Genomic DNA, 50248 nt, shown 5'->3' with positions numbered 1-50248 from the left:
CGGTGGTCGCCCGCAGCCGCAGCCTCGGCACCAGCGAGATGTGCCGGGGCGCGTGCCCCTCGTCGCCGTCGTCGAGCCGCGCGGCAAGGAGTTCGACGGCGATCCGGCCGACCTCGTGCTTGGCCGGCGCGATCGCGCTCAGCGGCGGGTCGGCCAGCGCGGCCACCTCGTCGTCGTAGGCGATCAGCGCCAGGTCGCCGGGCACGTCCAGGCCCGCGGCCCGCAGCCGGGACACCAGCAGCAGCGCGTCCTGGTCGTTGTGCACCAGCGCGGCGGTGGCGGCGCCGGTACGGGCCGCCTCGATCACCCGCGTCACCGCCCGGTCGAAGCCGTCCGCGTCCTCGCCCGGGTGCGGCGTCTCCACCCCGGCCGGATCCGGCGGGGTCAGCCCGAGCGCGGCCATCGCGGCGGTGTACCCGGCATGCACGGCGGGCGTGGTCGGGCTGCCCGACCGGGCCACGAGCAGGATGCGCCGGTGGCCGAGCGTGCCCAGCCGGCGCACCGCCTGGGCGGCGCCGAGCGCGTGGTCGGAGGCCACCCGGTCCAGGTGTTCCAGCCCGGAGCCGATCTCGGCGCGGCGCTCCACCAGGACCACCGGCACCGGCAGGCTCCCCATCCACGCGTCCTCGCCGCCCGGTCCCGGCGCGCGCGAGGGGGTCAGCAGCAGTCCGTCCACGCCGCCGCGCAGCAGCTGGTCGACCTGATCGCGGTCCTCGGCGGGCAGATAGCGCGAGATGCCCAGCACGAGCCGGCCGCCGATCGCCTCGACCGCGTCCCGGGCGCCGCGCACCACCTCCGGGAAGTAGTAGGTGGCGGACGGGACGAGCATGCCGATCGTCGGGCCGTCGTGGCCGTTCGCGGGAGGCCGGCCGGTGGTGGGCGCGGCCGGGCGCGCATGCGGCAGCGTGGCGCCGCCGTGTACCCGCGCGAGCAGCCCGCTCGCCACCAGCGCGGTGACGTCGCGCCGCACGGTGACCAGGGAGACGCCCAGCTCCTCGGCGATCTCCACCACCTTGACGCTGCCCCGCTCGCGGGCCGTCCTGAGAATGAGTTCCTGCCGCTGTTCCGCCAACACCGTGGACATCGTCCTTCCGAGTCGCGCACGCCTGCGCCCGGCGTGCCCCCCTGGCGTCCGGCTGCTGTCCGGCCGCCGCCTCAGCCTAGGGCATCGCCATTCGATTTTGATTGAAAAGGATCGTTCGATCAAACCGACTCTTGACCTGATCGATCGACCCCACCTAGCGTGTCGACGGCCGAACGGGTCGAACGGTCGATCGGTCGGCGCGAGCACGCCGACGGCCGAACCGCCGAGTCGAGGAGATCCGTGAACACACCGCACCCCTTCGTGCTCCCGCCGGAGGACCGCACGCTGAGCCCGTACACCGGCTGGACGCGCGCGCACTGGGAAGCGGTGGCCGACGGCCTGCTCGCGGCGGTGCGCCCGTACCGCTCCCCCGGCGGCGCGCTGATCACCCTGCCGGGCCGCACCAGCTGGTCGGGCGCACGCTCCGACGGCCTGGAGGGCTACGCCCGCACCTTCCTGCTCGCGGCGCTGCGCGCGGCCGGTGCCGCGGCCTGCGGCCGGCCCGTCCCGGCCGGCCTGCTCGAACCGTACGCCGACGGTCTGCGGGCGGGAACCGCCGCACCGGGCACGGCGGATCCGGAGTCCTGGCCGGCCGTGGTCGACCGCGGCCAGGCGATGGTGGAGGCCGCGTCGGTGGCGCTGGCCCTGCATCTGACGAAGGCCCACCTGTGGGACCGGTTGGACGAGCCCACCCGGGAGCGGGCCGCCGACTGGCTGGCGGGCGCCCTGCGGCACGAGCCGGTGGACAACAACTGGTGGCTCTTCCCGGTCGCGGTCGGCACCTTCCTGGAGGCGGCCGGCCGATATCGCGAACAGGCCCGCACGGCGATCGAGCGCGGTTCGGCCCGGATCGAGGACTGGTACGTCGGCGACGGCTGGTACACCGACGGCGCGGGCCGCTACTTCGACCACTACAACGGCTGGGCCCTGCACCTGTACCCGCTGCTGTGCGCGGTGGTGGCGGGCGAGCCGCTCGATCCGGTCCGGCGCGAGCGGCTGCACACGTTCCTGACCGGCTACGGGCGCCTGTTCGACCGCGCCGGCGCGCCGCTGCACCAGGGGCGCTCGCTGACCTACCGGTTCGCCGCGGCGGCGCCGTTGTGGCTGGGCGCGCTGGTGGACGCCACGCCCTACTCCCCCGGCACCACGCGGCGGCTGGCGAGCGGCGTGTTGCGGCACTTCCTCGATCGGGGCGCCGCGGCCCCGGACGGCCTGCTGTCCCTGGGTTGGTACGGCCCCGACCCGGCGACCGTGCAGTCCTATTCGGGCTCGGCGTCGCCGTACTGGGCGGCCAAGGGCTTCGTCGGGCTGCTGCTGCCCGAGGACCACGAGGTGTGGACCGCGACCGAGTGCGCGGGGCCGGCCGAGACGGAGAGCGCGGAGAGCGGGTTCGGGCTGCCCGGGCCGGGTCTGCTCGTACACTCCGGCGGGGGCTCGGCGCGGTTGCTCAACCACGGCGCCGACCACCAGCCGGCCGCGCCGAGCGGCGAACTCGCCCCCGACGACCCGCTGTACGCCCGCCTGTCCTACTCCGCGGCGACCGGCCCCACCCGCGACGGCGACCTCGCCGACAACCACCTGGGCCTGGTCCTCGACGGTCGGGTCACCGAGCGCGGCCGGGTCGAGCCGCTGGGCGCCGGGTCGCACTGGGCGGCCTCGGCGCACGTACCCACACTCGACGGGAAGCCGGTTCCGGACACCCGGGTCGTGTCGGTCGCCGTGGTGCGCGGTGCGTACGAGGTGCGCGTGCACCGGGTCCAGGCGCCGGCCGGTACGGCGGTGCGCGAGACGGGATGGGCCCCGGCGGCGGCGTCCGGCGCGGACCTGCGCTCCTCGGCGGACGGGCCGCGGGCGTGGGTGCGCACCGACGCCGTACACGCCGACCTCACCGGTCTGCTGGGCTGGGACCGGGCCACGATCCACCCGGCGCCGCACGGGACGGCGTTCGGCGCGGCGGCCGAGGTGGCCGCACTCGACGGTGTCGCGACGACCGGCCCGCTGGTCACCGCGCTGTCCCTGACCTGGGCCGACACCCCGCCCGGTCCGGCGCCGCGCGTGACGGAGCCGGCGCCGGGCGCGGACGCCGGGTGGGGTGTGGACATCCGGTGGGGCGACGGTGCGGTCGGCCGGGTGCGCGTGTCCGCGTCGGGAGAGTGCTCGGTCGCCCACGAACCGGCCTGACGGCCGGGGAGGTTCAGGTCTTCGGCAGGCGGCGCACCATCAGCGTGTTGTCGATGCGGGTGACCGGCCGGCCCTCGGGGTCGTTCTGGACGCGCTCGTGCTCCTCGCTGCGCAGCACCTCCCACTCCCCGTCCGGGAGTTCGAGCGAGGCCAGCACCTCGTCGGGCGTGGGGAGCGCCATGTCGGGCGTCGGGGCGGTCTCCCACGGCGGCAGTCCGCAGTGCCCGACGACCAACAACACCCCGCCCGGGGCGACCGCCGCGACCGCCTCGCGCAGGATGCGGTCGCGGTCGATGCCGGCGTGCGAGTGCAGGAAGTGCGCCGAGATCAGGTCGAAGTCGCCCTCGGGGAACGTCTCGTCCAGGTTGTGCCACTGCCAGTCGACCAGGTCGGCGACCCGCGCCTCCTCGGCGTGGACGGCGGCCCTCTCCAGGGCGATCCGGGAGACGTCGACGCCGGTCACCCGCCAGCCGCGTCCGGCCAGCCAGATCGCGTCGGCCCCCTCGCCGCAGCCCAGGTCCAGGGCCCGGCCGGGCGGCAGGTCGGCGGTCTCGCGGACGAGCGCGGCGTTCGGCTTGCCGCTCCAGATCCGCTCCTTCTCCGCGTAGCGCGCGTCCCACGACTCGGCGGGCGTGAGCGGGGCGGTCGACGGCTCGGCGGTCGGGGGCTTGTCGTCGGTCATCGCGGACGTCCTCCAGGGCGATGGCGGTGTGCCCGGTCGGCGCGACCGGGCGGGCGGCGCGTGGTCCGTCGCCCGTGCGCATGGTCCGCCCGGCGGGGGTCGCGTGACAAACCTTGTTGCCGAGTCGGCAAACGGGGCCTGCCGGAGGCAGGGCATCGCGAACGTGCGTGGGCCGGTGGGCCGCCGCATCGCGGTGACCCACCGGCACGTTCGCGATGGTGTGCCGTCCGAACCGCCCGGGCCACTCGGGCTGCTCGGGCTGCTCGGGCTGCTCGGACTACTCGGGCTGCCGGATCAGAGCGTCACATCCGTGCACTGGTAGAAGGCGTTGCCGGTGTCCGCGATGTCCCAGACCGCGAGGACCACGGCCCGGCCGCTGCGCCCGCCGGGGATCGTGCCGGTGTGCGAGACGACGGAACCCGGCTGTACGCCGTTGTAGGGGACGGTCAGGAAGGGGGTGCTCTCCAACTGGGCCCGGGTGATCTTCTGGCTGGGCGACCAGCTCGCCTTGGTGATGAAGTAGCGGAACGACGTGGTCGCGTGCCGCGCGGTGAGCTTCCAGGTGAAGGTCTTGCTCGAGCCGGAGGCCAGCTGGGAGGTCGGCCACGCGCCGCCACGCGGGTCGTCCAGTTCGGCGAAGCGGCTGTTGCCGCCCGCACACAGGGTGCCGTCGGCGGGGCCGCGGGTGGGGAAGCCCTTGGGGCCCTCGACGCTCTGCGGCTCCCACTGGATCTCGCCGCAGTTGGTGACGGTGCCGTTGGCGCAGTAGGCGGCCCGGCTGGGCGGGCTGGTGACCCACCCGTGGCCGCTGGCGGTGCCGGCCAGGATCAGGGGAACCGAGACGGCCGGCACGGCCATCGCCGTCAGGATGGTCCTTGTACGCATGGAACTCTCCTTGGGGACGAGTGAATGCGAAGGACGTTCGAACGGTCCGGGTCCGCGTCGCACGCCTCATTTCACCGCGTGTTCACATCCGTATTACGTTCCTCAAGTTAAGAGGTCCAGACCAATCGGTCAATGGTTCGGACGCCGGCGCGGGTAACGAAGTCCCTTTTGGTACAAGGTGGTTGGTGATCTTCGGGGGGATATCGGGGGGTTGGTGATCCCCGACGTCAGCCGCGCCCGGCCGGTTGCCCGGACTCCGGCGCCAACACCTCGAGTTCGGCCATCGCCCCGACGGTGATCTCCCGGGTCAACCGCTCGGCGGCGACCGCGTCGCCCTCGCGGATCGCCTCGGCGACCCGCACGTGCAGGGTGACGGCCGGCGGGTCCGGGTCGGGGAACATCACGTGGTGGTGGGTGCGTCCGCTCAGCACCTCGGCGACCACGTCGCCCAGGCGGGCGAACATCTCGTTGCCGGAGGCGGTGAGGATCTCCCGGTGGAAGGCGATGTCGTGCACGAGGTATGCCGGCAACCGCCGACCGCGCGAGGTGGAGACCATGCCGAGCGCGTGCCCGGTCAGCGCGGCGCACTGGGCCGGCGTGGCGAACCGGGCGGCCAGCGCGGCGGCGGCGGGTTCGATCGCCGAGCGCAGTTCGGTCAGCGACCGCAGTTGGCGCGGACGGTCGGCGCCGGCCAGGCGCCAGCGGATCACGTACGGATCGAAGACGTTCCACTGCTCGGGCGGGCGTACGGTGACGCCCACGCGCCGGCGCGACTCGACCAGCCGCATGGATTCCAGCACCCGCACGGCCTCGCGGACCACGGTGCGGGAGACCTCGAAGCGCTCTTCCAGCTCGTCGGTGCGCAGCACCGTGCCCGCCGGGTAGGCGCCGGCCGCGATGGCGGGCCCGAGGGATTCCAGCACCTTCATATGCAAGCCCCGGCCCTCGTTCTCCATGGCGTCACCCTACTGGGCGGGGCCCGCCGAGCCGATGCGATTATGTATTACTTAATTGCATCGAAGGCTTGATTAAGTACTACCTTTGGGTTTGGGTATGGGACGGCGCCCGGCACGAGCCGGGCCGGCCGGGCCGAGACAGCGAGGTATCGATGAGCGCACCCCACGTCGTGGTCGTCATGGGTGTGTCCGGCACGGGCAAGTCCACCGTCGGTCGCCTCCTGGCCACCGAACTGCGGGTGCCCTACGCGGACGCGGACGACTTCCACCCGCCCGCCAACATCGCCAAGATGTCGGCCGGGATCCCACTGGACGACGTGGACCGCGCACCCTGGCTGGACGCCATCGGCGACTGGCTCGGCGCACACGCCGACACCGGAGGCGTGGTCGGCTGCTCGGCCCTCAAGCGGGCCTACCGCGACCGGCTGCGCCGCGCCGCGCCCGACGCGATCACCGTCCACCTCGCCGGCGACCGCGCCCTGATCGCCGAGCGGCTGCACGAGCGCACCGGCCACTTCATGCCGGAGACGCTGCTCGACTCGCAGTTCGCCGACCTGCAACCACTGGAGCCGGACGAAGCGGGTGTCTCCCTCGACATCACCCCCGGCCCGTCCACCCTCACCGCCCAGGCCGTCGCCGCGCTGCGCCGCCTGGAGATACCGCGCAATCCGGACACACACCGGAATCCGAATCAGGGAACCCCATGAGCACCATCGACCTGCCGGCACTGGCGGCGGCTCCGGCCGCGCCGATCACCTCGGCCGGACACGCCCAACTGGGCCTGGCCGTCCTCGTCGGCATCGGCGTCATCGTCCTGCTGATCGGCAGCCTCAAGCTGCACGCCTTCCTCGCCCTCACCATCGGCTCGCTCGTCCTCGGCGCGGTCGCCGCCGCGCCGATGGACAAGACGATCGCGAGCTTCACCTCCGGGCTCGGCTCCACTGTCGCGGGCGTGGGCGTACTGATCGCGCTCGGCGCGATCCTGGGCAAACTCCTCGCGGACTCCGGCGGCGCCGACCAGATCGTGGACACCATCCTGGCCAAGGCGAGCGATCGCACCATGCCGTGGGCGATGGCGCTGATCGCGGGCATCATCGGGCTGCCGCTGTTCTTCGAGGTCGGCGTGGTCCTGCTGATCCCGGTGGTGCTGCTCGTGGCCAAGCGCGGCAACCACTCGCTGATGCGGGTCGGCATCCCGGCCCTGGCCGGCCTGTCCGTCATGCACGGCCTGGTCCCGCCGCACCCCGGGCCGCTGGCCGCGATCGACGCGATCCACGCCGACCTGGGCGTGGTGCTCGCGCTCGGCGTGGTGGTCGCCATCCCGACGCTGGCCATCGCCGGCCCGCTGTTCGGCCGCTACGCCGCCCGCTGGGTGGACATCGCGCCGCCGGAGCAGCTCACCCCGGAGCGGCCCTCGGAGGAGTTGGAGCGCCGGCCGAGCTTCGCGGTCACCGTGTCCACCGTGCTGCTGCCCGTCGTACTGATGCTCGGCAAGGCCCTGGTCGACATCGTCGTGGACGATCCCGCCGACCGGGTCCAGCGGGTCGCCGACGTGGTCGGCTCACCGCTGATCGCGCTGCTGTCCGCGGTGCTGGTGGCGATGTTCACCCTCGGCCGGGCGGCGGGCTTTCGCCGCGACCGGCTCGCGAGCACCGTCGAGAAGGCGCTGTTGCCGATCGCCGGGATCCTGCTCATCGTGGGCGCGGGCGGCGGCTTCAAGCAGACCCTGGTCGACGTCGGCGTGGGCCGGATGATCCTGGACATCTCCGAGGACTGGTCCATCTCGCCGCTGCTGTTGGCCTGGCTGATCGCGGTCGCCATCCGCCTGGCCACCGGATCCGCGACGGTGGCCACCATCTCGGCGGCCGGCCTGGTGGCACCGCTGGCGGCGGACATGAGCACCACGCACACCGCCCTGCTCGTTTTGGCCGTGGGCGCCGGGTCGTTGTTCTTCAGCCACCTCAACGACGCCGGGTTCTGGTTGGTCAAGGAATACTTCGGGATGAACGTCGGACAGACGATCAAGACCTGGTCGCTGATGGAGACGATCATCTCGGTGGTCGCAGGCGGCTTCGTGCTGTTGTTGTCGCTGGTGTTGTAGCCCGACGAAGGTCGTGGCCCACCAAGGGTCCCCACCGATCGCCGGAGCGACGGACGCCGGCCGCGCCCCGGCGCCGGGTCCACCGCAATCGCCCGGTCAGGCCGTAGGCTGCCGCTATGTCGGGCCCCCGGGATGCAGCTCGTGACGAGGACCGGGTGCGCGCCGCCGCCTTCCGACTGGTGGTCGCGGGCGCCGGCGCGGCGGTCGCGCCCGAACGGGTCGCCGCCGCGCTCGAACCGCCCGTGGCCGACCTCGGTCTGGCCGACGCCGACGACGTCCTGCTCGCCGCCGTGCACTGGTCGCACCGGCGCATCGCCCGGCGCTTCTTCGACCTCACCGCCGGCCGCTTCGGCCTGGCCGCGCTGCGCGAGGGACTGACCGACCTGCTCCCGCTCGACCCGGGCCGGGTCGACGAAACCGTCCTGGAACTGGCCGTGTGGCATCGGGCCCGGGTCAGCGCCAAGGTTGCCGAGAACAACCGGCGCGAACGCGAGGACCTGAGCGTGATCGTGCGCGGCGTCCTGGCCGACGCCCGCGACGACGGCGAACTCGTCGACGGCGTCGACGTGGACGCCGTCGCCGCCGGCCTGCTCGCGCTGATCGACGGCTTGAGCGTGCACGTCCTGCTCTACCCCGACCGCATGTCGACCGAGACGGCGGCGCGCACACTCACCGCCGAACTGGACCGCATCACCCGCCCGGCCCCGCCCGCCGACGATCCCTGAACAGCGCCGATCGCCGCGCGGGCGCCGGAAATCCAGGTGAGCGCGGCACGCCGAGTCGGCTAACTTCCGGGCATGGTCAATCCGGAGAAGCTGCTTATCGAGCGGCTGGCCCCGGCGTTCGCACAGGTCGCGGGTGCGCCCGTCGATCCGTCGATACGCCGCGGCCGGCACGCGGACTTCCAGTGCGACGGGGCCCTGGCCCTGGGCCGACGCCTGGACCGCGACGCGCGCGAGGTGGCGGCCGACGTCCTCCGCCTGGCCCGACTCGGCGACCTGTGCCCGACGGCCCGCGTCGCCGGACCCGGCTTCATCGAACTCGACCTCGACCCCGCCCGACTCGGCGCACTGCTCGCGGACATCGCCGCCGACCCCCGGCTCGGCGTGCCCCGCACCGACCGTCCCGAGACCGTCCTCGTCGACTACTCCGGCCCCAACACCGCCAAGGAGATGCACGTCGGCCACCTGCGCTCGACGATCATCGGCGACGCGGCCGTGCGGATCCTGGACTGGCAGGGCCACACCGTGCTGCGGCGCAACCATCTCGGCGACTGGGGCACCCCGTTCGGCATGCTCATCGAGCACCTGCTCGACATCGGCGAGGCCGAGGCGGCGCACGAGTTGTCCGTCGGCGACCTGACCGGCTTCTACCAGGCCGCCCGCCGCGCGTTCGACGCCGACGAGGCGTTCCGGGAGCGCTCGCGCCGGCGGGTGGTCGCGCTCCAGGCGGGCGATCCGACCACGCTGCGTCTGTGGCACGTGCTGGTCGCCGGGTCCAAGGCATACTTCACCGCCGTCTACACCCGCCTGGGCGTGCGGCTCACCGAGGACGACTTCTTCGGCGAGAGCCACTACAACGACCGACTCCCTTCCGTGATCGAGGAGTTGGCCGCGGCCGGCCTGCTGCGCCGGAGCGAGGGCGCGCAGTGCGTCTTCCCCGACGGTTTCACCAACCGCGAGGGTGAGCCGCTGCCGCTGATCGTGCGCAAGAGCGACGGCGGCTTCAACTACGCCGCCACCGACCTGGCCGCCGTGCGGCAGCGCGTGCGCGAGGAGGGCGCGACTCGGCTGCTGTACGTCATCGGCGCGCCGCAGCGCGAGCACTTGGAGATGGTCTTCGCGACCGCGCGGTCCATGGGCTGGCTGACCGCGCCCACCCGGGTCGAACACGTCGACTTCGGCTACGTGTTGGGCGACGACGGCCGGATCCTGCGGACTCGGGCGGGCGCGTCGGTCAAGCTGGCGGACCTGCTCGACGAGGCGGTGGCCCGGGCGCGGGCGGCGATCGCCGGGAAGAACCCGGACCTGGACGCGAAGACCCGGGCGGAGGTGGCCCGCGCGGTCGGCATCGGCGCGGTCAAGTACGGCGACCTGTCGGCGGATCGGCGCAAGGACTACCGCTTCGACTACGACCGTATGCTCGCCTTCGACGGCAACACCGCGCCGTATCTCCAGTACGCCCGGGTCCGGAGCCTGTCGATCCTGCGCCGAGCCGGCGTCGAGAGGCCGGACTCGAACGTCGTGCCGATCGTGCGCGAGCCGGCCGAACGGGAGTTGGCCCTGCGTCTGCTCGCGCTGCCCGAGGTGATCGAGGCGGTGGGCGCGTCGTTGGACTTCCACCGGCTCACGCAGTACCTGTTCGCCCTGGCCACCGCGTTCACCACGTTCTTCGAAAGATGTCCGGTGCTGCGCGCGGAGCCCGGGATCCGCGACTCCCGGCTGGCCCTCTGCGACCTCACCGCCCGCACCCTGGCCCTCGGCCTGGACCTGCTCGGCATCGAGGCGCCCGACCGCATGTAGTGCGGCGCGGCGCGAAAGGGCCTTCCCGGCAAGGGAGTCGGCGGGGGTGGAGACCCGACTCCCCGAGGCCGGGAAGGCCCTGCTCACGCCGCCGGCGACGGCACCGGCGTCGGCCCGGGTTCAGGAACGGCGCCGCCGCACCCGCACCACGACGCCGCCCAGACCCGCCGCACCGAGCAACCCGGCCGCGGCGAACGCGGTGGGTGCCACGCCGAACGGGTCGTCGTCGGTACCGGACCGCGCCGCACCCGGGTCGGTGGGCCCGAAGCCGCCCGCCAACCCCTTCGCGTCGTAGCCGGAACCGGGCAACTTGTCGGCGTACGCCCGGTGTACCCGCCGCTGGTAGGCCGCGACGGTGCTACCGCCCGCGCCGATCGCATGCTCGGCGTCGGCGTTGAGGGGCGACACCCGGTCACCGGCCTGTACGTACCAGGCGTTGATCTGCGGCTCGCGGAAGACCACCCCGCCGGGTGCCAACCGCGCCCCGGTGGCGACGTAGCGGGCCTCGTCGTCACCCTCGGCGATGTTGACCACCTGCGGACCCTGCGCGGTGTCGGCCGTCCAGACCGACGCCCGGCGGCCGTCCGCGGCGACCGCCGTGCCCGCCAGGAACTCCCGCCGGGCGATCGGTACCGCCGCCGCGCCCGGTCGGGCCGCGACGAACTCCGGGGACAACGTGTACACGGCGACCACGTCGCCGTCGATCCTGGGCGCCGCGTTCGGCGCCGCGGGTGCGCCGTCCCGGGCGAAGAACCTGGCCAGCGTGTCCAGCGTGCCCGGCGCGGCGACCACGTCCCGGGCCGCGCTCACGCTCGCCGCGTCCGGCGCCGGCGGGGCGGGAACGGACGCGGCGTGCGCGGTCTGGGGAGTGAGCGTCAGGGTGAGCGCCGCGGCCAGGGTGCCGGCCGCGAACAGACGCTTGATGGGGCCTGTGGTCATGGCGTCACGCTCCGATCCGGTAGAGCGAGTGGGTCCAGGAGAACTGGTTGTTGTTCACGTACCAGTTGTGCGACGCCCAGTTGTAGCGGGTGCTCGACGGCCACGGGTCGCCCCAGTAGACCCAGCTCTGCGCGGTGTCGTAGCCGTAGATCACGTGCATGTGCCCGCCGCCGGACGACCATTGGATCCGGGTCTCGATCGGCCGGTTGGCGTTGATCTCGGTCTGTACGGTGCTGTACTGGAGCCAGCCGTTCACATAGGAGCCGGAGTTGATCCCGGCCCAGTTCAGCGCGTTCTGCACGTTGCCCAGGTTGGCCTGGGAGTTGGGGCACTCGGTGTTCTGGGATCGGCCGAATGCCGCGTTGCAGAACTGGTTCTGGCTGTAGCCGCGGCCGTACCAGGTCGCGATCGTGTTGCCGGCTCCCGCCCAGCACCAGTTGCTCTTCTGCTGGGCCTGCATCGTGATGTTCAGCCGCTTGGCGCCGAGCGCGACCGGCGCCGCGACGTCGGTCGCGACGGAGGCGGAAGCGGAGCCGGAGCCGGCGGCGGAGGTGGACGTGGTGGCGGAAGCCGCCGACGGTACCGCGAACAGCGCGGAGAGCAGGGCGACCACGGCGAGGGTCACCGCGGCACCGCGCCGACCGGACGCGGGGCCCGTGCGTGGGGACGTTCGAGTCATGGCGTTCCTTCCGTAACGGAGGGACGAGAGGTGGAACGTGGCGCGCGTCCGGACGCCGCAAGGTGGAGCATCGGGTGTTGTCGTGGTGTCTTTCAAGACGCTTCAATGCGGGGTGAAGCGGTGGTGTGAACGTCTCGACCGGCGTGTGAACGACATGCGACCGGTCGAGCGGGACACCTCGGCCGGGACCGCCGGCCCCGACCGGACGGCCGTGAACGTTCACAAGGGAGGCGAGCGATGTCGCGGACCGATACCCGACCCGATCCGGTCGAAGCGGAACTGGCGAGGGCGTTGCGCGCGGGCCCGTTCCATCTGGCGTTGCGCGCGGCACTGGCCGCGCGCGGCCTCGCCCTGCACCGCGTGCAACACCGGCTGGCCCAGCGCGGCGTACACGTCGGGGTGACCAGTCTCAGCTACTGGCAGCAGGGCGCCCGGCGTCCACAGCGCGCCGAATCGTTGCGCGCCGTACGGGCGTTGGAGGAGGTCCTGGAGTTGCCGCCGCGTGCGCTGACCCGGCTGCTCGAACCGCCGACCGGCGAGCGCACCGCGTCCCGGCCGTATCGCGCGGTGGTCGAGGAGTCCGGCTCGCTGGGGCGGTTGCTCACCGATCTGGAGTCGCCGGCCGACGGCGGACTGCACACCGTCTGCCAGTTGGAGCGGGTCCGGGTCGGCCCGGCCCGCGAACTCCAGGGCCGCGCCTCGCAACACGTGGTGCGCGCGCACCGCGACGGAGTGGACCGCTATCTCGCCATCCACGTCGGCGACCCGGGCTGCGCCCCCGAGCGGGTACGGGTGCGGGCGAACGAGAACTGCCGGGTGGGCCGGGTGCGGTGGAGTGGCGATTCGGCCGTGCTGGTCGCGGAGTTGTTGTTCGACGCGCGGTTGCGGGCCGGTGACACCTACGTGTTCGGCTACGGCTTCGAGGACGGCACGGGCGGACCGAGCAACGAGTACGTCCGCGGATTCACCTTCCCCTGCGGGCAGTACGTGCTCCAGGTGCGTTTCGACCCGACCGCACTACCCGTGCACTGCCGCCGCTTCACACAGAGCACGGCGACCGGGCCGCGCGCCGGCCGACGCGACCTGACCCTGAACGGCCGCCACTGCATCGTCCACCTGGCCGAACAGGACGTCGGCCCGGGCCTGCTCGGGATCGGCTGGGACTGGACCTGAGCGGCGCCGACATCCGGTGAGGCGGCGGCTCCGCCGCTCCGGCGGGCGGGGTGGTCCACCCGGGCCGCACCGCCCGTACGTCGGGTGTGCGCCCCGGGGCGGATTCGGCGGCTCGGCCGCGGGCCCATAGCATGTGGCGGGCATGCCGAAGCACTTCTCGCGGAAGGAGCGCCACGTGCGAGAGATCGCCGTATTCAGTGGTAGCGCACACCCCGAACTGGCCGCCCAGGTCTGCGCGCAGCTGGGTGTCCCGCTGAGCCCCACCCGGGTGAACAGATTCGCGAACGACTGCCTCGAGGTGCAGCTTCAGGCCAACTGCCGTGAGCACGACGTCTTCCTGATCCAGCCGCTGGTCGCCCCCGTGCAGGAGAACCTGGTCGAGCTGCTGCTGATGTGCGACGCCGCGCGCGGCGCCTCGGCGGGTCGGATCACCGTGGTCATGCCGCACTACGCGTACGCGCGTTCGGACAAGAAGGACGCGCCGCGCATCTCGATCGGCGGCCGGTTGGTCGCCGACCTCATGGTCGCCTCGGGGGCGAGCCGGGTGCTGGCGATGACCCTGCACTCGCCGCAGGTGCACGGGTTCTTCTCGGTCCCGGTCGACCACCTGCACGCGCTGCGCGAGTTGGCCGCCCACTTCCGCCGGTACGACCTGTCCAACACCACCGTGGTCTCCCCCGACCTGGGCAATGCCAAGGAGGCCGCGGCCTTCGCCCGGATGCTCGGCGCCCAGGTCGCCGCCGGGGCCAAGCAACGGTTCGCCGACGACCGGGTGGCGATCAGCTCGGTGATCGGCGAGATCGCCGGCCGTGATGTGATCGTCCTGGACGACGAGATCGCCAAGGGCAGCACCGTCCTGGAACTCCTGGAACGGTTGCGCGAGTTGGGTGCCCGCTCGATCCGCGTCGCGTGTACCCACGGGCTGTTCGCGGCGGGCGCGCTGGGGCGCCTGTCCGATCAATCCGACGTGCTCGAAATCGTCTGTACGAACACCGTCCCGATCCCCGCCGAGCAACACACCGACAAACTCCGGGTGTTGTCCATCGCCCCCGCTCTGGCCGAGGCGGTGCGCCGGATCCACAACGGGGAGAGCGTCAGCGCGCTGTTCGACATGTGACGGTGGGGTCGAGCCCGCTCAGGTGAGCTTCAGGTCCGTGGTGATCCGGTCGGTGCGGACCAGCGCCTGTTCGGCGCGGACGTCGGTCATGAATACGAACGGCGGGATGATCGGCGGCAGCGGCAGGCCGTCGGCCGCGAAGTCGAGGCAGAGCACGCCCTCGATGCAGCCGTGCAGCCTGGTCAGGTAGATCCGTACGTGCCCGTCCAGGTCGAGCCGGGTGGTGTCGATGCGCATCCCCGGTCCGGCGCCGTCCCGGGTGGACAGGCGATAGTCGCGCAGGCGGGCCGAGTCCATGGTCAACACCAGTACGCGTAACGGCCCGCGCGCGGTGTTCAGGGTGGTCACCCCGGCCAGGGCGAAGCCGACCGGGGCGAAGAAGCTCGCGGTGATCGCCGGGGGTGTGGCGCCGACGACGATGTGCTCGGCCGCCGGCGCGGCGGTGGTGGTGGCGGTCCGGCTGCCGCCGTGCGCCACCGCTCCGGCCCGGTTCTCGCCCGGGCCGAGAACGGACGCGACGAGCAGCAGGGGCAGCAACACGGCCATCGTCACGGTCTCGCCGCCGGCGGACACCCGGTTCGGCCGCCACGCGACGCCCATCGCGCTGCCGAGCACGCCGAGCACGCCGAGCAGCATGCCGAGCAGAAAGCCGCCGAGGTTGGCCGCCACGAACGACGGGATCGAGACGATCATCGCGAAGATCCCGACGAAGTGCCGGTGTCGGGGCGCGAACCACATGAACAGCCCGGCGACGATCAGGATCACCCCGATCGCCGGGCTCGCGATGCCGGCGATCCCCAGGCTGATCATCACCGGCAGCGGGGACAGCGCGACGGCCGGGATCTCCAGGCCGCCCGCGATCGGATACACCCCGCTCCAGAACGGCCGGGTGCGCCGCCATCGGCGCACCACCCGCCGCTCGACCCGAAACGGCAGGTAGCGGTCCAACCTCGATCTGGGCTCCATGTCGTTCCGTCCTCCGGAGGTGACGTGCGAGCGCGAGCGGCGGCGGCAGCGCAAGAGGCAGGCCGCGGTGATGGGATCGGGGTCAGAAGCAGCCGGCGCCGCCCTCGTCGGCCCGCGCCGACGGGCCGCCCGTACCGAGGTCGCGTTCCGATGCCGAGCCGTTTCGTGCGGACACTGTGTTCCCCTCTCGTGGGACCGGGCCGTTCACGAGTCGCCGAGGCAACGCGCACGCACGCGAGTGGGCCGGGACGCGTCGTTGCACATCGGGGCGGGGCCGGATTTCGGTGCCGCGGGCGATGCCGGGGGACGCGGAGCGGAGCGGCCTTCGACGCTGTGCGTAAATACCGTGCCGGGGCCGAGAGTAGGCGCCGTTTTGAATAAAAGTCAACGGACGTATGGGAGCTTTCCGACCTCGTCCTCGAGCACCGGACCGGCTGCGATGGGGGTCGTGGTGGTGGAGTGGCGGCGTAGCGCCAGGGTGGCCAGGAGGCCGATGACCATGCCCGCGGCGGTGAGCAGGACGACCATGAACTCGCCGTCGGCGGTGGCGGTTCGCAGTGCGGCGCCGGATTTGCCGTCGGTGCCGATGTCGGCGATCGCGGTGAACACCGCGAGGCCGATGGCATTGCCGAGGTTGAGGGCGGTGGAGGCGATGCCGTTGGCGACGCCCTGCTCGGCGGGCGCGGTGCCGGTGGCGGCCGCGATCCACATGGCGGTCCAGACGATGCCCTGCCCGATGCCGGAGACCACCAGTCCTGGTACGAGCACGCCGTAGCCGGCGCCCTCGTCGAAGCCGACGGCGAGTGCGGCGGTGCCGATCGCGCCGATCACGAAGCCGATGATCAGCGTGCGGCGATTGCCGAGCCGGGTGGCCAGGCGCTCGCCGAGTTGGGTGCCGGCGGCGATGGCGACCGAGGGGATCAGGAAGGCGAGTCCGCTCTCCAGTGCGCTGTAGCCGTGCACGCTCTGCAGCAACACGGTGAGGAAGTACGGCAGTACACCGAAGGTGGCCATGTAGATGAACGTGATGCCCATCCCGACGGTGAGGCTGCGATTGCGGAAGAGCCGAAACGGCATCAGCGGGTCCCGCGTGCGCGCCTCGACGACGGCGAACACCGCGAGCAGCAGCACGGCCAGGATGAACGCGCCGATCACCAGCGGGTCGCCCCAGCCCAGTTCGGGCCCCTCGACCAGGGCGGCGACCAGGAGGGTGGAGCCGCCGGTGACGCCGAGCGCGCCGGGCAGGTCGAACCGGCGGCGGATGCCCCGGGCCGGGTCGCGGGGGATGACGAACAGCGCGGCGAGCGCGGCCAGTCCGGCGAGCGGGACGTTGACGAAGAACACCGCGGGCCAGCCGAAGTTCTCCGTCAGCACGCCGCCGAGCAGGGCGCCGATGGTCAGCCCGCTCGCACCCGCGCCGCCCCAGACCGCGAGTGCTCGATTACGCTTCGGGCCCTCCTCGAACAGGGTGTTGATCAGGGACAGGGTGGCCGGCAGCAGCAGCGCGCCGCCGATGCCCTGGATCGCGCGCGCCACGATGATCGTGCCGGAGTCGGGCGCGAGGCCACCCGCCAGCGAGGACAGCGCGTAGACGAGCAGGGCCGCCACGAAGGTCCGGCGTCGGCCGAGCAGGTCTGCGGCGCGCCCACCGACCAGCAGGAAGCCGCCGGCGAAGACGACGTACGCGCTGACCACCAACTGCTGGGTCTGGCCGGGGAAGCCGAGATCGTCGCCGATCTCGGGCAGCGCGACGAAGACGATGTTGAGGTCGAGGGCGTAGATCAGCTGTGCGAGGGCCAGCAGGGCCAACGTCCAGCCGAGGTGTCGCCGGCCGGCGGCGGTCCCCGGTGGTGTCGGCGCGGAGAAAGTGGACATGCGGATACACCCCTTCGTGGGTCACAGGATGGTTCCGGCACTCGGCGGGCGAGGTCGCCCGGCCGAGGCCGACCGTACGAATGATTGCGTACAGTCGGACTCTCCGGCAAGGCCGGTCCGCACCGGAACCGCCGTCACGGGCCGGTGCGGGACCACATCGGCGCAGGTCATCCGGCCTGTGGGAATGAATTGTTCGAATGTCGCGGTACAGTAGGAGCATGAGCTACCGTCACCCGGACCGCGATCAGATCCGGATCGAGAGCGTCCTGTCGGCACTCGGCAACCCGCTGCGACTGGGCGCGGTGCGGGTGCTCGACGCGGGCGGGGAACACAACTGCGGCAGCGTGCTCGCCGTGCTGGGCGTGACCGCGAAGTCGACGATGACGCACCACTGGCGCGTGTTGCGGGACAGCGGCGTGATCACCCAGGAGCCCTCCGGTCGGGAGAACCTGCTCTCGCTGCGCCGCGCCGACCTCGACGCCCGCTACCCGGGCCTGCTCGACGCGATCCTGAGCGGCGCCCGCACCGACGCCGACGAATAGGGCCCGGCCCCGTGCGCCCGGGGGCCACCGCGATCGGCGCAACGCGTTGTGTCCGATTCGCGTCGGTCGGGTACTACCACCGATCCCCGGTATCACGGCGAGAGAAGTGTGCGATGGAGATCGGTACGAAGGTCAAGGCGATCACGGCGCTCGGCGGCGGGTTTCGCCAGGAAGTGCCCGCGGACGCCGAGGGCTGGGTGGTGGCCAACCGGTTCGGCGGCGAGATCGAGGTCGCCTTCACCCTCCCGGGTCTGCTCGGCGGCACCCGTACGGTCAACGTTCCGGTGGACCCGATCCGCGTGGCACCGGTCTGAGCGGCCGCAGGGCGCCCTCGGGCGGGGCCGGACACCCGCCCGGCGTGCGCGCGGAGCTTACGTCGCGGGGGTCGGTCAGGGTCCAGTTCTCGCTGAGCACGAGGATCATGCGGGGCGCGGGCATGGCGGTTCTTACGTCGGGCATCGGGCAGGGGGCTTCGGGGCGGGTCAGGCCGAGTACACGATCCGGCCGTCGAACACCGTGAGTGCGACCGGCAGTTCGGCGATCTCGTGCGGGGTCGCCGTGGTGAGGTCGCCGGCCAGGACGCAGATGTCGGCGACCTTGCCGACCTCCAGGGAGCCCTTCCAGTCCTCGGCGAAGTCCTGGCGCGCGGCGTTGATCGTGTACGCGCGCACCGCCGTGGCCAGGTCCACACACTGCTCGGGGCCGCTGGGTTTGCCGGTCGCCTTCGACTCGCGCAGCATCATCGCGGACACCCCCCGGCGCCAATCGGGGTGGGTGATCGGCGCGTCGGAGCTCGCGGTGACCGCGATGCCGGCCTGCACCGCGCTGCGCACCGGCCACTGGTAGGCGGAGCGTTCGGGGCCGACCACGCCGTCCATCAGGTCGGCGATCGTCCACTTGATCGCCGGGTTCATGTTCACCCCCCAGCCGTGTTCGGCGAGGGTGCGCAGGCTGCGCGGGGTACAGAAGTCGCCGTGGATGACGTAGTGCCGCTCGTCCTCGCGCGGGTGCGCGTCGGCGGCCTCCGTGAACGCCTCGACGAGGGCGTCGATCGCCTGATCGCCGGTGACGTGCACGCCGATCTGGTGGCCCGCCGCGTGGGCGTGGCGCACGATGGTGCGCAGTTCGCCCACGCGCAGCGCGTCGGTGGAGCCGTGCATGCACAGGCACCCGTTGCCGCCGCCGACGTACTCCTCGTGCATCCACGCGGTCCGGCTCGGCGGGATCCCGTCCGCGAAGACCTTGACCCCGAGCACCCGCAGGAGCCTGGGGTCCAGGTCGCCGATGCCCTCGGGAAGCGGTGCGGCGAGGCGTTCGGGCAGGACGTCGGCGGCCTCGCCCATGGCCAGCGGCAGCAGCAACACGCTGACCCGCGCGTCGAGTTCGCCGCCGCGCGCCAGGTCGGCGTAGACCGCGAGGGTCTCCGCGCCGGCCGCGCCGAGGAAGAGCGAGCCGCCGCCGGGGCCCAGGCCCGGCTCGGTGAAGCTGGTGATGCCCTCGGCGTGACAGATGGCCACCGCCGCGCGGATCGCCCGTTCCCGATCGGCCCGGGTCATCGGCGGTACGGCCGCGTTGACCAGGTTCTGCGCGCCCTCGCGGAGCAGGCCGGTCGGTTCGCCGTCGGGGTCGAGTTCGATGATGCCGCCGGGCGGGGCGACGGTGTGCCGGTCGATGCGCGCCAGTTCGAGGGCGCGGCTGTTCAGCCAGGCGGTGTGCCCGCTGAACTCGTAGAGCAGGACCGGGCGATCGTTCACCACGGCGTCCAGGTCCCGGCGATGCGGCGTACGTGGGCCGGCGCCGCCGGCCGCCGGCGGCCCGCACTCGGCGAGGTAGCCGACGTCCCAGCCGTTCCCGATCACCCAGGCGTCCGGCGGCAGGGCCGCCGCGTGTCGGGCGACGGCGGCGGTGATGTCGGCGATCGAGCCGACGGCGGGATGGGACACGTCGACCGCGAGCGGCGGACGGGTGGCGCCGAACGCGCACGCGTGCAGATGCGAGTCGTCGATGCCGGGCAGCGCACTGCGGCCGGCCAGGTCGATCACCGTCGTGTCGGGGCCGATCAGCGGCCGGATCTCGGCGTCCGAGCCGACCGCGACGATCCGGCCGGCCCGGACGGCGAGTGCCTCGGCGATGGTGAACGCGGTATCGACGGTGAGTATCCGACCATTGATCATGACGAGATCGGCGCCGACCGACATGGAGGTCTCCTAACCGGATATTATTTGAGGCCAAACGATATGGATCGAACCCGGCCGCCACAAGACCTCGGGCCGGATCGACGGAAGGAGAGCTCCGGTGCGTGCCCTGATCATCCGCCACGACCATCCCTCACACGCCGGATTCGTCGGCATGCGACTGGCCGAACGCGGCTTCGAGTCGCACGACGTGACCGTCGTCCCCGACGAGCGTTTCCACTCCCCCGACGTCCGGTTCGCCTTCCCGAGCCCGACCGACTTCGACGTGATCGTGGTGCTCGGCGCGCCGTGGTCGGTCTACGACACGGCGACGATAGGCACCTGGGTGGGCGACGAACTCGATCTGCTGCGCGAGGCGGTCGCGGCTGACGTCCCGGTCCTGGGCATCTGCTTCGGTGCCCAGGCGCTGAGCGCGGCGCTCGGCGGCACGGTCGAGCCGGCCGCGAAGTTCGAACTCGGGTGGCACCGGGTCGAGACCGACGATCCGAACCTGATCGCCGCCGGGCCCTGGTACCAGTGGCACTTCGACCGCTTCACCGTGCCGCCGGGCGGCCGGGAGATCGCCCGCTCGACGGTCGGCCCCCAGGCGTATGTCGTCGGCCGCTCGATGGGCGTGCAGTTCCACCCGGAGGTCACCCCGGACATCACGGCCGCGTGGTTGGCCCACGGCGGTGCCGACCAGGCCGCCGAACTCGGCCTGGATGTCGAGGACTTGCGGAGGATCGAGGCGGGAGCGCGGGAGCGGGCCGCCGCGCTGGTGGACGTGTTCCTGGCGGAGGTCGCCAAGCTCTGAGCAGCGGGCCTTCCGGACGTCCCTCGGCGAGCACCCGGCTTCGGGTGCTCGCCGAAAGACGTCTTCGGGCGTGGGCCCGTGTCCCGGAGACCTGCTCGGGACGCGGGCCGCCGGCCTACCGCTGCTTGCGGCGCCTCCGTGCCCCGGCGCGGATCAGCACGAAGCCGATTCCGGTGAGTGTTGCGGCCAGGGCCGCGAGCAGGACCGGGGAGAGGCCGACGCCGGTACCCGGGAGCGGCGTGGGCGCGGGCGGGGACGGCGGCAGCGCGGGCGGTGTCGACGGCCCGGTCGGCCGGGTGGGCTTGGTGGGCTTGGTGGGCCCGGTCGGCTTGGGCGACTCCGTCGGCGGCACGACCGGCGCCGTCGGCGTCGTGGGCGGACCGGTGGTCGGCGGACCCGTGCTCGGCGGGCAGGTGGTCGGCGGCTGCGTCGTGGGCGGCGCGGTCGTCGGCGGGTGCGTCGTGGGCGGGTGCGTCGTGGGGGGCACCGTCGTCGGCGGCGCGGTTGTGGGCGGCGCCGTAGTCGGTGGAGCCGTGGTCGGCGGCACCGTCGTGGGCGGCGCAGTGGTGGGCGGCATCGTCGTAGGCGGCGCAGTCGTCGGCGGCGCAGTCGTCGGCGGCATCGTCGTCGGCGGCACCTCCCGGTGGCTGTTCGTCACCGTCACCGCCGCCTGGCTCCCCACCTGCACCACCCCCGGCGGCGTGCTCGGATCGGTGTCCACAATCGTGACGTCGGTGTTCGGCGGCCGGTTCACCTCGTCGACGGTGCAGCGCGCACCGGCCGGCACCGTGATGGTCCGGCTCTGGTCGGCGGTCAGCGTGAACCGCGCGTCGCCGGCGGGCAGCACGATCGGCAGTTCGCCGCCGTCCGAGTCACGCGCGACACACTCGACGGTGATCGTGTACCGACCGTCGCCACCCGTGCCCACCACCCGCTTGGTGACCATGAGCCGCGCGACGTCGAAAGTGTTGACGGCGGTGATCGTCACCGGCTTGTCGCTGCCGATCGTCACCGCCTTGTCCGGGGTGTCGTGGTCCACGACCACCGAGGTCGCCCCGCCGGTGCGCGATTCGGTCGCCCGGCAGCGGGCCCCGGTGGGCAGCGGGTAGCCGAGGTCGACCTCACGCTGTCCCGCGCCGTCGAAGGTGTACGGGCGCCGGTCGACCAGGGTCTGTACCCGCCCGTCGCCGGTGTCCAGGACACAGGTCAGGAGCAGCGTGTACTCCCGGCCGGCGGCGAACCCGGCGCCGGGGCCTGTCACCTGCTTGGCCAGGCGCAACTTCCCGGTGGAGAAGGTGTTGACCGCGTTGATCGTCACGTTCGGCGTGTCCTTGGTGACGATCACCGCGTCGGCGTGGCTGCCGTGGTCGATGGTCACCTCGGCGGCGCCCCCGGTCGCCGTCTCCTCGGCCCAGCAGCGGGCGCCGATCGGCAGGTCGGGGATGTGCAGGCTCGCGCCCGCCTTCAGTTCGTAGCGTTTGCGGATTACAAAGGCCACGGCCGGCGATCCGCCGTCGCCCTCCGCCTCCCGGATGCAGGTGACCCGGAAGCCGAACACCGCGTCGCGGACGTACGGCGCGTCGGCCGGCGCGCCGGCGACCCGCTTGTTCAGCGTCAGCGATCCGGTGGAGAAGGTGTTGGCGAAGTCCACCACGACGGTGTCGGCCTGGTCCCTGCCGGGCCGGATGGTGATCGGGCCGACCGGCGGCGGCGCCCGGTCGGCGCCGGCCGGGTCCGCCTCGGTGACGACGCACTCGGCGCCGGCCGGGAGGTCGTCGAGCGATCCGGTCAGGTCGGGTGCCTTGAGCGCGAGGGTACGGATCACCGCGTCGGCTTTGCCGTTGAACGAACAGGCCACGTGGAAGCGGAAGGTGCGGTCGGCGAACGTGCTGCCGGGGCCCTCGATCCGCTTGACCACACGCAGTGAGCCGGTCGGGAAGTCGTTGGTGACGGTCAGGCTCGCGGTCCTGCCCGGAACCGAGTCGACCACCGCCGTGTCCGGCGTTCCGCCGACGGAGTCGCCGGCCGTGACGGTCACCGTGCCGGCTCCGCCGCCCACCGGCTCGGTCGCGGTGCACTGTGCGCCGGTGGGCAGTTCGTCCAGGGTCTGCAGGCCGGCGCCCGCGAACACCAGGTCCTTGGGGAAACCGGTCAGCCGCTGTCCGGCCAGGCTGCAGTCGACGCGGACGGTGAACGGTCCGGAGCCGACCTCGCCGGCGGCGGCGCCGGTGACCGTCTTGGCGACGCGCAGGCTCGCCTTCCTGTACTCGTTGGTGATCACCAGGTGTTGGCCCTCCTCGTCGGGCCGGGCCGGGGTGATCACCGCCCGCAGGGCGTTGGCCTCGCCGAGTTCGACGCTGTGCGCTCCGGCCGAATCGGTCTCCCACACCCGGCAGTTCGCGCCGGCGGGCACGCCGACCAGGGCCATCGGGGTGTACGGGGTGATCTCCCACGTGCCCTCGCGCACCACCTGCGGCGTGCCGCCGGCGGGGGTGACGGTGCACTGGTAGGCGACCGTGTACGGGCCGGGCGGCAGGCCCTCGGGCAGGCCGACCACGGCCTTGTCCACCCGCAGGTTGCCGAAGCGCATCCCGATGCCGACCTTCGGCGGTTCGGTGACCGGGAGTTCCTCGGCGGCGCCGTTGCGCACCACGGTCTCCGAGTGGGCGAACGAGTTCCAGGCGATCGCGGGATCGCCGGGCTCCCGCAGGTCCGTCGGCGCGGACATCGGCAGCCGGACCAGGATCTCGCCGCCGGGGGCGAGCAGCGGGTCGAACGCGACGCCCATCTCCACGCCGGTGGCGTCCGGGGTGTGGGTGGGCTGCCAGTTGCCCGGGGCGCAGGGGCGGCTCGGGGTCGCGATGGTGGTACCGCATGGGCTCGCGACGGTGGAGTAGCGGGTGGTCAGCGTGCCCGGCCCGACCAGTTCGGGGGCGCCGGTCAGCAGCGGGCGCGGGACCCATTCGGTGCCGCGCTGCTGGTTGCCGAGCAGTACGCCGGTGTCGCCCCGGTAGGGGAAGACGTCGAGGAGGCGTACCTCGCGGCCCGGCTCGGTGCCGGTGTTCACCGCGCGGATCAGGTATTCGAAGCGTTGTCCGGGCAGGACGAGCGCGGTGCACGGGTACTGCGTGTAGGTGACGCCGGCCCGCTTGAACAGCGGGCACGCGGGCGAGTCGAGCGGGACGTAGGTGTGGGTGACCGAGTTGTACAGGCCGAGCGTCGGGTCGCCGGTCACCCACTTGGATGCCTCGAACGCGGTACCGGGCAGGGTGGTGACCTCGGCGCGGGAGGTGCAGTAGGTGCCCCGACCGAAGTTGGCCGGGTCGTCCACGGCGGTGCCCTCGCGGGCCGAGCCCGGCGCGCAGTCCAGGTCGGGACGCCGGTCGGAGCCGGCGCCGGCGATGTTCTGGATCACCGAGTCGCCGGGCACGCCGGGCGCGAGCCGGACCTGGAAGGTGATCTTCAGCTCGGCGCCCGGCAGCAGGTCGGTGCCGGTGAAGCGCCAGATCACCTTGGTGATGCGTCCGGTGCCGTCGCGCTGCGGTTCGTACGTGGGCACCGGCGTCGGGGTGGTGCCGGGGCCGCTCGCGGTGACCCGGAAGGGCATGCCGCCGGGGCCGGCGAAGGATTCGTCGAAGCGCAGCAGGTCGGGGATCGGGTCGGCGACCACCGGATCGGGCACCACGCCGGTGCCGGTGTTGCGCACGGTGATGGTGAACGGGGCGGTCTCGCCGGGTCCGATCCGCGAGTCGGGGGTCTTGGTGACCGCGAGTTGCGCGGTGCCCTCCTGGAGGGTGAGCGTCGCGGTGCTGTCGCCGAACGGGAAGAGCCCGCCGGGTTGTTGCAGCCGGCTCTCGCCCGCCGCCGAGGCGGTGTCCGCGAGCGTGGCCGGTACGGGGGTGCCGGGCGCGGAGCGCAGCGCGTCGCGGGGGGCCACCTTCAGGCAGACCGTGGCCTGCGGACAGGGCCCGTCGGCGGGGTAGTCGGACCGGGGCACGAGGTCGTAGTCGCCCCGGGACGAGGTGAAGGTGAAGCGCAGGCCGCGCACGTCGGCGGCGGCGACCCCGCCGGGCAGGCCGGGGGTGTTGCCGCCGGTCGTGGTACCGGTGATCCAGGTCGCGCCGGGATCGGCGCAGGCGGTGGTACAGGCGTCCACCCGGACCTGGTCGGCGCCGGGCGGGAAGCTCACCCCGGCGATCCGCAGCAGGTCGGCGGCGTCGAAGAAGTCGGCGTCGTTGTCGGTGACCACGAGCTGCTTCAGGTTGATGTTGCCGGTGTTCTCGGCCCGGATCCGCAGGTCCACCTCCTGCGTCGGCACCCCGGGCAGGGGCCGCGCGACCGTGGAGGGGGCCAGGCTCTTCTGTACCGAGCCCCCGGTTCTGGCGGGTGCCGTGGTGGTGTTCTCACCGGTGCAGGCGGGGCCGCCGACGGGGGTGCCGGCGGAGCCGATCTGCATGCAGTTGTCGATCCGCGTTCCGTCCGGGACGCCGTCGCGGCGTTCCACGGTGACGTTGAGGATGATCCGGCCGCGCGAGGGCAGGTCGCCCTCGACCCGGGCGCGCACGCCCCGGGCCCGGGCGAGCAGCGCGGCGTCGCCGGCGGCGTAGGGCACCCAGGCCGAGGCGGCCGGGTCGTACACCTCCAGCACGATCGGCAGGCCCGACGGGTAGCGGTAGGCGACACTCAGCGAGGTCAGCCGGGCGATGTCGAAGACGGTGCCGGTCGCGGTGGGGTCCGGCGGGTCGGTGATCGAGGGCCGGTCCATCGCGCCGTTGCCCTCGTTGGCCAGGTCCAGGGTGAATGTCACCGGGGTGCCGGGCGGCAGTTCGGCCTGGTCGACGCTCTTGCTCTGCCGGATGTCGGTCCGGGGCGATTCGAGCGGCAGCGCCGTGCAGGCCGTGGACGAGCCCGCGCCGGAGCCGTCCACGGGGTTGGTCGCGCCGGCGTCGGCGCAGTTCGCCACGCCGTCGCGGGCGTCGGACTCCTCGACCCGGGCGTTGAGCGTGCCGTGCAGGGCCAGGCCGCCGGTCGCGTTGGGCACGATGGTGCCGTGTCCGGCGGCGTCCGTGCCGGTGTAGGTGATCGACACCCGACTCGGCGGACTGCCGTTCGGGCAGCCGGTGTTCGACAACACTTGCCGGTCCGGCGGCCGGGTCAGCGCGACCGGGCTCGGGGTGCTGCCGTCCCGGCAGGTGACGGTGAGCGTCGCGGCGACCGCGCCGCGCGGGAAGTCGACCCGGAGCTTGGTGATGTCGACCTTGTCGAACTCGCTCACGGCGGAGCCGGACGGCTCGGTGACGGTCAGCGACGCGACCGGGAAGGAGGCGGTGTTGCCGGCGCCGACGACCATGGTCACCGGTGCGCGGGTGCCGAGCACGGCGGCGCCGTCGGCGACGAAGTCGCCGTTGGTGTCGGAGAAGAACTCCTTGGTCGCGGCGACCGTGGCGATGTTCGGCAGGATGTCGAAGTCCGCGCAGGCCGGGGCGCCGGCCACGCTGCCCGCGATCGGATCCTGGGCGGTGGTGGCGGCGCAGTTGTGGATCGTCGTGCGGGTGGCCGGATCCAGCGGGTCACCGGTCGAGCGGACCGTGTCCCGCAGGGCGAGCCGCATCGATACCTGGCCGCCGGTGGGGTCGTAGGGCAGCGCGGAGCCGGCCGCGTTGGTGAACTCCAGGCGCACACCGGTGACCCTGCCCGGCTCGGCGCCGGGGGGCAGCGGTACATCGGGGCCGGCGGTGAGGGGTCCGGCGACGTACTCGGCGTCGGTACAGGGGGCGCCGATCGGCTTCGTGCAGACCAGGACCCGCACCCGGTCGGCGCCGGCCGGGAAGCGGTCCACGGGGCCGACCCCGACCAGGTCGAAATCGTCGAACGTGGCGGGGGTGGTGTCCTCGACGGTGAGTCGGGTGACCTGGGCCGAGGTGGACGAGGCGTTGCGCACGCCGAGGGTGATGGTGCTCCGCGCGTGCGACTGGGCCACCGCGGAGCCGTCGGCCCAGCGTTTGGTGGTGGTCGGGCGGACCTCGCGCGGGATGTGCACGGTGACGTCCGCGCTCGCCTCGGCCGAGTCGGCGTTGTCCGCCTTGATCGTGGCGGTGTTGGTGATCCGCGTGCCGTCCTCGAACGTGGTCTCCCGGGGCACCCGCAGGCCGATGGCGAGGTTGCGACTGGCGCCGGCGGGCAGGCCGGTGCTGCCGGCCGGCGCGGGCGGGCTGGGCAGCGGCTCGGTGAAGGTGATCACCAGCCGGCGGGTGGCCGGGTCGTAGCCGACGGTCCGGGTGTCGGTGGTCATCGGCAGCGAGGTGACGTCGAATCCGGCCGGGAGCACGTCCTCGACCACGGCGCCGACACAGGAGGTGGTCAACGACGAGCAACTGGCGGTCAGTTCGTAGGAGAAGACCGCGCCGGGCTCGAGGGGCGTGCCGGCCCCGGTCACCTTCTTTTGGATGCCCACGACGGCGTCGGCCGCGGCGACCTCGCGGGCCGCGGGCCGCGTACGCCCGTCGTCGCCGGCCGACGCGCCGTCCCACGCGGGGAGCGCGAACAGGCCGGCGACCATGGCCGTGACCAGGCTGAGGCAGGCGACGCTCAGCCTCGGGTGTACGCGCATGCGTTTCCTCGCGGGGTTACGGCACTCCATGGGATCGGGCGGTCACATTATGTGATGGATAATCACTGTTTGTGTGTATTGCTCACCGCGGCAGGTCGCGCGTCGTCGATCGCCGGCCGTGCGCGCGGACGAGGAAGCCCCGTCGCCCGCCTTCTCGTAAGCGGGTGACGGGGCTTCCGTCCGTGTCGTGGCTCGTCGGCCACGGACCGGGCTCGCGCGGGTTACGCGGGTGCGTCGGTGAGCGGGGTGCGGTCGGTGGGGGCGGGGCTGGGGGCGGGCTCGGCGTCGGCGTCGGCGTCGGCGTCGGCGTCGGCGTCGGTCACGCTCGTCCAGTGGATCCGCGTCGCGCAGACGCAGACCAGGAGGGCCGAGGCGGCGACCGCGCCCATCCCCCACACGAGACTGCTGCCGCTCGCGATGAAGCCAATCAGGGCCGGCCCGGCCAGCAGGCCGGTGGTACCCATCGCGGCGACCAGGGCCAGTGCGTCCGAACCCGCGCGCGCCGCCGCCACGTACACACACGGGGTGACCGCGGCGACGCCCAGGCCGACGCACGCGAAGCCGATCAGCGCCGGCACCACGCCGCCGACCACAAGCGCGACCGCCAACCCGGCACCGGCCAGCACACTTCCGACCCGGACGATCCGCCCGTCGCCCCAGCGGGTGCGCCACCCGTCGGCGAACACCCGGGCGAGCACCATCATCACCGAGACCACGGCGATACCCAGCGGGGCCACCTCGGCCGACGCGTGCACGACGTCCTTCATGTACAGCGCCGACCAGTCGTTCATCGCGCCCTCGGTCACCGTGCCGAAGGCCATCGCGCAGCCCATCCAGATGGTGATCCGCGACGGCATGCTCAACCGGCGCCGGCCCGCGGGCGCCGCTTCGTCGGCGGCCGGCTCCGGCGCGGCCTTCGGCGCCGCCTCGTCCTCGGTCAACAGCCCGGGCCGGGCGTAGCCGATCAGCAGCGCCAGCAGTACGGCGGCCACCGCGAAGTGCGCGGCCAACGTCGAGGTGAGCGCGTTCATCCCCGAGGCGAGCAGCGCGGCGCACAACGACCCGCCGCTGAACGTGGCGTGCAGCTTGGCCATCGCCGTGCGCTGATACCGCACTTCGAGGGCGGCGCCCTGAGCGTTCATCGCGACGTTCAGACAGCCCACCGCCACCCCGTCGAGGCAGATGATCAGCAGCGCCACGGGGTAGTTCGGCGCCGCCGCCAGGGCGAGCAGCAGGACCCCCAGGGCGAGCGCGGACAGCAGCGCGAGCAGGCGCGAGCCCAGGCGTCGGGTCAGGATCGCGACGAGCGGGAACGAGGCCGCCGCCCCGGCTCCGCAGGCCATCAGCAGCAGACCGACCTCGGCCTCGCCCAGGTCGAGCCTGCTCTTGATCGCGGGCAACCTCGACGCCCAGGTGGCGTACTGGAGTCCGAGAAAACAGAACAGTGCTGCGATCGCCAGCTGTGCCCGGCGGAAATCATCGCGAACGCGAAACATGTGATCGGCCTACTTCGTCATCCGAGGGTGATCCGCGCGACGGATCGTCGATGGTCCGCGCCGGTCCGGGCGGGGGTCCGCGGCGACCGGCATGGACATGTACACCGCGTCCGGGCCGTAGCTCGCGGGGAGTGCGATCTCGCGCAGGGCGTGGAACCCCCGCGCCGACCAGAACCCCTCGCTGCCGCCGACGGAGACGAGCGAGATGCGCTGGTACCGCTTGGCGCGCGCCGCGGTGCTCACCCGGCGCAGCAGCTCGCCCGCCAATCCGTCGCCGCGGTGTGCCTCGGCGACCACCAGGTCGTGCAGGTGCAGGTTGCGCGAGTGGAAGACCACCTCCTCCTCCCGGTCCAGGTCCGGGTATTGCCCGACGGGGTAGGGCAACGACAAGACGTAGCCCGCCAGTTGCCGACCGACCTCGAGCACGAAGCAGGTGGCCGGTGAGGAACGGGCCCGCGAGCGGAGCGCGGCCCGTCCCTCCGACAGTGCGCCGTCGGCGTAGGTACCGGCTTCCAGCGCGACGATGTCGTCCCAGTCGCCTTCGGTGATGTGCCGAATGCGCACGTCGTGGTCCATCTACACCAGACCTTCCACGGATACGTCGACGCAGGTGTACGGCAGCGGCGCGAACCCGTTGAAGCCCTGTGTGGTGTAACTGGTGGCGTAGGCGCCGCTGGAGAGGATCCACACCGGATCCCCCGAGGCGACCGCCCTGGGCACCTGGACGAGGTCGCCGTCCGACCCGAAGGCGTCGTCGCTGTCGCAGGTGGGCCCGGCGACCACGGCGGGCACGTACTCGGCGCCGCCGTGTGTGGGGAACACCAGGCGGTACTGGAGTTCGTCCATCTCGTACAGGCCGTTGAACTTGCCGCAGCTCAGGTACAGCCAGTTGCGGCGTTGCCCGTCGGGCTGTTCGCGCGTGGTCAGGCGGGATACCCGGGCCCGGATCGCGCCGTTGTCGGCGACGAAGTAGCGCCCCGGTTCCATCAGGAAGTCGAGCGGTACGGCGGACACCCGGCGCAGCCGCCGGATGCCCTCGCGGATGACCTCGAAGATCTTGTCCAGCGGGGGTTCCAGCGGTTGGCCGTGCCGGTCGAGGTAGCCCAGCGCCGGCAGTCCGCCGCCGAGGTTGACGTGGTCGGGGTGGATCCCGCGCCGGTTCAGGGCCGCGAGGGTGTCCGCGATCCGGTCGAACGCCTCCTGCCAGCCCTCGGTGGTCATCTGTTGCGAGCCGACGTGAACGGACAGTCCGGCGGGGATCAGGCCCTCGGCGCGGGCCCGTTCCAGGATCCGCAGGGCGTCGGCGCCGGAGCAGCCGAACTTGCGGCTGAGTCCCCACAGCGCGCCCTCCCCGCTGGTGGCGAGGCGGCAGAAGACCCGGGAGCCGGGGGCGTGCGCGGCGATCGCGGCGACGTCCTCGATGCTGTCCGTGGCGAAGTCGCGGATGCCGAGCCGGTACGCGTCGGCGATGTTCCGGTCGGACTTGATGGTGTTGCCGTAGTGGACGCGGTCCACGGGTACGCCGGTCTCGATCGCCTGCGCGATCTCCTGCGGGCTGGCCGCGTCGAAGCCCGCTCCCTGGCGGGCGAGGCAGCCGAGCACCTCGTCCACGGGGCAGGCCTTCATCGCGAATCGCACCGCGACCTCGGGGAGTTCGCGGACCAGCGTGTCGTAGCGTTCTTCGATACCCGCGAGATCGAAGACGATCAGGTCGTCGTCGGCGGTGGCCAGGGCGGCGCGCATGTGTGCGTTTACGTGCATGATGTCGGTCCGGGTCCCACTATCCGTGCGGTTCGTGGAGGCTTGTGGTCCGGCTCGCCCGGACCAGCGAATCCCATGTCTCGATCAGCAGCGCGAAGTCCTCGATGTCCTCCTGGACCTCGTCGAGCAGGCGTGGGCCGCGGGTGGCGAGCGTGTCGGCGAACTCGGCGTAGCGCCCGCCCAGTCGCCGGTAGGAGCGGTCCAGGACGCGCAGTCGGTGGATGTTGTCCGTGCGGTCCGACCGGGTGCTCTCGCGGGCGAGTTCGGCGATCACCGAGGGGAGTACGTGGCGTTCGTCGTCCAGGAGCGTGCCGCCGGCCGCCGCCATGCGGTCGTAGATGAACTCGAAGTAGAGCATCGAGAGAAAGAACTTGGTCAACCGGGTCTGGTAGGCCGCGAATCCGGGGTCGGTGCGGCGTTCCGCGGTGTAGAAGTTCACGATGTTGCGGTTGTGCAGGACTCCGGGCAGCGCGGCGTCGTGGATCAGGTGCAGGAGGAAGTAGTCGCTGCCGATGGTGTCGGTGGCCGGCGGCAGCGGTACCCGCTCGTACACCGCGTGGTCGAACGCGACGTTGCACATGTCCACCCGCATCGGGTCGACGACGGTCAGGAGCGAGTGGTCCGCGACGAACGGCGCGGTGCCCGCGCCCGTGAACGACTCGTCGACCAGCTCCCGTTTGCGCTCGGCGGACCAGGCGGGCGGGGCCCACAGGCCGACCACGTCGTAGTACACCTCGGGGTCGAGGCGGCGGATCTCGCCGATGTCGACCGAGAGTTCGCCGACGAACGAGCTGCCGACCAGGACCACGGGGTCGGCGGCGAGGGCCGGGTCGAGGGTGGTCCGCGACACGCCGGCGCTCGCCTCGCGCGCCGGTCGGCCGAGCGACATCAGCTCGTGGTGGATCGGGAAGACGGGTGCGCCGTCGAGCATTTGGTAGGTGCTGTCCGAGTCCCGGCGGTGCGTCGATCGGCAGCCGAGGGCGGCGGCGATCAGGAACGCGCGGTTCGTGCAGGCGCCGTAGGAGACCCGGTCCGGGAGCATCAGGTCGAGCAGCAGGTCCGGCTTGGTGACGTCGGCACGGGCGAGTACCGCGCGGAGGAAGGCGCGCTGTTCGCTCTCGTCGAGGTGGTGCACGACCACGTGCGGTGTGGCCGGCAGGCCGGCGACCGCCTGCCGGTGTTCGCTCAGCGTCGCCGGGTCCGAGGAGTCCAGGATCAGCAGGTTCACCTCGACGTCGAAGTGCCCGGCCGCATGGGCGGCCTCGGCGGCGACCGCCGAAATGGTAGCGGCGCAGGCCCTGTTGGTGGGTAGAGTCAGGCAGATTGCGTGCATTGCGCTTCTCCGGTCGATGGTGCGGGTGTGTGCCCGCTCCAGGATTCGAGGCCCAGGAGCTTCCTGCCGAGGTCGTTCAGCGTCGCCGTCTCGTACCTGAGGGATTCGTGCTTGCGGGCGTCGCCGACCAGCGTCTTGTTCCAGTCGGGGGTGCGCAGGTTCCGCCAGGAGTCGACTCGGGATTCGGTCAGTTCCCGGTTGCTTTCGAGCGCGGGCATCATGGACAGGTACTGGACCGCACGCACGCCGCGCTCGGAGCTGTTGCGGGCCACGCCGTGGGCGAGCAGTCCGTTCCAGATCAGCAGGTCGCCGGCCGCCAACTGCGGTCGGATCACCGGGTATTCGCTGCGGTCGGCGTCCGGCCGGATCGGATCGCGGTCCTCGGGTTGGCCGGACTTCCAATGCTCGAACCGGCGGAACAGTTCCGGCGAGCACTGGAAACCGCCGTGGTCCGGGCGGGTGTCGTCGAGCGCGATGATGCCCTGGACCCGCTGCGGGGGTGTCGCGAGGGTGGTGTCGACGTCCCAGTGCAGCTCGATGTCGAAGCCCTTGTCCGTGGGCGCGATGTGCGCGCGGTCACGGTCGCGGATGTTGGGCGGGTTCAGGTTGAGCCGGTCCAGCGTCACCCACAGCTCCTCGCAGTCCCACACGTCGACGAAGGCGTCGTAGACGCGGGTGGACTGGCGGCTGTCCCAGATGAGTTGGTGGTGGTATGCCTCGACGAAGCCGTAGATGTGCAGCTCCTGATCCAGCGCGGAGCGGAACCGCCGGTCGTGCGAGTACCAGCTCTCGGGGTCGTCGGGGTCGAGCCCCTGGAACTCCCAGGCGAATTCGAGGAGTCGCGCGGCGGCCGCGGCCGGGATGGCCTCCTTGACGACGACGTACCCGTAGGTCTGCCAGAAGTCGAAGTCGGCTTCGGAGAGCACCCGCAGCGGTCGGGTCTTCTTCAGGTCGCGCAGCGGAGTCGGGGCCAGGTAGGTCTCGCCGATCGAACTGAAGTAGGGGATCTCGGACGCGGCTCGGTACGGGTATGGGTCGGATTCGGGCGTCGGCATACGATCCCTCCAAGGCTCGAACGATCTGGTCGGTATGGGGGCGTGGGGCATCGCGGTTCGTGCCGGCGTACCGGCGCTTCGGCGCGATCTCCCCGCCCCCGGCCGTCGCCGTCCGGGATCGACCGGGCGAGTCGAGGCACGGGCGGCGGTCGGCCGTTCCCGGGCACGGTGAAGTCGTGGACGGGAAAGGGCGGTTCGCACGTCATCGGACGGGCGCGGCTGCTCGCGCGCGCTCACCCGGCCTGCGGGTCGCCTCGATCCGACCGAGGGCAGGTCACATCGCGACCTCGCCTGCCCGCGCGTGCCGCGAGGTCGTGCCGGTCGCGGAACGTGTGTCGGGTGAGGCCGCCGATGTGGTGCCGTGTGCGGTGCTCGGGAGTTCGGCTGTGGGAGTCAGCCGTGGAAAACGGCCGAGGGAGGTCGGCCGGGGGGTTCGGCGGTACAAGGGGGGTGGTCCGGGGAGGCCGTGATCCCCGACGAAGCCTCGATCGGGATTCCTACCTCCTCGTATCCGGCGCCGCACATCGATCGCGGACACCCAAAGCGAACGCGAGATGCCTCACCGACCGGCCGCGCTACCACGCTGCGGCCATGCCGGGACACACACCTCTCCAATCCCCGTACCTCTAGGTTGGTCTAGACCAACTTTCAGTGTCAACCCCCGCGATGATCCTTTTTGCAACGGCGCGTTCCCGCATGATCACGCAGGTGGAGGACGCAGGCTCGGCGACGGGCGAGGTATTCGGGTGCCGTTCGCCTTCGGTTGCACGGGAGTTCGCTCGGCGTGTCGGCAACCGGCGTGCGGGACCCGCTCGAAGGGACGAGAATCGGCCGGCACGACGTCGCCCGCGCGACGGCCGGTCGCTCGTCCGGGCCTGCGGGACGGCGCGGGCGTACGCACGGCGACGGCTACGACTTCAAGTGGGAACCGGACGGCTCCGTGCTCTTCGACACGAAGGGGTGGCGCGGGCGCGGTGGTCCACGTGCCTTCGAGGAGGCGGATGTCGGCGGTGCCGAGGGCGGGCGCCGTAGGACCGGAGGCGGTCCTCGTACCGGTCCGGACCAGAAGGCGGACGGCGTGGCGAAGGGGGGGCGTCGGGCGGGGCGGCGTCGGACAGGTGGGCGGTCAGCGCGCGGGCTTCATCGGCTGCGAAGTCGCGGCCACGGCCGCCCGCGCGCGTCGTCGAGGGTGCGCATCACGTGTCGCCCCACCGCCGGCCCCGGGCAGTCCTGCCGGCGCACGCGGTCCGGTGGCCACCACCAGCCCCGCGTACGACAGGGACGATCCGCCCGACACCCGCTCATCGCTCAGTCCTCGATGGTGATGGCCTGCAACGGGCAGACGAGGGCGGCGTCCTCGACCGCGTCGCGCAACGTGTCGTCCGGTTCGGCAACGAACTCCAGGCGTCCGGCGTCGTTGATCCGAAACACCTCGGGCGCGGAGAACACGCACTGCCCGTGGTCCCGACACCGGTCCGCGTCGACGATGACCTTCACGGTCGTGGTCCCTTCCGATCGAATGAGGTGGGCGGCCGAGCCGATGGACGGGCGACTCACCGCCTGGGCGCGCGGATTCCGCGCAGCTCCCAGTCGCCACCGAGGGCCGTGGAGCGCACCTCTTCGGACTCGGTGGGCTGCGCGCCGCAGTCGGTACGGACGGGGGTCGGGCCGGTGACGATGTGGTTGGTCAACCGGCCCAGACCATCCGCCTCGACCTCGACCACATCGCCCGGCTGTACGGGACGTGAGCCGGCCGGGGTGCCGGACAGGAGCACGTCGCCGGGGTCGAGCGTGATCGTGCGGGCGATGTCGGCGACGAGGTAGTGCATGTCCCACTCCATCTCGTCGGTGGAACCCTCCTGCACCATCACGCCGTTGACGTAGGTGCGCAGCGCCTTGCCGCGGAAGTCCCAGCCTTCGACCAGACCGGGGCCGAGCGGGCACAGCGTGTCGGAGCCCTTGACCCGCAACATGGAACCGGCGTCGGTGTCCCGGAAGTCGTGCAGGCCGTAGTCGTTGGCGAGGGTGTAGCCGCGGATGTACGCGCCCGCGTCGGCGGGGGCGACGTTGCGGCAGGTACGGCCGATCACGATCGCGATCTCGCCCTCGTAGTTGAGGTATTTGCACCCGGCCGGGCGAACCACCGCACCGCCGTGCGCGTTCAGCGACGAGGTCGGCTTGTGGAAGTAGGTCGGCGCGGGCGGCAGCGAGGTGCCGAACTCCTCCACCCGGCTGCGGTGGTTGAGGTGTACCGCGACGATTTTCCCCGGTGTGATCGGCGGCAGATGGTGCGCGTCGGCGGCCTTGATCCGTCGGCCGTCGGCGGCGACCAGTTCGGCGCCCTCGCGGACGACCTCGACGACGGCGCCGTCGAGCAGGATGCGGCGGTACTCGGAGGTGGTCATTCGGCTCGTCCTCGGGAGGTGTGGGGGTCGGCGACCCGGGAGCGGGGGTCGGCGACCCGGGAGCGGGGGTCGGCGGTCCGGGAGGTGGGGTCGCCGACTCGGGAGGTGTGCGGGCCGGGCGCCGTCCAGCCGCCCGCCGGTCGGTCGAACCAGACGTGTGCCTGCCCGGTGCCGGTGGCGTTCTCGTAGTCGCCGACCAGCCGCCCCGGCGCGGTGCAGCGCTCCTCGCCGAGCGCGCCGAGCATCATCAGGTAGTGCCCGAAACGGGCCTCGGGCTTGTGGCGCAGGAAGTCCGGCATGCCCGCGAGTACGCTCGCGTGGTCCCCGCGCTCCATCCAGGCGATGCGCTGCTCGTCGGCGGCGCGCGCCTGCGGGGTGCGCACGTGGACCGGGTCCGATGCCTCGTGGTCGCGCAGTTCGCGCAGGCTCCAGAACGTGTGCGAGAACGCCCCGGACGCGATCAGGAGCACCCTGCGGTCGATGGCCGCGATGCCGTCGGCGAGCGCCCGTCCGAGCCGCAGGTTGTCCTCGACGTCGGCGGTCTGGCAACAACCGATGCCCATCCAGCGTTTGCCGGGTACGCCCAGGTGGTGCCACAGGTTGACGGTGGCGTAGTGGATCGGCAGGAACGGATCCTCGATCGGGGTGATCCAGGTGCCGTGCCCGGCCGCGAACCCGGCCGTGGTGTGCGCCAGTTCCGGGTCGCCGGGGAAGGCGTAGGGGATCTGCCGCATGCCGCGCGGCAGTTCCTCGGAGGTGTACAACCCGGCGCGGTGCGCCTGGGCGGCGATGACGAACTCGACGGTGGTCGCCCAGTGCGAGTCGAAGACCACGACGGTGTCGTAGTCGAGCCGTTCGAACACCTCGGCGCGCAGCCGGGCCAGGGCCGGGACCAGGCTGATCTCCCGTCCCTCGTTCAGCTCGTGCCGCACGTCCCGAGGCAGCATGATGGTGGGCGAGTGGGCCAGGATGCCCGCGCCGACGATCTCTCCCATGGTCAGTGCCATCCGTTCGGCGAGGTCACGGTGTTCTTGACGTCGCAGTAGAAGTCGAAGCTCCAGGTGCCGCCTTCGCGGCCGACGCCCGACTGCCGCGCGCCGCCGAAGGGCGCCCGCAGGTCGCGGACGAAGAAGCAGTTGACCCACACCGTGCCCGCGACGAGCCGTGCGCCGACCCGGCGGGCACGCTCCCGACTTCCCGTCACCAACGTCGCGGCCAGCCCGAATCGGGTGTCGTTGGCGAGGGTGATCGCCTCGTCCTCGGTGGTGAAGGTCTGGAGGGTCAGCACCGGGCCGAACACCTCCTCCTGGACGATCTCGGCGTCCTGGGCGACGTCGGTGAGCAGCGTGGGGCGGTAGTACGGTCCGCCCAGCCCGGTGTGGGGGCCGGCGCCGAGCAGGGCCTTGGCACCGGCCTCGAGCGCGCGGCGGACGAAGCCGTCGACCCGGGCGAGGTGTTCCGGGTGGATGTTGGGTCCCATGTCGGTGGCCGGATCGCGCGGATCGCCCTGGACCAGGGTGCGGGCCTTCGCCAGGAACCGCGCGGTGAACTCGTCGGCGACGGCGGCGTCGACGAGCAGCCGGGTGGCCGCCAGGCAGACCTGGCCGGCGTTGTCGTACTGTTCGACGGCCAACTCCACGGCCAGGTCCAGGTCGGCGTCGGCGAAAATCAACAGCGGTGATTTGCCGCCGAGTTCGAGGCTGACCGGGGTGAGGTTCGCGGCTGCGGCGGCGCCGATGTGCCGGGCGGTGGGGACCGAGCCGGTGAAGCTGATCCGGCGCACGTCCGGGTGTGCGGTCAGCGCGGCGCCGACCTCCTCGCCGTAGCCCTGGACCACGTTGAACACGCCCGCCGGCAGGCCCGCCTCGGCGGTGATGTCGGCGAGGAGCGACGCGGTCAGCGGGGTCCATTCGGCGGCCTTGAGCACGACGGTGTTGCCGGCCGCGAGCGCCGGGGCCACCTTCCAGGTGGCCAGCATCAGCGGTGCGTTCCACGGGGTGATCAGCACACACGGCCCGGCCGGATCCCACGAGACCCGGTTCTCGTGGCCCCGGGTGTCGAAGTCGCCGTGCCCGAGCGAGTCGGTCAGCCAGTCGGCGAAGAAGCGGAAGTTGTGCGCGACCCGGGGCATCACCCCGCACAGGTGCGAGCGAAGCAGCGCGCCGTTGTCCGTGGTCTCGACGATCGCCAACTCGGCGAGCCGGGCCTCGACGCCGTCGGCCACGGCGTGCAGCAGCCGGGCCCGCTCGACGGGCGGCGTGGCGGCCCACCCGGGGAAGGCGGCGCGGGCGGCGGCCACGGCCGCGTCGGCCTCGGCGCGCCCGCCCCGGGCGATCTCGCCGAGCACGGCGCCGTCGATCGGCGAGACGTCGGTGAAGGTGTCCGCGGACCCGACCCGCTCGCCACCGATCCAGTGCCGGGTGTCGACGGTGACGCCCGCGACGGTGACCTCGGTCATGGATACCCCTCCATATCGTTTGACCCCAAACAATTTAGTCGGCGCCGAACACGGCGGTCAAGCCCTCTCCCAGGAGGGTCGTTGCGTTGTATCGTTTGCCCCCAAACAATAATCACGAAGGCCCCGCCCGTCCGGTCGCCTCGCGCGGCCGACCGCCCCGACGAAAGCGCACACCATGACGGAGCACCCGCACCCGAACGACCCGAGTGGCCCGAGTGGCCCGAGCGACCCGCCCCACCACCCCACCCACCACGACTGGCTACGACGCGCCGACCGCCTCCGTCCCGTAACCGTCCATCACATCGACGGCGAGGACCACCCCGGCGGCGGCGACACCTTCACCGTGATCGCCCCGCGCGACGGCACGCTCCTCGCCGAACCCGCCCGAGCCGGGCAGCGCGAGGTCGACCTCGCCGTCGCCGCCGCCCGCCGCGCCTTCGACGCCGGGCCCTGGCCCCGACTGGCTCCGGCCGAACGCGGCCGGGCGCTGATCCGGCTCGCCGACGCCGTCGAGGCCCACCGCGCCGAACTCGCGCTGACCGTCTCGCTGGAGATGGGCAAGCCGATCACCGAGGCGTACGACATCGAACTGCGCGCGGTGGCGGCCACGTTCCGCTGGTACGGCGAGGTCGCCGACAAACTGGTCGACGAGGCGCCGCAGACTCCCGCCGACGCCCTGGCCCTGGTCACCCGCGAACCGGTCGGCGTGGTCGCGGCGGTCGTCCCGTGGAACTTCCCGCTCACCATGGCCGCCTGGAAGGTCGCCCCGGCACTGGCGGCCGGCTGCACCGTCGTCCTCAAGCCCGCCGAGCAATCACCGCTGTCCGCGCTGCGGTTGGGCCGCCTCGCCGGCGAAGCCGGCCTGCCGCCGGGGGTGTTCAACGTCCTCGCCGGCGAGGGCCCGACCACCGGCCGCGCCCTCGGCCTGCACCCGGACGTCGACGTGCTCGCGTTCACCGGCTCCACCGCCGTCGGCCGGCACTTCCTGCGCTACGCCGCCGACTCCAACCTCAAGCGGGTCTGGCTCGAACTGGGTGGGAAATCCCCGCACATCGTGCTGCCCGACGCCGACCTACCGGCCGCCGCGGCAAGCGCCGCATGGGGCGTCTTCTTCAACCAGGGCGAGATGTGCACCGCGCCGTCCCGGCTGCTCGTGCACTCCTCGATCGCCGATGAAGTGGTGGACGCGGTGGTCGACCGGGCCCGCGCGCTGCGCGTCGGCGACCCGCTCGACCCGGCCACCACGATGGGCGCGCTGGTGACCGCCGAGCATCTGGCCCGGGTCGGGGACCACATCGCCCGCGCCGACGCCGCCGGCGCCCGGCTGCGCACCGGCGGGGCCCGGCTCGATCGCCCGGGCCACTACCTGGAGCCGACCGTGTTCGACCGGGTCACCCCCGACATGGCGCTCGCCCGCGAGGAGGTGTTCGGCCCGGTGCTGGCGGTGCTGACGTTCGATACCGAGGACGAGGCGATCCGACTCGCCAACGCGACCGAGTACGGCCTCGCGGCGGGCGTGTGGACCACCGACCTCTCCACCGCGCACCGCCTGTCCCGGGCGATCCGCGCCGGCACGGTCTGGGTCAACTGCTACGAGGAGGGTGGCCTCAACGTCCCGTTCGGCGGCGTCAAACAATCGGGCCACGGCCGGGACAAGTCGCTGCACGCGCTCGACAAGTACACCGACCTCAAGACCACCTGGATCCGCCTGTGACCCGGCCGTCCGGCAACTCGCCCGACCCGCACGGCGGTTGGTCCCCAGCGGCCGGGCCGCCGGCCCCGACCGCGCAGCGCGCCACCGTCCCGCCGCACCTCCGGAGACCCCCGTGCCCCGTCCTCTGATAGCCCTCCCCTGCCGGTTCGCGGCCACCGCGTCGGCACTGCGCTACGCCGCCGAGGTCACCGCCCGCGCCCTCGCCGAGGCGGTGTACCGGGCGGGCGGCGAGCCGTTCATGATGCACCCGGCCGAACCCGGCGGTGCCGCAGACCGGTTGGCCCGCGCCGACGGCCTGCTGCTGCCCGGCGGCGGCGACTTGGCGCCGAGCACCTACGGCGCGGACACCACGCACGACGAGGTGTACGACGTCGACGCCGACCAGGACGCCTTCGACCTCGCCGCCGCCCGCCACGCACTGGCCGTCGGCCTGCCCACCCTCGCCGTCTGTCGTGGCCTCCAAGTGGTCAACGTGGCGCTGGGCGGCACGCTGTCCCAGGACATGCCCGTCCACCACCGCCACGTCGTGCACCAGGTGACGCTGACCCCCGACTCGACCACCGCCCGGGCCGCCGGCGCCAAGGACCTGGACGTCTCCTGCTACCACCATCAGGCGATCGACCGCCCGGCCCCCGGCCTCCGGGTCACCGGTACCGCCGCCGACGGCATCGTCGAGGCGGTCGAACTCGTCGACCCCGCAGGCTGGTTCGTCGCGATCCAGTGGCACCCCGAGGACACCGCCGCCACCGACCCGACCCAACAGGCCCTGTTCGACGCACTGATCGAGGCGGCCACGAGGTAACCCGCTATCGACCGTCGGCCACCTCGGCGCACGCCCGCACCATACGGTCGAACGTGGCGACCTGGATCTCCCGCCGCTCCTTCTTCCACTGCTCCGACGGCCCCAGACCGTCGATGGTGCGCTCCCAGACGCCCATGAAGGTCTCCTTCCATCCCTCGACCACGTCGGCGGCGGGCATGCTGTCGGCGACATAGCCGGCGTCGTACAGCGCGCACACCAGCTCCAGATTGCACGGGATCGCCACACCCCAGTACTCGTCCGGCTCCAGCTGCACCGGATCGTCCGCCGCCATCACCTCGGCGACCTCGTCGACAAGCCGATCCACGATCATCGTCAAGTGCTCATGGGCGGGATCGCTGTCGAAGTTGCCACTGCCCCACGTACCCACGTTTCCTCCTCGTCCGGACCACCCGCTCGATGCGGCGCACCGAGCGAAGCAGACCCGTCCGACATCCGCCCGCCTCCGGGTAGCCGCCCGGGTGTACGCCCGGCGGCGGACGTTCGACACACACACCGCCGGCTACGATCGGCCGGTGCCCGCAGACAACTCGTCTCCCCCGATATCGATCCCGACCCGGATGGCGACACCATTTCGGCTCGAACCGCCGCGTACTCCGCGCCGGCCACGTCCGCCCGGCCTGCCCGCCGGCGTCCGCGCCGTCCTCGCCCCGCTACTCGGCCTGTGCATGGCCGCGGCGTGGGTCGTGCTGCACGTGCTGCTGTACGCGACACGGGAACCTTTCGCGCACTGGGCGATGTCGGGCGCGGCGCTCGTGGCAGTGCTGCTCGCGCTGCCGGTGGGGCCGCTGCGCCACCGGCCGTTGCCGGTGCTGGCGGTCATGGTGGCCGAGTCGATCGCGGTGTTGGTGCTGCGCGACCGGGCCTGGCCGCTGTTCCCGGCGCTCGCCGTCCTGGTCGGCCGGTGCGCGGCCGGTGCGCCGCGCCGCGCCGGCATCGTCGTGGCCGCGCTGGTACCGGCCGTGTGGGGCGCGGTGTTCGTCGGCCGGTGGGCCGGCGCATCCCACGGCGATACCGTCGGCGACCTGCTCTCCCAACTCGCGGCCGGCCTCGCCACGGTGCTGATCGGCTGGCTGATCGGCGACTCCTTCGGCCGGCGCCGCGACCACATCGAAGCCCTGCGCGGGCAGACGGCCGCCCGCGCGGTACTGGCCGAACGGCTGCGAATCGCCCGCGAGCTGCACGACATGGTGGCGCACAGCATCGGCGTGATCGCGATCCAGGCGGGCGCGGCGAGCCTGGTCCTGGACACGCAGCTGGCCGGCGCCCGCACCGCGCTCGACGCGATCGAGGCCACCAGCCGGCAGACCCTGGCCGAACTGCGCCGGATGCTGGTGTCGCTGCGCCGGGTGGACGGCGACGACGAGGCCGGGGCGGACGGCGCTCGGCTCGCGCCCGCGGTGGGCCTGGAAGGAGTCGACCGGTTGGTCGCGACCACGGCGGCGGCAGGTGTACGGGTGGACGTGGCCTGGCACGGGCAACGCCGCCCGCTGCCGCCCGAGATCGACCTGGCGGCGTTCCGGATCATCCAGGAGTCGGTCACCAACGCGGTGCGCCACTCCGGCACTCGGCGGTGTCGGGTGTCCGTGGAGTATCTGGCCGACGAGGTGTCCATCGAGGTGGTCGACGACGGCGACGGCCCGCCGCCGCTCGGGGTGTCCGGCGGCACCGGCCTCGGCATCGCCGGGATGCGCGAGCGGGTGGCCCTGGTCGGCGGCCGATTCGGCGCCGGGGCACGGCCCGAGGGCGGCTTCCGGGTCGCGGCGAGGTTGCCCGCGTGAGTACCCGCGTCGTCCTGGTCGACGACCAGGAACTGATCCGCGCCGGCCTGGGCATGGTCATCGCCGGCCTCCCCGACCTGGAGGTCGTCGGCGAGGCCGGCACCGGCACGCGCGCCGTCGAACTGGCCGCCGCGCTGCGCCCGGACGTGGTGGTGATGGACATCCGGATGCCCGGCATGGACGGCATCGAGGCCACCCGGATCATCACCGCCGAGTGCCCGGCCACCCGGGTCCTGGTGCTGACCACGTTCGACGACGACGAGAACGTGTACGGCGCACTGCGCGCGGGCGCGGCCGGGTTCCTGGTCAAGGACATGGCGCTGGTGGACATCATCGCCGCCATCCGGGTGGTGGCCGGCGGCGACGGGCTGATCGCGCCGAGCGTCACCCGCCGATTGATCGCCGAGTTCGCCGGCCGCCCCGAACCCGCCGGCGACCCGAGCCGGGTAACCCGCCCGGACGCCGCGCTGCCCGGTATCACCAACCGTGAACGCGAGGTGCTCACCCTGGTCGGACGCGGCCTGACCAACACCGAGATCGCCGCCGAGTTGTACATCGGCCCCGCCACCGCGAAAACCAACGTGGGCCGACTACTGACCAAACTCGGCGCCCGCGACCGCGTACAACTCGTCATCGCCGCCTACGAGGCGGGCCTGGTAACACCACCAAGCTGACCCCACCGCACCAGGCCACCCCGCGCCGCGCCCGGCCGATCCGACTCCGGCTACCCCTTCGGCCGTCGCCCCCCGCGCCTCGGCTTCGGTTCGCCGCCGGCCAGGAGTTCCTGGCGGCGTTCCTCTCCCTTGGCCTCCAGCCGCGCCACGATGCGGCGCAGGCCGTCGGCCAGGGTGAGGCATTCGTCCGGGGTCAGGTCGTCGGCGACGAACGCCTCCTCGGCGTTGAAGGCCGGGAAGACCCGGGCCATCAGCTCCTCGCCGGCGGGGGTCAGCGAGAGCAGCACGAGCCGGCCGTCGGTGGCGTGCGCCGTGCGGTTGAGCAGCCCGCGCGTCTCCAGCGTGCGGGCGACGCCGGTGAGCGTGCCCTTGGAGATGCCCGCCTCCTCGGCGACGTGCCGGGTCTCGCTCTCCCCCCAGATCCACACCTCCCACAACACCGTGAACGCGGTCCAGGTGAGTTCGGCGTCGCGCAGCACCGAGTTCTCCAGGTGCTGGCGCACCGCGGCGGCGGCCCGGTAGATGTTCGACACCGCGGCCATCTGCTCGCGCCGCAGCGGGATGTCGCCCAGCCGGGCCTGAACGGCCTTCTCCGTCTCGGTGATGGACCGCTTGCCGACCAACGTGCCCCGCCTTATCTAGTCGTGCGCGTATCCGACCCCGGCCCGATACGCCCTGTGCACCTTGAAATCTAGCCCTTGTGAGGACCTGTTTGCATCCGTACGATCGGCGGCACCCAAAGGTCGTACGGGCCCAAACGAGTGGCTTCCGTCCGCCCCACGGTCCCCACCCGTCCCCATCCCCGGAGGCGCCGGACATGGCAGTCAGACAAACGTCGACGAACAACTCCTCCGGCCCCGACCCGACCGTGTCCTCCCGCGGTTCGCTCGGCGTCGCGCACATCGTCTTCTTCGTGGTGGCCGCCTCCGCCCCCCTCACCGTCGCCGCCGGCGGCATCCCGCAGAGCCTCGCGGTCACCGAGACGTCCGGCATACCGGCGGCCTACCTCGTCCTGGCCGCCCTGCTCGCCGTCTTCAGCGTCGGCTACGCGGCGATGAGCCGGCGGATCACCGGCGCGGGCGCGTTCTACGCCTACGTGGCCCAGGGCCTGGGCCGGGTGGCCGGCCTCGGCGCCGCGTTCGTCGCACTGATCTCGTACAACGCCATGCAGATCGGCATCTACGGCCTGTTCGGCTTCACCACGGCCGACTTCCTGGACGCCAAGCTCGGGTGGCACGTCGACTGGTGGGTGATCGTCCTGGTCGGCATCACGATCGTCGGCACCCTCGGCTACCTGCGGATCGACCTCAACGCGCGGGTGCTGGCCGCGCTGCTGATCGCCGAGACGATCACCGTAGTGGTCTTCGACATCGGCGCGTTCGGCCACGCTCCCGAGGGCGTGTCGCCGCACCCGTTCTCCTGGGACGCGCTGACCACCGGCTCGATGGGCGCGGCGTTCTGCTTCGTGATGGCCTCCTTCACCGGCTTCGAGTCGGCCGCGATCTACGGCGAGGAGTGCCGGGATCCCCGGCGCACGGTGGCCCGCTCGACCTACATCTCGGTCGGCGTGATCGGCGTGCTGTACGCGATCACCGCCTGGGCGCTGATCAGCGGCGCGGGTACCGACAAGGCGGTCGCGGCGGCGGGCGAGCACGGGCCGAACCTGATCTTCGTGCTCGGCCGTGACCAGATCGGCTCGGGTTTCGCCGACGTGGCCCAGGTGTTCCTGATCACCAGCCTGTTCGCCGCGCTGTTGTCCTTCCACAACGCGGTCGCCCGCTACTTCTTCGCGCTCGGCCGCGAGGGGGTGCTGCCGACCCCGCTGGGCCGCACCCATCCGCGCAACGACTCCCCGCACCTGGGTTCGGCCACCCAGACCGGGCTCGCCGCGGCGGTGGTGATCGTGTTCGCCGTGCTCGACCGCGACCCGATGGCGACCCTGTTCAACTGGTTCACCAATCTGGGCGCGCTCGGCGTGATGTTGCTCCTGGTGCTGACCTCGCTCGCGGTGATCGCCTTCTTCCTGCGACACGGCGCCGACGGGGAGAGCGTGTGGAGCCGGTTGTCCGCGCCCGCCGTCGCCGCGGTGCTGCTCGCGGTGGTGTTCGTCGCCGCCCTGGACAACTTCGGCGTACTCCTGGGCGTCGACTCGGGCTCCGCGCTGCGCTGGGTGCTGCCCGCGCTGGTGCTCGGCGCGGGGGTGCTCGGCGCGCTGTTCGCGCTGTACCTGCGCGCGGCCCGACCGCACGTATACGCGGGCATCGGTCGGGGGCGCGGCTGACCGCGCACATGTGAAGGACCCTGCCGGCCGGCAGGGTCCTTCACGCGTGCGCTCCCGCGGGGCCTACGCCGTGCCCGACGCGCCGCTCGCCAGCAGCGTGCCGCCGTTCCAGACCACGCCGACCTGGCGGTAGTAGGCGCCGATCGGCTCGATCGGCTCCAGCCGGGCCAGTTCCTCCGTGGGCGCCTCGAACAGGGTCAGCTCCGCGTCGCCGGCCCACGCCTGCCCGCCCTCGGCGGACTCGGCGCCGGTGACCACCAGTTCGTCCAGGGCCAGTCCCCCGCCCGGCTCGATCGACGGCAACCAGCGGTGGTGCGCCATCGGATGGCCGTTGACGAAGCCGTTGCTCGGCGCGGGCTCGCGCAGCGTCACCACCGCCTCGGCGAGGCGCCGGTCGGCGGCGGCGAGGGTGGCACCGAACCTCGCGCCCGCCTCGATCCGGGGGGCCGGGCCGTACGGGTGCGGCCGGGTCTGGTGGATCGAGCCCAGCTTCTTCGGATAGCCCTGGTGCAGCCCGCGCGCGATGGCGAAGTCCTTGTCCACCCAGATGTACACGCAGCGCGAGTAGGTCACCCCCGCGTAGCGGCAGCGCACCACCACGAAGCACTCCTTGTACTGCGCGCGCACCGGGTCGAGCAGTTCGCCCCGTCCGGCCGAGCAGGACTGCCAGTCGGCCCAGATCAGCGCGACCGCGCCGGGATCCTCGTCGGCGAGTTCGAGTTGCGGGGGCAGCAGTTCGGCCACCCGGGCGGGGTCGGTGCGGTATTCGACGGTGAGCAGGTCGCCGGAGTAGTGCCACGGGGGTGCGGGGATCATCGAGGACCGGCCCGTGCCGGTCTTGGGGTGGAAGAAACCGTGTACGCCGCGTACGCCGGTCATGGCGCCTCCCTCTGCGAGCCCGAAGCCGAGTCGGGCAAATCATTTGGGTCCGTACGATATGCCTCCCACCCCGCGTTGTCACGTGCGTAAAAGGCTTGTCCAACCCCTTGTGCGACACCTGCGACCTCCATATGGTTTGGGCTCAAACGAATTGGCTCGTGCCGCCGCCGTCCATCCCGTGCGAGGAGAATCCGGTGAATCCATCCGAGTCGGACCGGGTCCACGACATCGTCGCCGACCTGCGGGCGCGCGGCATCGACGTGGTCCGGGTCGCCTACCCGGACCTGATCGGCACCGATCGTGGTCGCGACGTGCTGGTGGACCACCTGCCCTCGGTGCACGCCCACGGACTGGCCTTCTGTCGCGCGGTCTTCCACACCACGCCCCGGGGCGAGACCGTCGTGGTCGCCGGTGGCATGGACGCGGGGTTGCCGGACATCTGCGTGTACCCGGACCTGGACACCCTGGTCGACATCCCGTGGGAGCCGGGCGTGGCGTGGTGTCTGGGTGACACCGTGGACCCGGCGACCGGGCGACCCGCCGCCGAGGCGCCGCGCTCGGTGCTGCGCGACGTGCTGCGTCGCATGGCCGACGAGACCGGGCTGCGGCCGGTGGTCGGGCCCGAATTGGAATACTTCCTGTGCGAACCGGATCCGGACGTCCGGGGCGGGTGGCGGCGGTACGGCGACGCGCCGGGCAACGTCTACGTCGCGGGCCGGCGCGGCGACCCGGACGGCCACCTGCTGCGCACCCTGCGCCACCTCGGGAGGCTGGGCATCGGCGCCACCACCGGCAACCACGAGTACTGCTCGGGCCAGTTCGAGATCAACCTGCACCACTCGGACGCGCTCGACGCCGCCGACCGGGCCTTCCGCTTCAAGGCGTCGGTCAAGGAACTGGCCCGCCTGGAAGGGCGGTTGGCCACTTTCATGGCCAAACCCTTCGCGGACGAGGGTGGTTCCGGATTCCATCTGCACCTGAGCTGCGTGGACCCGGACGGGGCCAACGCGTTCGACGACCCCGACGGGGCGCACGGCCTGTCCACGCTCGCGCACCACGCCATCGCCGGCGTACTCGCCCACGCCCCCGCGCTGGCCGCGCTGCTGAACCCGACGGTCAACTCGTACAAACGTCTCGGCCCGGACACACTCGCGCCGTGGCTGATCGACTGGGGACTGGACAACCGCAGCGCGATGGTTCGGATACCGCCCGAGCGCGGCGCCGGCGCACGCCTGGAGATCCGCCTCGGCGACGCGAGCGCGAACCCGTACCTGGCCGTCGCCGGGCTGCTCGCCGCGGTGCATCTGGGCCTGCGCGACAAGGCGACGGCGCCACCCCCGCTGGAGGGGTACGGCTACGACACCGCCAAGGCGCCGATCCTGCCCGCGACGCTGACCGAGGCGCTGGACGCCTTCGCGGCCGACGACGCGCTCGTCGCGCTGCTCGGCGCGGAGTTCACCGACGCCTTCCTCACCTACAAGCGCGACGAGGTCGCCCGCTTCCACCGGCACGTCACCGACTGGGAGTTCACCGAGTACGCCCACCACCTCTGAGGAGCCCGCGTGCGCCCCACCACCGCCTCGGCGACGCCCGAGCCGATGCCGCTCGACGAGATCGACCTCGCGGACAACGACCGCTTCCTCGACGGCGAAACGCCGTGGCGCATGTTCCACACGCTGCGCCGCGAGGATCCCGTGCACTGGCAGCCCGAACCGGCGCCGAACAGCGGCTTCTGGGCGCTGACCCGGCATGCCGACATCGTCGCGGTCGACCGCGACCCGCGGACCTTCACCTCCACGCGCTTCACCAACCTGGAGGAGGTCGACGACTCGCAGATCGCCATCCGCCGCTCGCTCCTGGAGACGGACGGCCTGCGCCACGGCGCCCTGCGCAGGCTGCTGCAAAGGCAGTTCACGCCGCGCGCGATCGCCGACTACGGCACATTCCTGCGCGGGCTGACCGCCCGCACCCTCGACAACGCGCTGGCCAAGGGCACGTTCGACTTCGTGCACGAGGTCTCCGCCGACTTCCCGATCAACGTGCTGGCCAAGATGCTGGACGTGCCGGGCGAGGACACCGGGAAGCTGATCGACTGGGGCAATCGCATCATCGGCAACACCGATCCGGACTACGCGGACGTACTCCTGGAGAGCGCGGACAGCGAGCGGTATCGCGACCTGCCCTTTCGCAGCCCGGCCTCACTCGAAGTCTTCGCCTACGGACGCGAGTTGGCCGAACGGCGCCGGGGCGGCGAGGGCACCGACCTGGTCAGCCGGCTGGTCAACCGGACCCCTTCCGACGGGGTGCCGCTGTCGCGGCACGACTTCGACAACTACTTCCTGCTCCTGGTCGTGGCCGGCAACGAGACCACCCGACACGCGATCTCGCACTCGATGCTGGCCCTGCTGGACAACCCGACCCAACTGGAGCTGCTGCGCGACAACCTCGCGCTGATGCCGGACGCCGTCGAGGAGTTCCTGCGCTGGGCCTCGCCCGTCTACCACTTCCGCCGCACCGCGACCCGGGACGCCGAGGTCGGCGGCAGGCGGATCCGCGAGGGCGACAAGGTGGTGATGTGGTTCGCCTCCGGGAACCGGGACGAGGCGGTGTTCGAGAACCCGTACGACTTCGACGTCACCCGACGCGGCGTCGACCACGTCACCTTCGGCAAGGGCGGCCCGCACTTCTGCCTCGGCAACGCCCTGGCCCGCCTGGAGATGCGGATCATGTTCGAGGAACTGCTCCCCCGGATCGCCGACATCCGCCTGGCGGGCGAGGTCCGCCGGGTCCGCTCGAACTTCGTCAACGGCATCAAGGAACTTCCGGTGACGGTGACGTTGGCCTGAGCACCGGCATGCGTGATGCCGACTCGCCCGAAAAGGGTCGCGGACCGATCGGTTCGTGGGGGTCACATCGTGGCGGATTCCCGGTACGTTCCCGGGGCATGGACTCTTCCGGCGGCGTCTCGGCCGCCTCTCTCGGATCCCCCGAACACCGCGGCGCGCGCGGTGGGTCGCGCTCGATCAACCGGCCCGGACTCGGGCTGCTCGTCGTGGTGTTCGCCCTCTTGGCCGCCCTCCTCCCCGCGACCGCCTCCGCCGTCGGCGCCGCGGCACCCCTCACCGCCGCGGAGCAACGCTGGGGCAACGCCCGCCTGGATCAGGTCGGTTCACTGACCACGCACAACTCGTTCACCAACTACGAGGACTCCCGGTGGTCCTCGGTAAACCAATCCGATTCGGTGCGCGCCCAGTTGGCCGGCGGCGTACGCGGATTGATGCTCGACACACACTGGTACGAGCACAGCACCGCGCTGTGCGTGATCAGCTTCGGCAGCGACTGCTACCCGAGCGACGTCTACCTGTGCCACGGCGACTGCAAGGCGTTCGCGGGAGTGACGTACGCACTGCCCCGGCAGAGCTTCGCGGGCACGATGCAGACCGTCGTGGACTTCCTGACCGCGAATCCGCTGGAGGTGGTGACCGTCTTCCTGGAGGACTACGTCGACACCGAGCAACTGCGCGGCTCGCTCGGCCGGGTGCGCGGCCTGTCGGATCTGCTGTTTCGCCCGGACGCCGCCGGGGTGCGCGACAACGGCTGGCCGAGGGTGGCGGACCTGGTCGGCGCGAACAAGCGGCTGTTGATGTTCTCCGACCGGTCGGACAAGACGAGCCTGGGGGTGATGTACGACAAGGCGTGGACCGTGCAGAACTACTGGAGCCTGGGCGACCTGGGCAACGACCTCGCCTGTACGAGCCGCTGGTCGGACGTGCCGTTGGACCGCACCGAACCGGGCTTTCGCCGGTTGTTCGTGATGAGCCACTTCCGCAACGTGCCGACGGTGGGCACCGCGGCCCTGGACAACGGGACCAAGCTCAGAAATCGAATCGCACAGCAGTGCGAACAGGCGGCGGGTCGGGCCCCGAACTTCGTCGCGGTCGACTTCCATCGACTGTCGGACGGGAGCGGCCATACGCCGGCGTCGATCGTGGCCGAGCTGAACGCGCGGTAGCCGGCGCCGGGGCTCGTCGCGGCGGCGCGTGCGGCACGGACGGGCTCGGGGCAAAGTCGGCCGGGCGACCGCCTGGTGTCCGGTCGGGCGTGGTCGAGCACCACGGTGTGCCGAAACGGGTGGTCGACGAGATGGTGCTTCGGCGGGTCGCCCCGCCGGAGCGCGTGCGTATCGGGAGGTGGGCCACCGTGCCGCGCCGGCGCGGCGGGCCCGGGGGGGCCGCCCCCCCGGGGGGGGGCGACCCCACCAACCGACCCCGGGGGGGAGAAGCGCGGGGGT

39 protein-coding genes and 1 pseudogene are annotated in these 50248 nt (G+C 72.3%); 18 read left to right on the top strand and 22 right to left on the bottom strand.

The window, feature by feature from the left end:
- Positions 1-1084: substrate-binding domain-containing protein (locus tag ACFRCG_RS24820; protein WP_380034911.1), on the bottom strand; the 1084-nt coding region annotated here is incomplete at its 3' end.
- Positions 1085-1324: 240 nt separating this feature from the next.
- Here ACFRCG_RS24820 and ACFRCG_RS24815 point away from each other — a divergent pair.
- Positions 1325-3265 (top strand): DUF2264 domain-containing protein, encoded by a 1941-nt coding sequence (locus ACFRCG_RS24815; RefSeq protein WP_380034908.1) that lies wholly within the window; start codon positions 1325-1327, stop codon positions 3263-3265.
- Positions 3266-3278: 13 nt separating this feature from the next.
- Here ACFRCG_RS24815 and ACFRCG_RS24810 read toward each other — a convergent pair whose 3' ends face one another.
- The 3 genes from ACFRCG_RS24810 to ACFRCG_RS24800 form a co-directional block, all read right to left on the bottom strand.
- Complete coding sequence (locus ACFRCG_RS24810) at positions 3279-3947, bottom strand: class I SAM-dependent methyltransferase (protein ID WP_380034905.1); 669 nt, start codon at positions 3945-3947, stop codon at positions 3279-3281.
- A 294-nt stretch (positions 3948-4241) separates the two neighbouring features.
- Positions 4242-4832, bottom strand: a complete 591-nt coding sequence (locus ACFRCG_RS24805; protein WP_380034903.1) for a lytic polysaccharide monooxygenase — start codon at positions 4830-4832, stop codon at positions 4242-4244.
- 227 nt (positions 4833-5059) lie between these two features.
- On the bottom strand, positions 5060-5788 hold the full coding sequence (locus tag ACFRCG_RS24800) for a FadR/GntR family transcriptional regulator (protein ID WP_380034900.1): 729 nt from the start codon (positions 5786-5788) through the stop codon (positions 5060-5062).
- Between the two features lie 152 nt (positions 5789-5940).
- On the opposite strand from ACFRCG_RS24800, the gene ACFRCG_RS24795 reads away from it, so the two are divergent.
- The 4 genes from ACFRCG_RS24795 (at position 5941) to argS (ending at position 10411) form a co-directional block, all read left to right on the top strand.
- Entirely contained in the window at positions 5941-6495 is a 555-nt protein-coding gene (locus tag ACFRCG_RS24795) for a gluconokinase (protein ID WP_380034897.1), read from the top strand.
- Entirely contained in the window at positions 6492-7889 is a 1398-nt protein-coding gene (locus tag ACFRCG_RS24790; RefSeq protein ID WP_380034895.1) for a gluconate:H+ symporter, read from the top strand. Before ACFRCG_RS24795 ends, ACFRCG_RS24790 begins: the two co-directional genes overlap by 4 nt.
- 116 nt (positions 7890-8005) lie before the next feature.
- The gene (locus ACFRCG_RS24785; RefSeq protein ID WP_380034892.1) at positions 8006-8614 is read left to right on the top strand and encodes a TetR family transcriptional regulator C-terminal domain-containing protein; all 609 of its coding nucleotides are present in this window, start codon (positions 8006-8008) and stop codon (positions 8612-8614) included.
- Positions 8615-8686: 72 nt separating this feature from the next.
- Positions 8687-10411 (top strand): arginine--tRNA ligase, encoded by a 1725-nt coding sequence (argS, locus tag ACFRCG_RS24780; RefSeq protein WP_380034889.1) that lies wholly within the window; start codon positions 8687-8689, stop codon positions 10409-10411.
- A 120-nt stretch (positions 10412-10531) separates the two neighbouring features.
- On the opposite strand, the gene ACFRCG_RS24775 is transcribed toward argS, so the two are convergent.
- Together ACFRCG_RS24775 and ACFRCG_RS24770 are read right to left on the bottom strand one after the other, a co-directional pair.
- A complete protein-coding gene (locus ACFRCG_RS24775; protein ID WP_380034886.1) occupies positions 10532-11350 on the bottom strand; it encodes a hypothetical protein in 819 nt (272 codons plus the stop codon).
- A gap of 4 nt (positions 11351-11354) precedes the next feature.
- Entirely contained in the window at positions 11355-12029 is a 675-nt protein-coding gene (locus ACFRCG_RS24770; protein WP_380034883.1) for a papain-like cysteine protease family protein, read from the bottom strand.
- A 237-nt stretch (positions 12030-12266) separates the two neighbouring features.
- On the opposite strand from ACFRCG_RS24770, the gene ACFRCG_RS24765 reads away from it, so the two are divergent.
- Together ACFRCG_RS24765 and ACFRCG_RS24760 are read left to right on the top strand one after the other, a co-directional pair.
- Positions 12267-13202 carry a hypothetical protein gene (locus ACFRCG_RS24765; RefSeq protein ID WP_380034881.1) on the top strand — a complete coding sequence of 312 codons (936 nt, stop codon included), beginning with the start codon at positions 12267-12269 and terminating at the stop codon, positions 13200-13202.
- Between the two features lie 175 nt (positions 13203-13377).
- Positions 13378-14319, top strand: a complete 942-nt coding sequence (locus ACFRCG_RS24760) for a ribose-phosphate diphosphokinase (RefSeq protein WP_380034878.1) — start codon at positions 13378-13380, stop codon at positions 14317-14319.
- A gap of 18 nt (positions 14320-14337) precedes the next feature.
- Here ACFRCG_RS24760 and ACFRCG_RS24755 read toward each other — a convergent pair whose 3' ends face one another.
- Positions 14338-15285: a DUF6114 domain-containing protein gene (locus ACFRCG_RS24755; RefSeq protein ID WP_380034875.1), complete on the bottom strand. Its 948-nt coding sequence runs from the start codon at positions 15283-15285 to the stop codon at positions 14338-14340.
- Positions 15286-15669: 384 nt separating this feature from the next.
- On the bottom strand, positions 15670-17160 hold the full coding sequence (locus ACFRCG_RS24750) for an MFS transporter (protein ID WP_380034872.1): 1491 nt from the start codon (positions 17158-17160) through the stop codon (positions 15670-15672).
- A gap of 218 nt (positions 17161-17378) precedes the next feature.
- Here ACFRCG_RS24750 and ACFRCG_RS24745 point away from each other — a divergent pair, with 218 nt between their 5' ends.
- Positions 17379-17702: an ArsR/SmtB family transcription factor gene (locus tag ACFRCG_RS24745; protein WP_380007287.1), complete on the top strand. Its 324-nt coding sequence runs from the start codon at positions 17379-17381 to the stop codon at positions 17700-17702.
- Between the two features lie 113 nt (positions 17703-17815).
- On the top strand, positions 17816-18016 hold the full coding sequence (locus ACFRCG_RS24740) for a hypothetical protein (protein WP_380034869.1): 201 nt from the start codon (positions 17816-17818) through the stop codon (positions 18014-18016).
- 168 nt (positions 18017-18184) lie between these two features.
- Here ACFRCG_RS24740 and ACFRCG_RS24735 read toward each other — a convergent pair whose 3' ends face one another.
- Complete coding sequence (locus tag ACFRCG_RS24735) at positions 18185-19900, bottom strand: amidohydrolase (protein ID WP_380034866.1); 1716 nt, start codon at positions 19898-19900, stop codon at positions 18185-18187.
- A 97-nt stretch (positions 19901-19997) separates the two neighbouring features.
- Between ACFRCG_RS24735 and ACFRCG_RS24730 the strand changes: the two genes are divergently transcribed.
- Positions 19998-20690 carry a type 1 glutamine amidotransferase gene (locus tag ACFRCG_RS24730; protein ID WP_380034863.1) on the top strand — a complete coding sequence of 231 codons (693 nt, stop codon included), beginning with the start codon at positions 19998-20000 and terminating at the stop codon, positions 20688-20690.
- Between the two features lie 115 nt (positions 20691-20805).
- Here ACFRCG_RS24730 and ACFRCG_RS24725 read toward each other — a convergent pair whose 3' ends face one another.
- The 10 genes and pseudogenes from ACFRCG_RS24725 to ACFRCG_RS24680 all read right to left on the bottom strand — a co-directional run.
- On the bottom strand, positions 20806-27300 hold the full coding sequence (locus tag ACFRCG_RS24725) for a DUF5979 domain-containing protein (RefSeq protein ID WP_380034860.1): 6495 nt from the start codon (positions 27298-27300) through the stop codon (positions 20806-20808).
- Between the two features lie 221 nt (positions 27301-27521).
- Positions 27522-28796, bottom strand: a complete 1275-nt coding sequence (locus tag ACFRCG_RS24720; protein ID WP_380034857.1) for an MFS transporter — start codon at positions 28794-28796, stop codon at positions 27522-27524.
- Positions 28797-28805: 9 nt separating this feature from the next.
- The gene (locus tag ACFRCG_RS24715; RefSeq protein ID WP_380034854.1) at positions 28806-29372 is read right to left on the bottom strand and encodes a GNAT family N-acetyltransferase; all 567 of its coding nucleotides are present in this window, start codon (positions 29370-29372) and stop codon (positions 28806-28808) included.
- The gene (locus tag ACFRCG_RS24710; RefSeq protein ID WP_380034851.1) at positions 29373-30557 is read right to left on the bottom strand and encodes a type III PLP-dependent enzyme; all 1185 of its coding nucleotides are present in this window, start codon (positions 30555-30557) and stop codon (positions 29373-29375) included.
- A gap of 19 nt (positions 30558-30576) precedes the next feature.
- The gene (locus tag ACFRCG_RS24705) at positions 30577-31890 is read right to left on the bottom strand and encodes a DUF6271 family protein (RefSeq protein WP_380034848.1); all 1314 of its coding nucleotides are present in this window, start codon (positions 31888-31890) and stop codon (positions 30577-30579) included.
- Positions 31872-32945, bottom strand: a complete 1074-nt coding sequence (locus tag ACFRCG_RS24700; RefSeq protein ID WP_380034845.1) for a phytanoyl-CoA dioxygenase family protein — start codon at positions 32943-32945, stop codon at positions 31872-31874. Before ACFRCG_RS24700 ends, ACFRCG_RS24705 begins: the two co-directional genes overlap by 19 nt.
- Positions 32946-34253: 1308 nt before the next feature.
- Entirely contained in the window at positions 34254-34442 is a 189-nt protein-coding gene (locus ACFRCG_RS24695; RefSeq protein WP_380034842.1) for a ferredoxin, read from the bottom strand.
- Between the two features lie 56 nt (positions 34443-34498).
- Entirely contained in the window at positions 34499-35350 is an 852-nt protein-coding gene (locus ACFRCG_RS24690) for a fumarylacetoacetate hydrolase family protein (protein WP_380034923.1), read from the bottom strand.
- Positions 35347-36345 (bottom strand): catechol 1,2-dioxygenase, encoded by a 999-nt coding sequence (locus tag ACFRCG_RS24685; RefSeq protein ID WP_380034920.1) that lies wholly within the window; start codon positions 36343-36345, stop codon positions 35347-35349. The genes ACFRCG_RS24690 and ACFRCG_RS24685 overlap by 4 nt, the downstream gene beginning before the upstream one ends.
- A pseudogene (locus ACFRCG_RS24680) lies at positions 36341-37808 on the bottom strand (aldehyde dehydrogenase); the annotation flags it as partial. The gene ACFRCG_RS24685 and the pseudogene ACFRCG_RS24680, both read right to left, overlap by 5 nt.
- Before the next feature lie 175 nt (positions 37809-37983).
- Between ACFRCG_RS24680 and ACFRCG_RS24675 the strand changes: the two are divergent.
- Both ACFRCG_RS24675 and ACFRCG_RS24670 read left to right on the top strand, forming a co-directional pair.
- Entirely contained in the window at positions 37984-39522 is a 1539-nt protein-coding gene (locus ACFRCG_RS24675) for an aldehyde dehydrogenase (RefSeq protein ID WP_380034839.1), read from the top strand.
- Between the two features lie 112 nt (positions 39523-39634).
- Positions 39635-40324: a gamma-glutamyl-gamma-aminobutyrate hydrolase family protein gene (locus tag ACFRCG_RS24670; RefSeq protein ID WP_380034836.1), complete on the top strand. Its 690-nt coding sequence runs from the start codon at positions 39635-39637 to the stop codon at positions 40322-40324.
- A gap of 4 nt (positions 40325-40328) precedes the next feature.
- Here ACFRCG_RS24670 and ACFRCG_RS24665 read toward each other — a convergent pair whose 3' ends face one another.
- Positions 40329-40712, bottom strand: a complete 384-nt coding sequence (locus ACFRCG_RS24665; RefSeq protein ID WP_380034833.1) for a DUF4259 domain-containing protein — start codon at positions 40710-40712, stop codon at positions 40329-40331.
- A 190-nt stretch (positions 40713-40902) separates the two neighbouring features.
- On the opposite strand from ACFRCG_RS24665, the gene ACFRCG_RS24660 reads away from it, so the two are divergent.
- A complete protein-coding gene (locus ACFRCG_RS24660) occupies positions 40903-42123 on the top strand; it encodes a sensor histidine kinase (RefSeq protein WP_380034830.1) in 1221 nt (406 codons plus the stop codon).
- Positions 42120-42797: a response regulator gene (locus ACFRCG_RS24655; RefSeq protein ID WP_380034827.1), complete on the top strand. Its 678-nt coding sequence runs from the start codon at positions 42120-42122 to the stop codon at positions 42795-42797. Before ACFRCG_RS24660 ends, ACFRCG_RS24655 begins: the two co-directional genes overlap by 4 nt.
- 50 nt (positions 42798-42847) lie before the next feature.
- On the opposite strand, the gene ACFRCG_RS24650 is transcribed toward ACFRCG_RS24655, so the two are convergent.
- Positions 42848-43420 (bottom strand): MarR family winged helix-turn-helix transcriptional regulator, encoded by a 573-nt coding sequence (locus ACFRCG_RS24650; RefSeq protein ID WP_380034824.1) that lies wholly within the window; start codon positions 43418-43420, stop codon positions 42848-42850.
- A 194-nt stretch (positions 43421-43614) separates the two neighbouring features.
- Between ACFRCG_RS24650 and ACFRCG_RS24645 the strand changes: the two genes are divergently transcribed.
- Entirely contained in the window at positions 43615-45078 is a 1464-nt protein-coding gene (locus ACFRCG_RS24645; RefSeq protein ID WP_380034822.1) for an APC family permease, read from the top strand.
- 63 nt (positions 45079-45141) lie between these two features.
- Here the strand turns inward: ACFRCG_RS24645 and ACFRCG_RS24640 are convergent, their stop codons facing one another.
- Positions 45142-45957, bottom strand: coding sequence for an acetoacetate decarboxylase family protein (locus ACFRCG_RS24640; protein WP_380034819.1), 816 nt, complete (start codon positions 45955-45957; stop codon positions 45142-45144).
- Between the two features lie 194 nt (positions 45958-46151).
- Between ACFRCG_RS24640 and ACFRCG_RS24635 the strand changes: the two genes are divergently transcribed.
- The 3 genes from ACFRCG_RS24635 to ACFRCG_RS24625 all read left to right on the top strand — a co-directional run bounded on the left by ACFRCG_RS24635 (position 46152) and on the right by ACFRCG_RS24625 (position 49969).
- On the top strand, positions 46152-47510 hold the full coding sequence (locus tag ACFRCG_RS24635) for a glutamine synthetase family protein (protein WP_380034816.1): 1359 nt from the start codon (positions 46152-46154) through the stop codon (positions 47508-47510).
- Between the two features lie 45 nt (positions 47511-47555).
- On the top strand, positions 47556-48803 hold the full coding sequence (locus tag ACFRCG_RS24630; protein ID WP_380034917.1) for a cytochrome P450: 1248 nt from the start codon (positions 47556-47558) through the stop codon (positions 48801-48803).
- Positions 48804-48901: 98 nt separating this feature from the next.
- On the top strand, positions 48902-49969 hold the full coding sequence (locus ACFRCG_RS24625) for a PI-PLC domain-containing protein (RefSeq protein ID WP_380034813.1): 1068 nt from the start codon (positions 48902-48904) through the stop codon (positions 49967-49969).
- The last annotated feature ends 279 nt before the right edge of the window (positions 49970-50248 follow it).

Source organism: Embleya sp. NPDC056575, from assembly GCF_042793325.1.
Classification (GTDB): Bacteria; Actinomycetota; Actinomycetes; order Streptomycetales; family Streptomycetaceae; genus Embleya.
Note: the sequence above shows the minus strand (reverse complement) of the source record. Positions and strands in the feature narration are given on the sequence as shown.

Coding starts and splice junctions, on each gene's coding strand:
- ACFRCG_RS24795 (WP_380034897.1), top strand. CDS start 5,941: ATGAGCGCACCCCACGTCGTGGTCGTCATGGGTGTGTCCGGCACGGGC.
- ACFRCG_RS24710 (WP_380034851.1), bottom strand. CDS start 30,557: ATGCACGTAAACGCACACATGCGCGCCGCCCTGGCCACCGCCGACGAC.
- ACFRCG_RS24790 (WP_380034895.1), top strand. CDS start 6,492: ATGAGCACCATCGACCTGCCGGCACTGGCGGCGGCTCCGGCCGCGCCG.
- argS (WP_380034889.1), top strand. CDS start 8,687: ATGGTCAATCCGGAGAAGCTGCTTATCGAGCGGCTGGCCCCGGCGTTC.
- ACFRCG_RS24685 (WP_380034920.1), bottom strand. CDS start 36,345: ATGGGAGAGATCGTCGGCGCGGGCATCCTGGCCCACTCGCCCACCATC.
- ACFRCG_RS24765 (WP_380034881.1), top strand. CDS start 12,267: ATGTCGCGGACCGATACCCGACCCGATCCGGTCGAAGCGGAACTGGCG.
- ACFRCG_RS24775 (WP_380034886.1), bottom strand. CDS start 11,350: ATGACCACAGGCCCCATCAAGCGTCTGTTCGCGGCCGGCACCCTGGCC.
- ACFRCG_RS24755 (WP_380034875.1), bottom strand. CDS start 15,285: ATGGAGCCCAGATCGAGGTTGGACCGCTACCTGCCGTTTCGGGTCGAG.
- ACFRCG_RS24770 (WP_380034883.1), bottom strand. CDS start 12,029: ATGACTCGAACGTCCCCACGCACGGGCCCCGCGTCCGGTCGGCGCGGT.
- ACFRCG_RS24750 (WP_380034872.1), bottom strand. CDS start 17,160: ATGTCCACTTTCTCCGCGCCGACACCACCGGGGACCGCCGCCGGCCGG.
- ACFRCG_RS24740 (WP_380034869.1), top strand. CDS start 17,816: ATGGAGATCGGTACGAAGGTCAAGGCGATCACGGCGCTCGGCGGCGGG.
- ACFRCG_RS24810 (WP_380034905.1), bottom strand. CDS start 3,947: ATGACCGACGACAAGCCCCCGACCGCCGAGCCGTCGACCGCCCCGCTC.
- ACFRCG_RS24725 (WP_380034860.1), bottom strand. CDS start 27,300: ATGCGCGTACACCCGAGGCTGAGCGTCGCCTGCCTCAGCCTGGTCACG.
- ACFRCG_RS24660 (WP_380034830.1), top strand. CDS start 40,903: ATGGCGACACCATTTCGGCTCGAACCGCCGCGTACTCCGCGCCGGCCA.
- ACFRCG_RS24705 (WP_380034848.1), bottom strand. CDS start 31,890: ATGCACGCAATCTGCCTGACTCTACCCACCAACAGGGCCTGCGCCGCT.
- ACFRCG_RS24625 (WP_380034813.1), top strand. CDS start 48,902: ATGGACTCTTCCGGCGGCGTCTCGGCCGCCTCTCTCGGATCCCCCGAA.
- ACFRCG_RS24675 (WP_380034839.1), top strand. CDS start 37,984: ATGACGGAGCACCCGCACCCGAACGACCCGAGTGGCCCGAGTGGCCCG.
- ACFRCG_RS24785 (WP_380034892.1), top strand. CDS start 8,006: ATGTCGGGCCCCCGGGATGCAGCTCGTGACGAGGACCGGGTGCGCGCC.
- ACFRCG_RS24720 (WP_380034857.1), bottom strand. CDS start 28,796: ATGTTTCGCGTTCGCGATGATTTCCGCCGGGCACAGCTGGCGATCGCA.
- ACFRCG_RS24700 (WP_380034845.1), bottom strand. CDS start 32,945: ATGCCGACGCCCGAATCCGACCCATACCCGTACCGAGCCGCGTCCGAG.
- ACFRCG_RS24630 (WP_380034917.1), top strand. CDS start 47,556: ATGCCGCTCGACGAGATCGACCTCGCGGACAACGACCGCTTCCTCGAC.
- ACFRCG_RS24745 (WP_380007287.1), top strand. CDS start 17,379: ATGAGCTACCGTCACCCGGACCGCGATCAGATCCGGATCGAGAGCGTC.
- ACFRCG_RS24800 (WP_380034900.1), bottom strand. CDS start 5,788: ATGGAGAACGAGGGCCGGGGCTTGCATATGAAGGTGCTGGAATCCCTC.
- ACFRCG_RS24735 (WP_380034866.1), bottom strand. CDS start 19,900: ATGTCGGTCGGCGCCGATCTCGTCATGATCAATGGTCGGATACTCACC.
- ACFRCG_RS24645 (WP_380034822.1), top strand. CDS start 43,615: ATGGCAGTCAGACAAACGTCGACGAACAACTCCTCCGGCCCCGACCCG.
- ACFRCG_RS24640 (WP_380034819.1), bottom strand. CDS start 45,957: ATGACCGGCGTACGCGGCGTACACGGTTTCTTCCACCCCAAGACCGGC.
- ACFRCG_RS24690 (WP_380034923.1), bottom strand. CDS start 35,350: ATGACCACCTCCGAGTACCGCCGCATCCTGCTCGACGGCGCCGTCGTC.
- ACFRCG_RS24715 (WP_380034854.1), bottom strand. CDS start 29,372: ATGGACCACGACGTGCGCATTCGGCACATCACCGAAGGCGACTGGGAC.
- ACFRCG_RS24805 (WP_380034903.1), bottom strand. CDS start 4,832: ATGCGTACAAGGACCATCCTGACGGCGATGGCCGTGCCGGCCGTCTCG.